The organism is Palleronia aestuarii (assembly GCF_003253995.1).
Classification (GTDB): Bacteria; Pseudomonadota; Alphaproteobacteria; order Rhodobacterales; family Rhodobacteraceae; genus Palleronia; species Palleronia aestuarii.
The window spans coordinates 1-54,715 of sequence record NZ_QKZL01000001.1 but is presented as its reverse complement, the minus strand read 5'-3'; the positions used below and the strand labels follow the sequence as shown (position 1 = coordinate 54,715).

53 protein-coding genes and 1 tRNA gene are annotated in these 54,715 nt (G+C 68.1%); 29 read left to right on the top strand and 25 right to left on the bottom strand.

What is annotated here, in order from left to right; all coding sequences use genetic code 11:
* The first annotated feature begins 76 nt into the window (after positions 1–76).
* The 6 genes from LX81_RS00265 to LX81_RS00240 all read left to right on the top strand — a co-directional run bounded on the left by LX81_RS00265 (position 77) and on the right by LX81_RS00240 (position 6,930).
* Positions 77–1,021 (top strand): sugar-binding transcriptional regulator, encoded by a 945-nt coding sequence (locus LX81_RS00265; RefSeq protein ID WP_111535287.1) that lies wholly within the window; start codon positions 77–79, stop codon positions 1,019–1,021.
* Between the two features lie 106 nt (positions 1,022–1,127).
* Positions 1,128–2,459, top strand: coding sequence for an ABC transporter substrate-binding protein (locus tag LX81_RS00260; RefSeq protein ID WP_111535286.1), 1,332 nt, complete (start codon positions 1,128–1,130; stop codon positions 2,457–2,459).
* 96 nt (positions 2,460–2,555) lie between these two features.
* Positions 2,556–3,428, top strand: coding sequence for a carbohydrate ABC transporter permease (locus tag LX81_RS00255; RefSeq protein ID WP_111535285.1), 873 nt, complete (start codon positions 2,556–2,558; stop codon positions 3,426–3,428).
* A 143-nt stretch (positions 3,429–3,571) separates the two neighbouring features.
* On the top strand, positions 3,572–4,402 hold the full coding sequence (locus LX81_RS00250) for a carbohydrate ABC transporter permease (protein WP_111535284.1): 831 nt from the start codon (positions 3,572–3,574) through the stop codon (positions 4,400–4,402).
* A gap of 11 nt (positions 4,403–4,413) precedes the next feature.
* Positions 4,414–5,418: an ABC transporter ATP-binding protein gene (locus LX81_RS00245; RefSeq protein WP_111535283.1), complete on the top strand. Its 1,005-nt coding sequence runs from the start codon at positions 4,414–4,416 to the stop codon at positions 5,416–5,418.
* A 36-nt stretch (positions 5,419–5,454) separates the two neighbouring features.
* Positions 5,455–6,930 (top strand): mannitol dehydrogenase family protein, encoded by a 1,476-nt coding sequence (locus tag LX81_RS00240; protein WP_111535282.1) that lies wholly within the window; start codon positions 5,455–5,457, stop codon positions 6,928–6,930.
* 16 nt (positions 6,931–6,946) lie between these two features.
* On the opposite strand, the gene LX81_RS00235 is transcribed toward LX81_RS00240, so the two are convergent.
* Both LX81_RS00235 and LX81_RS00230 read right to left on the bottom strand, forming a co-directional pair.
* Positions 6,947–7,909, bottom strand: a complete 963-nt coding sequence (locus LX81_RS00235; protein ID WP_111535281.1) for an acetyl-CoA carboxylase carboxyltransferase subunit alpha — start codon at positions 7,907–7,909, stop codon at positions 6,947–6,949.
* A 95-nt stretch (positions 7,910–8,004) separates the two neighbouring features.
* The gene (locus LX81_RS00230; RefSeq protein ID WP_111535280.1) at positions 8,005–8,961 is read right to left on the bottom strand and encodes an L-malyl-CoA/beta-methylmalyl-CoA lyase; all 957 of its coding nucleotides are present in this window, start codon (positions 8,959–8,961) and stop codon (positions 8,005–8,007) included.
* A gap of 210 nt (positions 8,962–9,171) precedes the next feature.
* On the opposite strand from LX81_RS00230, the gene LX81_RS00225 reads away from it, so the two are divergent.
* On the top strand, positions 9,172–10,029 hold the full coding sequence (locus tag LX81_RS00225) for a D-amino-acid transaminase (RefSeq protein ID WP_111535279.1): 858 nt from the start codon (positions 9,172–9,174) through the stop codon (positions 10,027–10,029).
* A 3-nt stretch (positions 10,030–10,032) separates the two neighbouring features.
* Here LX81_RS00225 and LX81_RS00220 read toward each other — a convergent pair whose 3' ends face one another.
* Complete coding sequence (locus tag LX81_RS00220) at positions 10,033–10,287, bottom strand: hypothetical protein (protein ID WP_111535278.1); 255 nt, start codon at positions 10,285–10,287, stop codon at positions 10,033–10,035.
* A 1-nt stretch (position 10,288) separates the two neighbouring features.
* Positions 10,289–10,585 carry a DUF1244 domain-containing protein gene (locus tag LX81_RS00215; RefSeq protein ID WP_111535277.1) on the bottom strand — a complete coding sequence of 99 codons (297 nt, stop codon included), beginning with the start codon at positions 10,583–10,585 and terminating at the stop codon, positions 10,289–10,291.
* Between the two features lie 132 nt (positions 10,586–10,717).
* Between LX81_RS00215 and pyk the strand changes: the two genes are divergently transcribed.
* The 3 genes from pyk (at position 10,718) to rplT (ending at position 12,873) form a co-directional block, all read left to right on the top strand.
* Positions 10,718–12,163, top strand: a complete 1,446-nt coding sequence (gene pyk, locus LX81_RS00210) for a pyruvate kinase (protein ID WP_111535276.1) — start codon at positions 10,718–10,720, stop codon at positions 12,161–12,163.
* A 121-nt stretch (positions 12,164–12,284) separates the two neighbouring features.
* On the top strand, positions 12,285–12,485 hold the full coding sequence (gene rpmI / locus LX81_RS00205; protein ID WP_111535275.1) for a 50S ribosomal protein L35: 201 nt from the start codon (positions 12,285–12,287) through the stop codon (positions 12,483–12,485).
* A gap of 16 nt (positions 12,486–12,501) precedes the next feature.
* A complete protein-coding gene (gene rplT / locus LX81_RS00200; protein ID WP_111535274.1) occupies positions 12,502–12,873 on the top strand; it encodes a 50S ribosomal protein L20 in 372 nt (123 codons plus the stop codon).
* A gap of 75 nt (positions 12,874–12,948) precedes the next feature.
* Here rplT and LX81_RS00195 read toward each other — a convergent pair whose 3' ends face one another.
* Positions 12,949–13,692, bottom strand: coding sequence for a dienelactone hydrolase family protein (locus LX81_RS00195; protein WP_111535273.1), 744 nt, complete (start codon positions 13,690–13,692; stop codon positions 12,949–12,951).
* Between the two features lie 32 nt (positions 13,693–13,724).
* Positions 13,725–14,069, bottom strand: coding sequence for a hypothetical protein (locus LX81_RS00190; RefSeq protein ID WP_146259369.1), 345 nt, complete (start codon positions 14,067–14,069; stop codon positions 13,725–13,727).
* A gap of 117 nt (positions 14,070–14,186) precedes the next feature.
* Between LX81_RS00190 and pheS the strand changes: the two genes are divergently transcribed.
* From pheS to pheT, 5 genes are all read left to right on the top strand, one after another.
* Entirely contained in the window at positions 14,187–15,263 is a 1,077-nt protein-coding gene (gene pheS, locus LX81_RS00185; protein ID WP_111535271.1) for a phenylalanine--tRNA ligase subunit alpha, read from the top strand.
* 2 nt (positions 15,264–15,265) lie between these two features.
* Positions 15,266–15,547, top strand: a complete 282-nt coding sequence (locus tag LX81_RS00180; RefSeq protein WP_111535270.1) for a YrhK family protein — start codon at positions 15,266–15,268, stop codon at positions 15,545–15,547.
* A gap of 44 nt (positions 15,548–15,591) precedes the next feature.
* Positions 15,592–15,870, top strand: coding sequence for a hypothetical protein (locus LX81_RS22030; protein WP_170133803.1), 279 nt, complete (start codon positions 15,592–15,594; stop codon positions 15,868–15,870).
* Between the two features lie 116 nt (positions 15,871–15,986).
* On the top strand, positions 15,987–16,883 hold the full coding sequence (locus tag LX81_RS00175) for a YfdX family protein (RefSeq protein WP_111535269.1): 897 nt from the start codon (positions 15,987–15,989) through the stop codon (positions 16,881–16,883).
* 127 nt (positions 16,884–17,010) lie between these two features.
* Entirely contained in the window at positions 17,011–19,407 is a 2,397-nt protein-coding gene (pheT, locus tag LX81_RS00170; RefSeq protein ID WP_111535268.1) for a phenylalanine--tRNA ligase subunit beta, read from the top strand.
* Positions 19,408–19,423: 16 nt separating this feature from the next.
* Here the strand turns inward: pheT and LX81_RS00165 are convergent, their stop codons facing one another.
* Positions 19,424–20,158 carry a lysophospholipid acyltransferase family protein gene (locus LX81_RS00165; RefSeq protein WP_234822432.1) on the bottom strand — a complete coding sequence of 245 codons (735 nt, stop codon included), beginning with the start codon at positions 20,156–20,158 and terminating at the stop codon, positions 19,424–19,426.
* Between the two features lie 216 nt (positions 20,159–20,374).
* Between LX81_RS00165 and LX81_RS00160 the strand changes: the two genes are divergently transcribed.
* Positions 20,375–20,986, top strand: a complete 612-nt coding sequence (locus tag LX81_RS00160) for a zinc-ribbon domain-containing protein (protein WP_111535267.1) — start codon at positions 20,375–20,377, stop codon at positions 20,984–20,986.
* 81 nt (positions 20,987–21,067) lie between these two features.
* On the opposite strand, the gene LX81_RS00155 is transcribed toward LX81_RS00160, so the two are convergent.
* Positions 21,068–22,108: a molybdopterin guanine dinucleotide synthesis gene (locus LX81_RS00155; RefSeq protein WP_111535266.1), complete on the bottom strand. Its 1,041-nt coding sequence runs from the start codon at positions 22,106–22,108 to the stop codon at positions 21,068–21,070.
* The gene (gene mobA / locus LX81_RS00150; protein ID WP_111535265.1) at positions 22,105–22,701 is read right to left on the bottom strand and encodes a molybdenum cofactor guanylyltransferase MobA; all 597 of its coding nucleotides are present in this window, start codon (positions 22,699–22,701) and stop codon (positions 22,105–22,107) included. The genes LX81_RS00155 and mobA overlap by 4 nt, the downstream gene beginning before the upstream one ends.
* A 133-nt stretch (positions 22,702–22,834) precedes the next feature.
* On the opposite strand from mobA, the gene LX81_RS00145 reads away from it, so the two are divergent.
* A complete protein-coding gene (locus LX81_RS00145) occupies positions 22,835–23,542 on the top strand; it encodes an AzlC family ABC transporter permease (RefSeq protein WP_111535264.1) in 708 nt (235 codons plus the stop codon).
* Positions 23,539–23,868 (top strand): AzlD domain-containing protein, encoded by a 330-nt coding sequence (locus LX81_RS00140; RefSeq protein WP_111535263.1) that lies wholly within the window; start codon positions 23,539–23,541, stop codon positions 23,866–23,868. Before LX81_RS00145 ends, LX81_RS00140 begins: the two co-directional genes overlap by 4 nt.
* On the opposite strand, the gene LX81_RS00135 is transcribed toward LX81_RS00140, so the two are convergent.
* From LX81_RS00135 to LX81_RS00115, 5 genes are all read right to left on the bottom strand, one after another.
* Entirely contained in the window at positions 23,865–24,479 is a 615-nt protein-coding gene (locus LX81_RS00135; RefSeq protein WP_111535262.1) for a ligand-gated ion channel, read from the bottom strand. The two genes, LX81_RS00140 and LX81_RS00135, sit on opposite strands and share 4 nt — an antisense overlap.
* Positions 24,480–24,483: 4 nt before the next feature.
* On the bottom strand, positions 24,484–24,618 hold the full coding sequence (locus tag LX81_RS00130) for an aa3-type cytochrome c oxidase subunit IV (protein WP_111535261.1): 135 nt from the start codon (positions 24,616–24,618) through the stop codon (positions 24,484–24,486).
* Between the two features lie 82 nt (positions 24,619–24,700).
* A complete protein-coding gene (locus LX81_RS00125; protein ID WP_111535260.1) occupies positions 24,701–25,195 on the bottom strand; it encodes a DUF6173 family protein in 495 nt (164 codons plus the stop codon).
* A gap of 36 nt (positions 25,196–25,231) precedes the next feature.
* A complete protein-coding gene (locus LX81_RS00120; protein WP_111535259.1) occupies positions 25,232–26,293 on the bottom strand; it encodes an MBL fold metallo-hydrolase in 1,062 nt (353 codons plus the stop codon).
* 42 nt (positions 26,294–26,335) lie between these two features.
* Entirely contained in the window at positions 26,336–28,042 is a 1,707-nt protein-coding gene (locus LX81_RS00115; RefSeq protein ID WP_111535258.1) for an acyl-CoA dehydrogenase, read from the bottom strand.
* Between the two features lie 123 nt (positions 28,043–28,165).
* Between LX81_RS00115 and LX81_RS00110 the strand changes: the two genes are divergently transcribed.
* A complete protein-coding gene (locus LX81_RS00110) occupies positions 28,166–29,113 on the top strand; it encodes an L-threonylcarbamoyladenylate synthase (RefSeq protein WP_111535623.1) in 948 nt (315 codons plus the stop codon).
* Positions 29,114–29,119: 6 nt separating this feature from the next.
* Here LX81_RS00110 and LX81_RS00105 read toward each other — a convergent pair whose 3' ends face one another.
* Entirely contained in the window at positions 29,120–29,686 is a 567-nt protein-coding gene (locus LX81_RS00105) for a YqgE/AlgH family protein (protein ID WP_111535257.1), read from the bottom strand.
* A 104-nt stretch (positions 29,687–29,790) separates the two neighbouring features.
* Here LX81_RS00105 and LX81_RS00100 point away from each other — a divergent pair, with 104 nt between their 5' ends.
* A complete protein-coding gene (locus LX81_RS00100) occupies positions 29,791–30,579 on the top strand; it encodes a protein-disulfide reductase DsbD domain-containing protein (protein WP_111535256.1) in 789 nt (262 codons plus the stop codon).
* A 6-nt stretch (positions 30,580–30,585) separates the two neighbouring features.
* On the opposite strand, the gene LX81_RS00095 is transcribed toward LX81_RS00100, so the two are convergent.
* The 5 genes from LX81_RS00095 to LX81_RS00075 all read right to left on the bottom strand — a co-directional run bounded on the left by LX81_RS00095 (position 30,586) and on the right by LX81_RS00075 (position 37,742).
* On the bottom strand, positions 30,586–33,954 hold the full coding sequence (locus LX81_RS00095) for an efflux RND transporter permease subunit (protein ID WP_111535255.1): 3,369 nt from the start codon (positions 33,952–33,954) through the stop codon (positions 30,586–30,588).
* Positions 33,951–35,417, bottom strand: a complete 1,467-nt coding sequence (locus tag LX81_RS00090; RefSeq protein WP_111535254.1) for an efflux RND transporter periplasmic adaptor subunit — start codon at positions 35,415–35,417, stop codon at positions 33,951–33,953. Before LX81_RS00090 ends, LX81_RS00095 begins: the two co-directional genes overlap by 4 nt.
* Before the next feature lie 93 nt (positions 35,418–35,510).
* Positions 35,511–36,050 (bottom strand): molybdenum cofactor biosynthesis protein B, encoded by a 540-nt coding sequence (gene moaB, locus LX81_RS00085; protein ID WP_111535253.1) that lies wholly within the window; start codon positions 36,048–36,050, stop codon positions 35,511–35,513.
* Positions 36,047–36,907 (bottom strand): glutathione-dependent disulfide-bond oxidoreductase, encoded by an 861-nt coding sequence (gene yghU, locus LX81_RS00080; RefSeq protein ID WP_111535252.1) that lies wholly within the window; start codon positions 36,905–36,907, stop codon positions 36,047–36,049. Before yghU ends, moaB begins: the two co-directional genes overlap by 4 nt.
* 64 nt (positions 36,908–36,971) lie before the next feature.
* On the bottom strand, positions 36,972–37,742 hold the full coding sequence (locus tag LX81_RS00075) for a uracil-DNA glycosylase (RefSeq protein WP_111535251.1): 771 nt from the start codon (positions 37,740–37,742) through the stop codon (positions 36,972–36,974).
* 94 nt (positions 37,743–37,836) lie between these two features.
* Between LX81_RS00075 and LX81_RS00070 the strand changes: the two genes are divergently transcribed.
* Entirely contained in the window at positions 37,837–38,781 is a 945-nt protein-coding gene (locus LX81_RS00070) for an aspartate carbamoyltransferase catalytic subunit (RefSeq protein ID WP_111535250.1), read from the top strand.
* Positions 38,782–38,785: 4 nt separating this feature from the next.
* Here the strand turns inward: LX81_RS00070 and LX81_RS00065 are convergent, their stop codons facing one another.
* Positions 38,786–40,381, bottom strand: coding sequence for an SLC13 family permease (locus LX81_RS00065; RefSeq protein WP_111535249.1), 1,596 nt, complete (start codon positions 40,379–40,381; stop codon positions 38,786–38,788).
* 133 nt (positions 40,382–40,514) lie between these two features.
* Here LX81_RS00065 and LX81_RS00060 point away from each other — a divergent pair, with 133 nt between their 5' ends.
* The 3 genes from LX81_RS00060 (at position 40,515) to LX81_RS00050 (ending at position 44,473) form a co-directional block, all read left to right on the top strand.
* Complete coding sequence (locus LX81_RS00060) at positions 40,515–41,048, top strand: hypothetical protein (RefSeq protein WP_111535248.1); 534 nt, start codon at positions 40,515–40,517, stop codon at positions 41,046–41,048.
* Between the two features lie 38 nt (positions 41,049–41,086).
* Entirely contained in the window at positions 41,087–42,385 is a 1,299-nt protein-coding gene (gene pyrC / locus LX81_RS00055) for a dihydroorotase (RefSeq protein WP_111535247.1), read from the top strand.
* A 111-nt stretch (positions 42,386–42,496) separates the two neighbouring features.
* Positions 42,497–44,473 (top strand): response regulator, encoded by a 1,977-nt coding sequence (locus LX81_RS00050; protein ID WP_170133801.1) that lies wholly within the window; start codon positions 42,497–42,499, stop codon positions 44,471–44,473.
* A 166-nt stretch (positions 44,474–44,639) separates the two neighbouring features.
* Here LX81_RS00050 and LX81_RS00045 read toward each other — a convergent pair whose 3' ends face one another.
* On the bottom strand, positions 44,640–45,386 hold the full coding sequence (locus LX81_RS00045) for a M48 family metallopeptidase (RefSeq protein ID WP_111535245.1): 747 nt from the start codon (positions 45,384–45,386) through the stop codon (positions 44,640–44,642).
* A 90-nt stretch (positions 45,387–45,476) separates the two neighbouring features.
* On the opposite strand from LX81_RS00045, the gene LX81_RS00040 reads away from it, so the two are divergent.
* Both LX81_RS00040 and LX81_RS22455 read left to right on the top strand, forming a co-directional pair.
* Complete coding sequence (locus tag LX81_RS00040; RefSeq protein WP_111535244.1) at positions 45,477–46,262, top strand: DUF1194 domain-containing protein; 786 nt, start codon at positions 45,477–45,479, stop codon at positions 46,260–46,262.
* Positions 46,263–46,313: 51 nt separating this feature from the next.
* A complete protein-coding gene (locus LX81_RS22455) occupies positions 46,314–47,063 on the top strand; it encodes a hypothetical protein (protein WP_211322674.1) in 750 nt (249 codons plus the stop codon).
* Positions 47,064–47,123: 60 nt separating this feature from the next.
* Here the strand turns inward: LX81_RS22455 and clpB are convergent, their stop codons facing one another.
* Together clpB and LX81_RS00025 are read right to left on the bottom strand one after the other, a co-directional pair.
* Positions 47,124–49,739: an ATP-dependent chaperone ClpB gene (gene clpB, locus LX81_RS00030; RefSeq protein WP_111535243.1), complete on the bottom strand. Its 2,616-nt coding sequence runs from the start codon at positions 49,737–49,739 to the stop codon at positions 47,124–47,126.
* Between the two features lie 158 nt (positions 49,740–49,897).
* Positions 49,898–50,650 (bottom strand): hypothetical protein, encoded by a 753-nt coding sequence (locus LX81_RS00025; protein WP_111535242.1) that lies wholly within the window; start codon positions 50,648–50,650, stop codon positions 49,898–49,900.
* Between the two features lie 115 nt (positions 50,651–50,765).
* Between LX81_RS00025 and pyrF the strand changes: the two genes are divergently transcribed.
* On the top strand, positions 50,766–51,455 hold the full coding sequence (gene pyrF / locus LX81_RS00020; protein WP_111535241.1) for an orotidine-5'-phosphate decarboxylase: 690 nt from the start codon (positions 50,766–50,768) through the stop codon (positions 51,453–51,455).
* Between the two features lie 56 nt (positions 51,456–51,511).
* A tRNA-Arg gene (locus tag LX81_RS00015) sits at positions 51,512–51,588 on the top strand.
* A gap of 498 nt (positions 51,589–52,086) precedes the next feature.
* Here the strand turns inward: LX81_RS00015 and LX81_RS00010 are convergent.
* A complete protein-coding gene (locus LX81_RS00010; RefSeq protein WP_272939467.1) occupies positions 52,087–53,862 on the bottom strand; it encodes a TniQ family protein in 1,776 nt (591 codons plus the stop codon).
* A 599-nt stretch (positions 53,863–54,461) separates the two neighbouring features.
* On the opposite strand from LX81_RS00010, the gene LX81_RS00005 reads away from it, so the two are divergent.
* A partial coding sequence (locus tag LX81_RS00005; protein ID WP_211322673.1) for a transposase occupies positions 54,462–54,715 on the top strand: 254 nt, incomplete at its 3' end.

Below are 54,715 nucleotides of genomic sequence, written 5' to 3'. Positions count from 1 at the left end.
ACAGACAGACCGATTTCCAGAATGCTCTTGCGATCGACGGGCAACCGTCCTGCTTGCCCGGGGGGAGACGAGGCACGTGAATACCAGCAGCAGGCTCGACGATGCGGCCCGTGCCGGCTGGCTCTATTACGTGGCCGGCAACACACAGGACGAGATCGCCCGCAAGCTCGGCGTGTCGCGGCAGAGCGCACAGCGGCTCGTTTCCCTCGCGGTGAGCGAGAAGCTCGTGAAGGTCCACCTCGATCATCCGATCGCGAACTGCATGGAACTCATGGCGCGACTGCAGGATCGTTTCGGCCTTGTCGTCTGCGAAGTCGTGCCGAGCGATCCCGGCTCGCCGCTGCTGCTCAACGGGATCGCGATCGCCGGGGCGATGGAGATGCAGCGTCACCTGAAATCGCGCAATCCAAAGGTTCTGGCACTTGGGACGGGACGCACGCTGCGTGCCGCGGTCGAGCAGATCCCGGTCATGGATTGTCCGCATCATAAGATCGTCTCTCTTCTCGGCAACATGATGCAGGATGGCTCGGCCACGCCCTACAACGTCGTCATCCGCCTTGCCGAACGCGTGGGCGCGCGGCATTTTCCGATGCCCCTGCCAGTCTATGCCTCCAGCGCCGAGGAGCTCGCCTCTCTCAATGCGCAGACGCCGGTGCGCCATATTCTTCAGCTCTGCCACGAGAGCAACGTGCGCATGGTCGGCTTGGGCAGCATGGACATGACGGCACCACTCCACGTCGACGGTTTCATCGACCGCCCCGAAATGGAACGGTTGCAGGCATGTGGCGCGGTGGGCGAGATCACGAGCCGTGTCTTCGACCGCGAGGGCCGCATTCTCGACAGCGCGCGCAACGCCCTGTCGACGAGCGCCCCGCTCGAACATACCGCGGACAGGCCGGTCATCGGCCTCGCGGCGGGTCCGGGCAAGGTCGCGGCAATCGCAGGCGCCCTCCGGGGAGCGCTGATCAACGGTCTCATCACCGACGAGGCGACGGCCCGTTCCGTCCTTAACGCAATCTGATGGCAACTTCGACCGGCAGAACTTGGCTCTTGAAAAAGACGCATTCTTTCGCGAATATATGCCCACGCGAAATACAAATGCCCACCGTGGCATTGGGAGGACATCAATGAAGACGCTTACTCGCGCCCTTCTGGGCGCGTCGGCCCTTTGCACCGTATCCCTTGCGGCGCAGGCGCAGTCGGACGACCCCGTCACGCTCACCATCGCCACCGTGAACAACGGCGACATGGTCCGCATGCAGGGATTGACCGGTGCCTTTACCGAAGCGCATCCGAACATCACGCTGCAATGGGTGACCCTCGAGGAGAACGAACTCCGCCGCCGCGTGACGACGGATATCGCCACCGGCAGCGGTCAGTTCGACGTTCTGACGATCGGGAACTACGAAGTGCCGATCTGGGGCAAGCAGGATTGGCTGGCGCCGCTCGACGAGCTTCCGGAAGGCTATGACACCGACGATCTGCTGCCGTCGATCCGGCAGGCGCTGACCGTCGACGACACGCTCTACGCCCTGCCCTTCTACGGCGAATCGGCGATGGTCATGTACCGCACCGATCTGGTCGAGGAAGCGGGCGTGACGATCCCCGACCAGCCGACATGGTCCGACATCATGACCGCCGCCGAGGCGATGACGAACGAGGCGGAGCAGACCTACGGGATCTGCCTGCGCGGCAAGCCCGGCTGGGGCGAGAACATGGCCTTCCTGACGGCCATGGCCAATTCCTACGGCGCACGCTGGTTCGACATGGACTGGCGCCCGCAATTCGACAGCCCCGAATGGCAGTCGGCGACGAACGACTACCTCACGATGCTGAACGAATACGGGCCTCCGGGCGCGGCCGCGAACGGCTTCAATGAAAATCTCTCGCTGTTCCAGCAGGGCCGCTGCGGCATCTGGATCGACGCCACCGTCGCCGCGAGCTTCGTCACCGATCCCGACGAATCGACCGTCGCTGAGAATGTCGGCTTCGCGCAATTCCCCAACAAGGAAGGCGTCGACAACCACGGCAACTGGCTCTGGTCCTGGAACCTCGCGATCCCGGCCTCGTCGGATTCCGTCGACGCGGCGAAGGAGTTCGTCGCTTGGGCCACGTCCAAGGAATATACCGAGATCGTGGCAGAGGAGCAGGGCTGGCGCGCGGCGCCTCCGGGTACGCGCACCTCGCTCTACGAGAACCAGGAATACATCGACGCCGCACCCTTCGCGGAGATGACCCTGACCTCGATGGAGGCGGCCGACACGCAGAACTCCTCCGTCCAGGAAGTGCCCTATACCGGCGGCCAGTTCGTCGCGATCCCCGAATTCCAGGGTATCGGGACGGCGGTCGGACAGGCGATCTCCGCAGCGCTCGCCGGCCAGTCGACCGCCGAGCAGGCCCTCTCGCAGGCCCAGAGCATCACCGAGCGGGAGATGCAGCGCGCCGGCTACATGGACTGATCCGGTTGGGGCGGCCCGTCGCGGCCGCCCCTACTCACGACGGCGGAGATCCGGACCAGACTTCGGCGTCGAACACCACCTCGGGGGGAGGCAAGCATGGCCACGCAACATTCCCGTGCCGCGGCACGATTCATGATCGCGCCTTCGGTGATCGTCCTGCTCCTCTGGATGGCCGTGCCGCTCGCGCTGACGCTCTACTTCTCGTTCCTGCGCTACAACCTCCTCATGCCGGGCGAGAACCCCTTCGTGGGCTGGGAGAACTACAGCTACTTCCTGACCGACCCCGCGTTCCAGACGGCGATCGTGAACACACTGATCCTAGTTCTCGGCGTGCTCTTCATCACGGTCCTTGGGGGGATCGGTCTCGCCGTCCTGCTCGATCAGCCGATGTGGGGCACGGGGATCGTGCGGATCATGGTGATCTCGCCCTTCTTCGTCATGCCCACCGTCTCGGCACTTGTCTGGAAGAACATGTTCATGAACCCCGTGAACGGTCTCTTCGCCTTCCTCGCGGGCACCTTCGGGATGGCGCCCTTCGACTTTCTGACGCAGGCTCCGCTCGCCTCCATCGTGGGCATCGTGTCGTGGCAATGGCTGCCCTTCGCCACGCTCATCCTGCTCACCGCCATGCAATCGCTCGACAGTGAACAGCTCGAGGCCGCGGAGATGGACGGCGCGAGCGCGTGGAGCCGGTTCTGGTACATCAAGCTGCCGCACCTCGCGCGCGCGATCACCGTGGTCGTCCTGATCCAGACGATCTTCCTCCTGTCGATCTTCGCGGAGATCCTGGTGACGACGAATGGCGGTCCCGGCACCGCATCGACGAACCTCACCTACCTCGTCTACGCCGAAAGCCTCCTGCGCTTCGATGTAGGTACCGGCAGCGCGGGCGGCGTGGTGGCGATCATCCTCGCCAATATCGTGGCGATCTTCCTCATGCGGATGATCGGGAAGAATCTCGATGCCTGATCGCGTGCAACGTGCCCCGGACCTGATCCGGGGCCCCTCCGGGCACGGACCGACGGTCCTTGCCCCCGCGAGGTCCCGGGTCGAGCCCGGGACGACCGGGCGCCTGCCGCGGCGTCCCGCAAAAGCCCTTCGGAGGACATGACATGGCCCGTGCCGTTCCCAACAGCCGCAAGGCGATCAACACCGCCGTCGCCTGGACGATCGCGATCCTCATCTTCTTCCCGATCCTCTGGACCGTTCTGACGAGCTTCAAGACCGAGGCTACGGCGATCGCCGATCCGCCCGTCTTCCTGGCCTTCGACTGGACGCTTGAGAACTACACCGCGGTGCAGGAGCGCTCGGACTATTTCCGGCACTTCTGGAACTCCGTGGTGATCTCGCTCGGCTCCACGATCATCGGGCTTATCATCGCGATCCCCGCCGCCTGGGCGATGGCCTTCGTGCCGGGGCGCCAGACCAAGAACGTGCTGATGTGGATGCTGTCGACGAAGATGCTGCCGCCCGTGGGCGTACTCGTCCCGCTCTATCTCATCTTCCGCGACTGGGGGCTGCTCGACACCCGGCTGGGCCTCGTCATCGTGTTGACGCTCATCAACCTGCCGATCATCGTCTGGATGCTCTACACCTATTTCCGCGAAATCCCCGTCGACATCCTAGAAGCGGCGCGGATGGACGGGGCCGGGCTCGCCTCCGAGGTGATCTACGTGCTGACGCCGATGGCGGTGCCGGGTATCGCCTCGACGCTTCTTCTCAACATCATCCTCGCCTGGAACGAGGCATTCTGGACGCTGAACCTGACGGCCGCCAACGCGGCGCCGCTCACCGCCTTCATCGCCAGCTATTCGAGTCCGGAGGGCCTCTTCTACGCCAAGCTCTCCGCCGCATCGACCATGGCGATCGCGCCGATCCTCATCATGGGCTGGTTCTCGCAAAAGCAGCTCGTCCGCGGCCTGACCTTCGGCGCGGTGAAGTAAGGAGACCTCCAATGGGCAATATCACGCTTGAGAAAGTGCAGAAGAAGTTCGGCGAAACGGAGGTCATCCCGCCACTAGACCTCGCCATCGAGGACGGCGAATTCGTCGTCTTCGTCGGGCCCTCGGGCTGCGGCAAGTCCACCCTGCTGCGCCTCATCGCCGGGCTCGAGGACGTGTCGTCGGGCGAGATCCGCATCGACGGCAAGCCCGCCACCGACCTGCCGCCCGCCAAGCGCGGGCTCGCCATGGTGTTCCAGTCCTACGCGCTCTACCCGCACATGAGCGTGCGCAAGAACATCGCGTTCCCGCTGAAGATGGCCGGTCTGAATGCCGAGGAGCAGAACAAGCGCGTGGAGCGTGCGGCCGCGGTGCTGAACCTCACCGACTATCTCGACCGCCGTCCCGGCCAGCTTTCCGGCGGACAGCGCCAGCGCGTCGCGATCGGCCGGTCGATCGTGCGCGAACCTGCCGCGTTCCTCTTCGACGAACCGCTGTCGAACCTCGACGCGGCGCTGCGCGTCGGCATGCGGCTTGAGATTACGGAGCTGCACGAGCGGCTCAAGACCACGATGATCTACGTCACCCACGACCAGGTCGAGGCGATGACGATGGCCGACAAGATCGTGGTCCTGCGTGCGGGTCACGTCGAGCAGGTCGGCTCCCCTCTCGAGCTCTACCGCAACCCGCGCAATCTCTTCGTCGCGGGCTTCATCGGCTCGCCGAAGATGAACCTAATGACGGGAGAGCACGCTGCGCGTCATGACTGCACCACGATCGGCGTCCGGCCCGAACACATGCGCATCGTCGAAGAGGGCGGCACCTTCACCGGCAGGATCATCGTGTCCGAGCATCTGGGCTCGGACACCTTCTTCCACGTCGAGATCCCCGGAATGGACGAGCCCATGACGGTGCGTGCGGATGGCGAGATCGGGCTGCGCCACGGCGATACAATCCATCTCGAGCCGGAAGCGCGCCAGATCCACCGCTTTGACGAGAAGGGCCTTCGCCTAGCCTGAGACCTCGCCGCAACTACCCCTGCAACGGATGACCTGATGACCGAACGCCTTTCGCTTGCCGTTCTCGACAGCCTGCCCGACGATGTCGAGGTGCCCCGCTACGCCCGTGCCGATCTCGCTCAGGGGATCGTCCATGTGGGGCTCGGCAACTTCCACCGCGCTCACATGGCGCTCTACCTGCACGATCTGCTGCAGGAGGGGCGCGACCATGACTGGGCCATCGTGGGTGCCGGCGTGAGACCCGCGGACACGACGATCCGCTCCGATCTCGAGGCGCAGGACTGGCTCACCACGATCGTCGAACTCGATCCGGAGACGGATCGGGCCGTCGTCACCGGCGCGATGATAGACTTCGTTCCGGTGGCCGACGGAAACGGCCCCCTGATCACCCGGATGAGCGATGCCGAAATCCGCATCGTCTCGCTCACCGTGACCGAAGGCGGCTACTACATCGACGCGGCGACGGGAGAGTTCGACCCCGACCATCCCGACATGGTGCACGATGCGGAGCACCCGGATGCGCCGCGGAGCGTCTTCGGCGCGATGATCGCGGCGCTCCGGGCGCGTCGTGAGGCCGGCACCCCGCCCTACACGATCATGTCCTGCGACAACCTGCCGGAGAACGGCCACGTCGCCCGCGCCACCGTGCTTGGACTGGCGAAGAAGATCGACCCCGACCTCGCCGAGTGGATCGGGACGGAAGTGGCCTTTCCTTGCGCGATGGTCGACCGGATCACGCCAGCGACATCCGACCGGGAGCGTCAGATGGTGCGGGATCGGTACGGCTATGCCGACGAGCGGCCGGTGACCTGCGAAAGCTTCCGCCAATGGGTGCTGGAGGATCGCTTCCCGCAGGGCCGCCCGGCCTTCGAGACCGTCGGTGTCACGATGACCGACGACGTCGCGCCGTTCGAGACGATGAAGATCCGCATCCTGAACGGCGGGCACGCGGCGATGGCCTATCCGTCGGCGCTTCTCGATATCCATTTCGTCCACGACGCGGCGGCCCATCCGCTCATCCGCGCTTTCCTCGACAAGATCGAGCACGAGGAGATCATTCCGATCGTGCCGCCCGTCCCCGACACCGATCTCGCGGAATATTACGCGCAGGTCATCGAACGTCTCGAGAATCCGGGCGTGGGCGATACCGTCGCGCGCCTCTGCCTCGACGGGTCCAACCGGCAGCCGAAGTTCATCCTGCCTTCCACCCGTGATCGGCTCGCTCGCGACGAGGGGATCGAGGGGCTTTCCCTCGTCTCCGCGCTCTGGTGCCGCTACCTCCAGGGCAAGAGCGACAGCGGAGCAGAGATCACGATCGACGATCCGATGGCCGAGACACTGCACGACCACGCGGTTCGGGCAAAGGACGATCCGATGGCCTTCCTAGAGATGCGAACGATCTTCGGAAGCCTCGCACGGGAGGAGCGCTTTACGAAGCCTTTCGCCCGGCATCTCCGAGCGCTCGAGAAAGAGGGAACGGAGCGGGTCCTGCGCCGGTACGTCGAAGGCTGAGAGCGCTCTCCGACGCTCAGGCGGCGAGACCCCGATCGCCCATCCGGACGAATTTCTGCCGCCGATCCGTAATCAGCGCCTTCGCGTCCAGCGCGGAGAGTTCGGACAAAAGCGCGATCACCTCCGACGCCACGGCATCGATCGCGACGTCGGGATCGCGCTGCGCGCCGCCATGCGGCTCCTTGATGACGCGGTCGATGACACCGAGCTTCTTCAGGTCCTGTGCCGTCAGACGCAGCGCTTCGGCCGCCTCCCGCATCTTCTCCGCGTCCTTCCAGAGGATCGACGCGCAGCCCTCGGGAGAGATCACCGAGTAGATCGAATGCTCGAGCATCACGACCCGGTTCGCCGTGGCGAAGGCGACGGCCCCGCCCGACCCGCCCTCGCCGATGACGACGGAGACGATAGGGACGCCGAGGCTCAGGCATTTCTGCGTCGAGCGCGCGATGGCCTCCGACTGGCCGCGCTCCTCCGCGCCCTTGCCGGGATAGGCGCCGGGCGTGTCGATGAGGGTCACGAGCGGCATCGAGAAGCGATGCGCCATATCCATGAGCCGGATCGCCTTGCGGTAGCCCTCGGGCCGCGCCATGCCGAAGTTCCGCTCGATCCGGGAACCGGTGTCGTTGCCCTTCTCGTGCCCGATCACGACCACGGGCCGGCCGTCGAGCCGCGCGATCCCGCCCATCACGGCATGATCGTCCGAGAAGGCGCGATCACCGGCGAGCGGCGTGAATTCCGTGAACATCCGCTCGATATAGTCGCGGCAATGCGGCCGGTCGGGATGCCGCGCGACCTGGCATTTCTGCCATGGCGAAAGACCCTTGTAGAGATCGTCGAGCAGGGTCTGCGCCTTCTGGTCGAGCGCGCGCGCCTGATCCTCGACATCCGCCCCGTCCTCGCGGCGCGCCATCGCGCGCAATTCCTCCGCCTTGCCTTCGATCTCGGCGAGCTGCTTTTCGAAGTCGAGGTAATGTGCCATGCGCGCGCGGTCCTCCCCTCAAGCGATCACGCGCACCTCATAGGGCCCCGGCAACGGGCGATGCAAGCGCCTCCCCCGCGCCGGGGCGGTCGCACTCACCCGGCGATCATCTCCGCCTGTCGCACGACAACTTCCGCCTGTCGGATCGAGGCGAGATCGACGAGCCGGCCCTTGTAGACGGCCGCGCCCTGCCCGGTCCGCTTCGCCTCCTCCATCGCCTCGAGGATCTCGCGGGCCTCCGCGACCGCCGCGTCCGATGGCGTGAAGACCTCGTTGGCGAGCGCCACCTGCTTCGGGTGGATCGCCCATTTTCCGACCATCCCGAGCGTTGCGGAGCGGCGGGCCTGCGCGCGGAACCCCTCCTCGTCCGAGAAATCCCCGAACGGCCCGTCGACCGGCAGCACCCCGTGCGTCCTGCAGGCCGCGACGATTGCCGTCTGCGCCCAGTGCCAAGGATCGGACCAGTAGCGCTGCCCCTCTCGCAGCATGTAGTAATTCTCCTGCGTGCCGCCGATCCCCGTCGTCTGCATCCCCATGGAGGCCGCGAAATCCGCGGCGCCGAGGCTCATCGCCTGCATCCTCGGGGAGGCGGCCGCGATCTCCTCGACATGGGCGAGGCCCGCCGCCGTCTCGATGATCACTTCGAGCCCGATCCGCTTGGAACGGCCCTTCGCCGCCTCGATGCCGCTGACGAGCGCATCGACGGCATAGATATCCCCCGCGCAGCCCGCCTTCGGGATCATGATCTGGTCGATCCGCTCCGATCCTTCCTCGAGCAGGTCGACCACGTCACGGTACCAGTAGGGCGTGTCGAGGCCGTTGATCCGCACCGACAGATGCTTGGTGTTCCAGTCAACCTCGTGCGTCGCCGCGATCACGTTCCGGCGCGCCTCAGCCTTGTCGTCGGGGCTGACGCTGTCCTCTAGGTCGAGATTGATGACGTCCGCCGCGCTCGCCGCCATCTTCTCGAAAAGCGCCGGGCGGGAGCCGGGTCCGAAGAGTTGACACCGATTGGGACGGGCGGGTGGTTGCGGCTGGACCCTGAAGGACATGCACTTCCTCGAAATAAAGTTGCTTCTGCGTCGCGCCATTGGGTAGAATATTGCGATGCCACCCGCAAGACCCGGGCGCCATTTCCGGGCTCAAGCCGCAGGACAATGCCGGGCGACCTCGCGCCCCTAGCCATCGCCGGACCGAGGCGGCTTGACCGCGCCCTGTCCGCAGCGCAGACCGGCGGGGCAGAAAAGGAGAAGGCACGCCCCATGTCCCGTACCGTCTACGTCAATGGCGAATATCTCCCCGAGGAGCGCGCCACCGTATCGATCTTCGACCGGGGTTTCCTCTTCGCGGATGCTGTCTACGAGGTGACGAGCGTCCTTGGCGGCAAGCTCATCGATTTCGATGGTCACGCGGCGCGGCTCGACCGCTCGCTCGGGGAACTCGGCATGTCTATGCCGATGGAGGCCGAAGCCTTGCGCGACGTCCATCACAGGCTCGTGGCCGAGAACGGGATCGAGGACGGCTTGATCTATCTTCAGGTCACCCGCGGCGCGGCCGACCGCGACTTCGCCTTTCCCGAAGCGGGTACCGCACAGACCGTCGTGCTCTTCACGCAATCGAAGCCGGGCCTCGCGGACAGCCCCGCGGCGAAGATGGGTCTGAAGGTGATCTCGATCCCCGATGCGCGCTGGGGACGGCGCGACATCAAGACGGTCCAGCTCCTCTATCCGTCGATGGGCAAGATGATGGCGAAGGCCGCGGGTGCGGACGACGCCTGGATGGTCGAGGACGGGCACGTGACGGAGGGGACGTCGAACAACGCCTACATCGTCACTGGCCGCAAGATCGTCACCCGCCAACTCGGCCAGGAGATCCTGCACGGTATCACCCGCGCCGCCGTCCTGAGGATGGCGCGGGAGGCACAGATGGAGGTCGAGGAGCGTTCCTTCACGATCGAAGAGGCGCAGGCGGCTGACGAAGCCTTCATCACCTCCGCGTCGAGCTTCGTCACGCCCGTGGTCGAGATCGACGGAGCGAAGGTCGGCGACGGCACGCCCGGCAAGATCGCTGCACGCCTGCGCGAAATCTATCTCGAGGAAAGCAAGCGCACGGCGAGCTGAGGATCAGTCGCGGTAATCGGGATTGCGCAGGATCGCTTCCGCGCGGCGCCGCACATTGACGTATCCCCGCTCCGAAACGAGTAGGATATGAAGCGCGGAGGCCTGCGCTGTCGTCAGCTCCTCGGGATCGACCCGGATGCCGAAATTCGAGAGGCGCTGTGCCACGCTCGTGGTGAGTTGCGCACTGGGCGCCGCCGCGACGGGCGCCGTGCCGAGCGCCAGGGCGAGAAGCGCCGCGCTCACGATCCGTGATGCCATCTCAGTTCTCCCCATGGCTCGATGCGAAGGCCGCCTGCTGCGACGGCGAGGCCTCTCGCTGGTGGCGGTCGCGCCATTCGTCGTAGGGCATGCCGTAGAATTCCTCGCGTGCCGCGTCCTTGTCCATCGCAATACCGCGCTCTTCCGCGGCCTCCTGGTACCAGCGGCTGAGGCAGTTGCGGCAGAACCCCGCGAGGTTCATCAGATCGATGTTCTGCACGTCCGTGCGCTGCTGCAGATGGTCGCGCAGCCGCCGGAACGCGGCAGCCTCGAGTTCGGTGCGTGTCGCGTCGTCCATGCCGGGCCTCCTTTGCATGACCTTCAGCTGGGTTCGGGCGACCTGAGCGTCAAGGTGCGTCGCGCGGTTGTCAGCCTCCCGGCGTTCCTCCATAACCGACGCTGAGTCCGACGCTAACAGAAGGCAGCGCGCATGAGACGTCTCCGCAAGATCAAGATCGTCGCGACCCTCGGCCCGGCATCGAGCGATTACGAGACGATCCGCGCGCTCTTCGAGGCGGGCGCGGATGTGTTCCGGCTCAACATGTCGCACGGGTCCCACGACGACATCGGCGTCCGGCACGGCATCATCCGGCAGATCGAGAAGGATCTCGGACGGCCGATCGCGATCCTCGCCGACCTGCAGGGACCGAAGCTGCGCGTCGGCGTCTTCGCGAACGGCGAGGAGGAACTCGCGGAGGGCTCCACGTTCCGCCTCGACCTCGACGATGCGGAAGGCGACGCGACCCGCGTACAGCTTCCCCACAAGGAAATCTTCGAGGCGCTTGAGCCGGGATCGAGCCTCCTCGTCAACGACGGCAAGATCCGCCTGCGCGTCCGCGAATGCGGCCCCGATTTCGCCGAATGCGAAGTGATCGTGGGCGGCACGATCTCTAATCGGAAGGGCGTCAACGTGCCCGATGTGGTGCTGCCCCTCGCCGCGCTCTCGGAGAAGGATCGCAAGGATCTGGAATTCGTCTGCCAGCTCGGCGTGGACTGGCTGGCGCTGAGCTTCGTGCAGCGGCCCGCCGACGTCGAGGAGGCACGCGAACTCGCCCGTGGCCGCGCCGCGATCCTGTCGAAGATCGAGAAGCCCTCCGGCGTCGCGCATTTCGACGCGATCCTCGAAGCCTCGGACGGGATCATGGTGGCGCGTGGCGATCTCGGCGTGGAGCTGCCGGTCCAGAACGTGCCGCCGATCCAGAAGCGGCTGGTGCGCAAGTGCCGGGCCGCCGCTAAGCCCGTGATTGTCGCGACGCAGATGCTCGAATCGATGATCGAATCGCCCATGCCCACGCGCGCGGAGGTCTCCGACGTGGCGGCCGCGATCTACGAAGGGGCCGACGCGGTCATGCTGAGTGCGGAATCGGCTGCCGGCGCCTATCCGGTCGAAGCCGTCATGACGATGAACAACGTCGCCATCGAGGTGGAATCCGATCCCACCTATCGGGACGTCATCAATGCGAGCCGCGGCGGCATCAAGGAGACGGTCGCCGATGCCATCGTCTCCGCCGCCCGCGAGATCGCCGAGACGACGAACATCAAGGCCATCTGCTGCTTCTCCCAGACCGGCACCACGGCGGTCCTCGTCGGACGGGAACGGCCGATGGTACCGATCATCGCGCTTACCCCGATGCGTGGCACGGCACGGCGCCTCTGCCTCAGCTGGGGCATGCATTGCGTGACGACGGGCGAGGTCAGCCGCTTCAAGGAGGCGGTGATCAATGCCGCTCGCGCAGCCCGCACCGAGGGTTTCGCCACGGCGGAGGATCAGATCGTGGTGACGGCCGGCGTGCCGTTCGGTCAATCCGGCACCACCAACATCCTGCGGGTCGCGCCCTGCGAGGAGCGGCTGATCTTCGCCACGGATCCGGGCTGACCCGCCCGTTTTACGGGTTGCGCGGGGCGCGCTTGCCCCCTATACGGCCCCTTCCGACGGACGCACCGGCCAATGTGGCATGCCGAGTCGCGTCCGATACCGCCCGACAGAGGAGACGGAAATGCCCAAGATGAAGACGAAGTCGAGCGCCAAGAAGCGTTTCAAGGTGACGGCCACCGGCAAGGTCGTCGGCGGCCAGGCCGGCAAACGGCACGGCATGATCAAGCGGTCGAACGATTTCATCCGCGACGCGCGCGGCACGCAGGTCCTGAGCAAGCCCGACCAGAAGCTTGTGAAGCTCTACATGCCCTACGATCGCTGAAAAGGAGTCCTGACCCATGGCACGCGTCAAAGGTGGGACCACGACCCACGCCCGTCACAAGAAAGTCATCAAGGCCGCGAAAGGGTATTACAGCCGTCGCAAGAACGTCTTCAAGACCGCCACGCAGGCCGTCGACAAGGCGAACCAGTACGCGACCCGCGACCGCAAGAACCGCAAGCGTAATTTCCGCGCGCTCTGGATCCAGCGTATCAACGCCGCCGTCCGGAGCCACGACGAGACCCTGACCTATTCGCGCTTCATCAACGGCCTGGCGCTCGCCGGGATCGAGGTGGACCGCAAGGTGCTGGCCGATCTCGCCGTGCACGAGCCGGAGGCCTTCGCCTCGATCGTCGATCAGGCGAAATCGGCATTGCCGCAGGCCGCCTGAACCAGGCCGACCTGCCGAAATGCGAAGGCCGCGCCCAAGGGACGCGGCCTTTTTCGTGTCGACCGTTCGCTCGCGTCAGAGACGCTCCTCCAGGAAATCCCCGAACGCGTCCCAGCTCTCCTCGTCCGCGCGCTCCTGATAGCGCTCGCCCGGCTCGGTGAAACCGTGTGGCGCACCGGCATAGACCTCCGCGGTATAGGTGGCCCCTGACTCCTCGAGCTCCGTCATCAGTGCGCCAAGATCCTCGAGCGTGACGCTCGTATCCCCGCCCCCGTGCATGATGAGAATAGGCGCGACGCTTGCGTCGTAGCCCTGCCCCTCCGGCGTGCCGAGCGAGCCGTGGAAGGTGGCGAAACCGTCCGCCTCCCCGGCGAAGTCCGACCGTGCCATCTCGAGCGCCACACCGCCGCCGAAGCAGTACCCCATGACCACGAGCCCCTCCGCGTCCGACTGGCCGCGCGCCTGCTCGAGCCCCGCCTCGATCAGCGACCGCATCTTCTCTCGGTCCTGCGTGAGTTCCGAGGTCGCGGCGCGGTTCTGCTCGACCGTGCCGGCCTCCGTATCGGCTCCGTACATGTCGATCACGAACGCATCGTAGCCCTCCTCGGCCAGCATGTCGGCGCGCCCGCGTTCATACTCGTCGATGCCGTTCCAGTCATGGACGATGAGAACGAGCCCCTCGGCCCCGTCATCGTCGTCCTGGGCGGACGCGAAGTAGCCGGTATGCTCGACACCATCCACGTCGTAGCTCACGTCGTCGGCAATCGCCGCGGTCGCCATCGGGGCCGCGAGAAGTGTCGTCGTCAGAAATGCACGCATCGTATCTCCCTTTCGTTTCGCTCTTGCTCGGATCACGGGCCGAAGCCGAGCGGATCGCCCTCGAGGATCGTGCCCGTTCCGACCCCGCTGCCGTCCTGCATCCATTCGAGGCTCTGCCCGTCGATTTCCGCCTGGTAGCAGCCGAATTCCGTGTCGGGATAGCAGACGCCCTCCTCCGTGATCTCGTAGGGCCCGCTGCCCGACGCGTCGTGATAGGTCCCGTCCTCGGCAAAGTAGCTCGAATAGGTCCCGCCGCCCATGTCGCCCTGGAAGGTGTTTCCGACAAGCGCCGCGCTCAATTCGTCCGACGTGGCCGCGACCGCGGCACCCCCGGAAAAGGCGAGCGCCGCGGCGAGGGCGATGGATCGTGATCTCATGGCAAACTCCCTGTTCATTCCCATTGCCAACGCAGCCCCTCCCCCGGGGGTCCCCGGTTGCCCTCCGGCCCCGCGCGCGCTAGTGCCACAGCCGAGTTCCGGCCCCCGGGGGATGTGATGGAAGACCTACGCTCGAAGTACCTTACGCGCATCGGTGAGGCCGCAGACGAGGCCGCGCTCGAAGAGGTGCGGCTCAGCGCGATCGGCAAGAAGGGCGAGGTCGCCCTCGCGATGCGCGAGCTCGGTCGCATGAGCCCCGAGGAGCGTCAGGTCGAGGGACCGCGGCTCAACGAGCTGAAATCGGAGATCACCTCCGCCCTTGCCGCGCGAAAGGCCGCGCTTCACGACGCGGCTCTGGATGCGCGGCTGGCGGGCGAATGGCTCGACGTGACGCTGCCGGGACGGCGGAGCGGGCGTGGCCCGGCTGACGGATCGGTCCATCCGGTGAGCCAGGTCTGGGAGGAGGTCACGGCGATCTTCGCCGATATGGGTTTCGCCGTCGCCGAAGGCCCGCAAGTCGAGAGCGACTGGTACAATTTCGACGCGCTCAACATCCCCGACCACCACCCTGCCCGGGGTGAGATGGACACGTTCTACATGGCCCGCGCCGAAGGCGACGACCGCCCGCCCCATGTGCTGCGCACCCATACGAGCCCCGTGCAGATCCGCTCCATGCAGGAGATGGGCGCGCCGCTCAGGATCATCTGTCCGGGCCGTGTCTACCGCGCCGATTACGACCAGACCCATACGCCGATGTTCCACCAGGTCGAGGGGCTCGCGATCGACCGCGACATTTCCATGGCGAACCTCAAATGGGTGCTCGAGGAATTCTTCACCGCCTATTTCGGGAGGTCGGTGAAGACCCGCTTCCGCGCGTCGCATTTCCCCTTCACCGAGCCGTCGGCGGAGGTCGATATCCAGTGCAGCTTCGAGGGCGGCACCGTGAAGGTCGGCGAGGGTGACGGTTGGCTCGAAGTGCTCGGCTCCGGCATGGTCCATCCGCACGTCCTGCGCTCGGGCGGCGTCGATCCCGACGAGTGGCAGGGCTTCGCCTTCGGGATGGGCATCGACCGGATCGCGATGCTGAAATACGGCATCCCCGATCTCAGGGCCTTCTTCGATTCGGACCTGCGCTGGCTCCGGCATTACGGATTTGGCGGGTTGCAGGTGCCGACGCTTCGGGGAGGGGTCTGATTATGCCCTGGGGTCTGTTCCGCCACGAGAATCGCCAGAAGTCCGAACGCTCGAAGCGATTCTATGCCCGCGTCGAGCTGGCCTATACGTTCATCGATTTCTCCGCCGCGATCCTGTTTCTCGCGGGCTCCGTGATGTTCTTCTGGTCGAGCCTAGAGACGCCGGCGATCTGGTGCTTCGTGATCGGCTCGGTCGCCTTCGCCGTCAAGCCGACGCTTCGGCTCTTCCGCGAGCTGAAGCTGGAAGCGATGAACGACGAAGAGGCGCTCTCCGCGCGGGAGTAGCATCCGGGGCTCGCCTGCTGCGCTCCCTGCCCCATATCCAGCCCATGAAATGGGTGAAACTCGCAGCAATCCTGCTCCTCGCGTCGCTCGTCGTCGCCGGACATGTCGGATTGTGGCTTTCCGACGAGTGGTCGCGGGAGGCCAAGGTGCGGCTCACCGTGCTCAACGCCATCGGCTGGTCCGTCGTCATTCTGCCCGCTCTGGGGGTCGCCCGTTGGGCGTCGGCCCATCGCGGGAGCGAGGAGGGAGATGCGGAGAGACGACCGCGTGCGCAAAGGCAACAAGATCCAAAAAAATTTCGACGAGACGATTTTTTATCTTGATCGACGATTATGCCGTACACACCTGAACCATTGCCCGCCGACGCCGATAGCGACCCACAGCGGATCGCGACGCCGACGGACCCCGCCTCAGCGGGTCTTTGAGAAAGGGCAAAATCATGAAACGTCATAAAACAGCCGCTGCGATCCTTGCCGCGCTTTTCGCCACCACATCCCTGACCACTGGCATCGCCATGGCAGAGCAAGCCAAGGCACCGCAGACCGAGCAATCGCAGGCTTCGCAATCGCAGACCGGGCAATCCAGCCAGTCGCAGCAAGGCTCCGACAGCCAGAGCAGTGACCAGCTTTTGAAGGTCTCCCAGAAGGCCTCCTACGCGATGCAGGAAGTTCAGATGGCCCGGCTCGCGCTGCGCAACGACAGCACCGATCAGGCCAAGAGCCTCCTTCAGGATGCGAAGGCGAAGTTCGGAGACGCTTCCTCCGATGCGATCACGGCCGACATGCTGAAGAAGGACGCCTCGGGCGGCGGCAAGGTTCAGGGCGTCGACAAGCTCACGGACTCCTCGTACTTCGCGGTGGGCAGCGACACGATGATCTCGGAATCGCTGAGCGCGCAGCCGCAGAACGGCACTGACCAGACCCAGCAGACCGCTGACGCCTCTTCCCAGGCGAAGCAGGGCCAGACCGGCGGCGATCAGAAGACCGCGGACGCCTCTTCGCAAACGAAGAACGGTCAGACCGGCAGCGACCAGAAGACCGCCGACGCCTCGCAGACGAACGGGTCGGGCGATCAGGGCCGGTCGATCTTCCGTGTCAACGAGATCGACATGGTAGAAGTCGCCGCGCTCGTGCCGCACGATTCCACGGTGAAGGCCATCGACCAGGCCCTGACGGAAATCGACAACGGCAACACGCAGAAGGCCGAGCAACAGCTCGCCTCCGTCTCCGACAACATGGTCTTCGCGACACTGACCGGACGGGCGACGCCGAACACGTCCGACTCCGCCCAGAACCATCAGGGCGACACGCAGACGCAGATGCCGTCCAAGTCGTAATCTCTGCCAACCGGCACAACGAAGGGGCGGCCCATCCGGGCCGCCCCGTTCCGTTTCCCGCCGCGGGTTCCCTTTTGCGGGGCCATCGGCTAAGGCCCGGCACGATTGCTCAAGAGGCGTTCCTGCGATGAAGTTCACCCTGTCCTGGCTCCGCGACCATCTCGATACCGAGGCCTCCGCTGAGGAAATCGCGGAGGCGTTGACGGATCTGGGCCTCGAGGTGGAGGAGGTCACCGATCCCACGGCGACGCTCCGCGATTTCCGCCTGGGCTATGTCGAGGCTGCCGAGAAGCATCCCGACGCCGACCGGCTGCGCGTCTGCCGCGTGGCGACGGCCGACGGCGTGAAGCAGATCATCTGCGGCGCGCCCAACGCGCGGGCGGGGATCACCGTCGTCGTGGCCTCTCCCGGCACCTACGTTCCCGGCATCGACACGACGATCCAGGTGGGCCGCATCCGCGGCGTCGAGAGCCACGGCATGATGGCCTCCGAACGGGAGATGGAGCTCAGCGACGAACATGACGGCATCATCGAGCTGCCATCGGGCGAGGTAGGCGAGAGTTTCGCCGACTGGCTCTCCCGGAACGCGCCCGAGAAGGTCGATCCCGTCATCGAGATCGCGATCACGCCCAACCGGCCCGACGCACTCGGCGTGCGCGGCATCGCCCGCGATCTCGCCGCTCGTGGCCTCGGTACGCTGAAACCCGCAAAGACGGCTGAGATCGCTGGGGCCTTCCCCTGCCCCATCGGCGTCTCCATCGACGCGGACGCGCGGGAGCACGCGCCGCACTTCACCGGGCGGCTCATTCGCGGGGTGACGAACGGCCCTTCCCCCGCCTGGCTGCAGGCGCGGTTGAAGGCGATCGGGCTTCGACCCATCTCCGCCCTCGTCGACATCACCAACTTCTTCACCTTCGACCTGAACCGGCCGCTCCACGTCTTCGATGCGGGCAAGGTCACGGGCGACCTGCGCGTCCACATGACGAAGGGCGGCGAGACGATCGAGGCGCTCGACGAGCGGACCTACACGTTCGGCCCGGGCATGCTCGCCATCTCCGACGACCACGCGATCGAAAGCCTCGCGGGCCTCATGGGCGGCGCGCCGACGGGCGTCAGCGAGGAGACGACGGACGTGTTCCTCGAATCCGCCTACTGGAACCACGTGACGATCGCGCGTTCGGGCCGGGCGCTGAAGCTCAATTCCGACGCCCGCTACCGGTTCGAGCGCGGCATCGACCCGGCGTTCACCCGGCCCGGTCTCGATCTCGCCACTCAGATGATCCTCGATCTCTGCGGCGGCGAGGCCTCGGAGGTCGTGGAGGCCGGCGCCGCGCCGGACACGGCCCGCGCCTACCGTCTCGACACGATGCGCGTCGTGAGCCTCGTCGGCATGGAGATCGCCGCGGACATCCAGCGGGAGACGCTCGAAGCACTCGGGTTCACCCTCGACGGTGACATGGCCAGGGTTCCCTCCTGGCGGCCCGACGTGCAGGGAGAGGCCGATCTCGTGGAAGAGGTCGCCCGCATGGCCTCCCTCACCAAGCTCGCTACACGGCCGATGCCCCGGCCACAGCCGGGCGTGCCCGCCCCGATCCTGACGGAGGGGCAGCGGCGCGAACAGGCGGCGCGGCGGATGGCGGCCGCACTCGGCTACAACGAGGTCGTGAGCTACAGCTTCATCGACGCGGCCGCCGCCACGCTCTTCGGCGGCGGAGGCGAGGCCACGCGGCTCGAGAACCCGATCTCGTCGGAGATGAGCCATCTGCGCCCCGACCTCCTGCCGGGCCTGCTCCGGGCCGCCGCGCGCAACCAGAAGCGCGGGCAGACCGACATCGCGCTTTTCGAGATCGGCGCGGTCTTCTCGGGCGGCGAGCCCGGTGAACAGCGCCCGGCGCTGACTGCGCTCCTCACGGGGCGGAGCGGGCCGAAGGACGTCCACGGGTCGTCGCGGCCGGTCGATGTCTACGACGTCCGGGCGGATGTCGACAGCCTTCTCGGCGCTTTGGGCGCGCCGGCGAAAACGCAGATCCTGCGGGACGGCGATCCGTGGTGGCATCCCGGACGGCACGGGCGCATCGGCCTCGGTCCGAAGAAGATCCTAGCCACGTTCGGGGAGGTCCATCCGCGGATCCTCGATGCAATGGAGGTGAAGGGCCCGGCGATGGCGCTGACGATCTGGCCCGAAGAGATCCCCATGCCGCGCAACCGCTCCGCCGCGCGGCCGCCGCTCGAACTCTCCGACCTTCAGGCGGTGGAGCGCGATTTCGCCTTCGTCGTCGACGAAAAGGTCGAGGCGCAGAGCCTCGTCGCCGCCGCGCAGGGTGCCGACAAGGCCCTGATCGAGGATGTCCGCGTCTTCGACGAGTTCATCGGCGGCTCGCTTGGGGAGGGGCGCAAGTCGCTGGCCATCACCGTACGGATCCAGCCCCGCGGCGAGACGCTGAAGGAGGCGGAGATCGAGGCTCTCTCGAAGGCGGTGATCGCCAAGGTCACCCAGGCCACCGGCGGCACGCTGCGCGGTTGAGCGCCGGTAGGCGTGATCAGGGCTGCGGCGGCCGGGCGAACCCCGCCTCCGCCATCAGCGCGTCCGACCGCGTTTCGATCAGGCGGGTCAGCTCCGCAAGGAAGGCCCGGCGGTCGAGGCCCGGCGCGATCGGCGGGAGGAACTCCACCACCGCCTTGCCCGGTCGTCGCAACAGTCCGTGCCGCGGCCAGAAGATGCCTACGTTCGTCGCCGCCGGGATGCAGGTCTGGCCCAACTGCTCGTAGAGGACATGGCTGCCTGTCTTGTAGGCGGCCTCGACCCCCGGTGCGACACGGGTGCCTTGCGGATAGATGACGAGTTGCCCCGCCTGTGCCCGGCCCCGCGCGACGTCGTGCAGCATCTTGGCGATCGCCTTGCCACGCTTGCCCCGATCGACGGGAACGCAGCCGATCCGATAGGCGTATTGCCCGAAGATCGGTGCATAGAGCAGCTCGCGCTTCATGATGAACTTGGCGGCGGGCACCGCGTCGAAGATGACGATGATGTCGAAGAAGCTCTGATGCTTCGCCGCGATCAGCACCTCGCCGGTCGGCACCTCGCCGCGGACCTCCGAATGCAGGCCGACCATCCAGCCGGCGGACCAGACGACCCATCGGCAATAGAGTTTGCAGGCCATGCGCGCGCCGCGAGCGCTGAAGAGCGCCCAGGGTAGGAACACGATCGCGAGGACGGCCATCGCGGCGTACATCTGCACGACGAAGACGATCGACCGGGCATATTGCAGGGCCATAGAGGGTCCTCCTTCGGCGCGGATAGCTGCGCCATAGCGGATCGGGGCCGACCCCGCCAGCATCGCCCGCATTCCGATGCGACTTGCACGCTTCGGCCTGCACATATGGTGGCGGCAGGCCGTATCTGGCGGTAGGTTGCGGTGAGGGATGCGGCCTCGGCGCGGAATCCGTGACCGGGCGGGATCGGGGCCTGACGGTGAGAGGGGTTGGAGCGGATGCGGCTGACTTGTCCAGAATGCGGCGCGATGTACGAACTCGACGCGTCGCTTATCCCGCAGCACGGCCGGGAAGTGCAGTGTTCCGCCTGCGAGGCGCGGTGGCATGCCCATCCCGACAGGTCGGCGGCGACGATGGATACCGACCCGGACGAGGACGGCGAGGAGGAGGCCGCGCCCCCTGCGCCTGCACCGCGGCGGCGGGACAGCGACGTCCGGGCCCGTGAAATCCTGCGCGAGGAGGCCGCACGGGAAAGCGCGGCTCGCCGCGCGGCCGGCATTCCGCCCCCGCCGCCCAATTCCTGGCCGCTCGACATGTCGGACAGCGACAACGGAACGCCGACACGTCCGGACGCCTCCCCCGTGCAGGAGGCCCCCGCGGCTGGCCGGGGCTTCGGGCTCGGCTTCGGCCTCATGGTCTCGCTCGCGCTGCTCCTGGCGGTGGCCTATATCCTCGCGGCCCCGATCACCCAGGCCGTACCCGCGATCGCGGAACCGGTAGACGGATACGTGGAGGCCGTCGACGGGCTGCGCCGGGCCGTCAACGGCTGGGTCGCGAGCGGGTCGGAAGCCCTGCGAAACCTTCTCGGGGGGGCAAACGGAACCGCCTGAGCGATTCGGCTTCGTGATCATCACGATGATCAGAGACGCCGGACGCGAGAACGTGCCGTCTGCCCCGCCTCCCTCACATGCTCAACGGTATCGCGGGGCGGGTGATCTGGTCGGCACCTGAACAGACGGATGACGGAGCTCCTCCGCAACGGCCTCGAGCGTACGCGCCGCTCCGATCCCGAGGATCCAGCCCTCCTCCTCGCGGGCCGAGGCCGGAGGGGCCCCCAGCATCTCCATAAGCCGTCCCGTCCGTTCGGCATGGGCGAAGAACTCCACCATGACCTCGACCTGCGCGGCATCCTTGATCGGCGCACCCCGGACCTGCGGCAACGCCGCGTCCGCCTTCATCCGCCGCGCGACGGGCGCGCGCAGCAGCGTCGGCCACATCTCGACGATCACGACCTCCGCTTCCGCCCCTTCGAAGGGCCAGACCGAGATCGCGGGGCCGAAGCGCCGCTTCAACCGGCCAAGGCAGGCCATGCCGGTCATCGCCTGCGAGCCGACCGCGCCGGTGCCGCCCATCTGCCAGCAGGCAAAGCTGCCGCGCGCCAGGGTTTCGACCGCGCGCCGCTCGGGCACGTCGGGAAACGGCGCGGGCTTCTTGCGCGGCAGACCCGGGATATCGTTCCGGAGGCCGTTGAACCAGAAGGGCCCCTCGCCGGGAAAGAGCGCGTTGAGCCGTGCCGCGATGTGGAACCGTGTCTCGCCGGTTCCGAGCCTGTCGAAGGCATGCGCGAACCAGTCCCAGAGCGCGGCCGTGCCTGGCGTGCCCGTGATCCTTTGTGCGATGCCCGCGGGCAGGCCGAAGGGAAAGTCGAAGCCGAGGAACAGCCGCCGGCCTGCCGCGCGTTCCCCCGCGATCAAGGTCTCGAGCCATGCCTCGGCCGCCACGAGGGACCGGAGATAGACCGGCGGTCCATCCCGTCCCGCACCGCGTGCCGCGGCCCAGATCGCATCGGGCTTCGGCGCAGGTCCCCGCTCCGGCGCTCCCGACCAATCGACGGCGACAAAGGTGTCGAAGGGGAGCCGTTTCGTGGTGCCACTGCGGCTGGACCCCTTCGCGGGGCTCCGGATCGTGCTGGATGGCGTCGGGGCTCCGCCAGCGGTGTCCGGGCCGTTCATCGCGCCATCGCGCGGGCACGCGCCAGGTCGTCGGGCGTGTTGACGTTGAAGAACGGATCGACTCCGGTTGTCGGGAAGAACGCCGTGGCCGCACCGTGCCGGTCGGCCCAGTCCGTGACGCGGCGCATACCGCTTGCCAGCGCGTCGCGCAGGTCATCGCGGAGCGCGACGGGCCAGAATCCGAAGACCGGATGCCGACCCGAAGGCGTCGCGGCGAGCGCCACGGGCCGATCCTCCGTCTCGGCGGCGAGGAGCAGGCGCGGGACGAGATCGCAGGGAAGGAACGGTGTATCGGCCGCCACCGTCACGAGGTGCGACGCGCCCCCGTCCATGGCCCAGCCGAGCCCGGCGAGAATGCCGGCGAGCGGCCCGAGCGACCCTTCCTCGCCATCGGCGACGACCGGCAGGCCGAGATGGGCGAAGCGGGCGGGATCGCCATTCGCATTGATCGCGAGGTCCGCCACCTGGGGAGAGAACCGCGCGATCACCTCGTCGAGGAGCGTGCCCCGTCCAAGGGGCAGGAGCCCCTTGTCGCCGCCTCCCATCCGGGTGGCCCGCCCACCGGCGAGGATGATCCCGACGGGCGCCCTCATCGCGGCGAAAAACGGCTTGGGTGCGACGTCATACGGGCCACTCCCATCGGAACGGACACGGTACCCTTTTGCATTTGAACTTCCGTGCGGGCTCGGGCATGGCGGGGCGTCAAGGACAGCCTAAGGCCTCCCCATGGAAGGCTCCACCACCAAATCGGCGTTTCTCAGGGGCGTGATGCTCGCCCTGCCCTTCACGATCGTCGTGGCCCCCTTCGCCATGCTCTTCGGCATCGTCGCGACGGAAGCGGGGCTCGATCTTGCCGAGACGATGGGCTTCGCCATCCTCGTGATCGCGGGCGCGGCACAGTTTACCGCGTTGCAGCTTCTCGTCGACCAGGCGGAGACCTGGGCGGTGCTTGCCGCCGCACTCGCCGTCAATCTGCGGATGGCGATGTATTCCGCCTCCCTCGTGCCGTGGATCGGACGCGCGCCGTTCTGGCAGCGGGCTCTGGTGGCCTACGTCAACATCGACCAGACCTATGCCGCCTCGATCACCGCCTACGAGCGCGATCCGGCCATGACGGTGACCCAGAGGATCGCCCTCTTTCTCGGCACCGCGGCGCCGGTCGCGCCGCTCTGGTATCTCTTCACGGTGCTGGGCGCGCTCCTCGGGACGGGCATTCCGGATGCCTGGGCGCTCGATTTCGCTCTGCCCATCACCTTCATCGCCATGGTAGGCCCGATGCTGAAGTCGGTCGCCCATGTTGCCGCCGCGGCCACCTCCGTCGCGCTGTCGCTTCTCCTCGCGGGCCTGCCCTCGGGGCTGGGCCTCCTCGCGGCCGCGTTCTCCGCCATGCTGGTGGGCGCACTGGTCGAGATGGCAATGGAGCGGCGGCGATGATTTCGGACGACGCACCGATCTGGACGATCATCGTACTACTCGGGATCGGCACCTACGCGATCCGGTTCTCCTTCCTCGCGCTTCTGGGCGACCGGACCCTACCTCCCTGGCTCCTGCGGCTCCTGCGCTATACGCCCGTCGCGGTCCTGCCCGGCATCGTCGCGCCGCTCGTGCTCTCGCCGCCCGCCACCGACGGCGTCTTCGACCCTGCCCGCTTCGCCGCGGCGGTAGCCGCGCTCGCGATCGGGATCGTCACGCGCAGCTTTCTCACCGCCATCGCGGGGGGCGCTGCGACGCTCTATCTCGCGCTCTGGCTTCTCAACTAAGCCGGCGGCAGGGGCACGCCCTCGCGCCCGAAGATCACGTTGTGCCGCGTATCGACGTTCTCGGTCGTGATTACCCGCTCGGTCACGCCGGGCAGGCGGCCGAACTGGCGGCGCAGCCCCTCGGGGAACCAAGTGCGGCCGATATCGACCCCCGCTTCGGCCAGGATCGCGCTCGTCGAGCGGGCGCAGGTCGACCGGCTCGCCGATCCATGCTCTGCGGCGAGCGCCATGATCGCGTCGGCCTGCGCACGCGTCACGGGCAGCGTCTGCTCCACCATGTAATGCGTCGGCCGCACGTGATAATCGACGTAGACGCGCCGGATGTTCTCGTCGATCCCGTAGAGCAGGTCCCCGCGCTCGGGCACGTCCGGATGGACGAAGCTGCCCGCCGGATCCCAGAGCACGCGCTGCGATCCGTTGATCAGCAACGCGGTATGTGCCCCGCTGTCGAAACGTTCGCTCAGGACGGTGTAGAGCCTGATCTCGGGCGGCCCGCCATCGGTGAATGTGCTCCGCTGCACCTCCTCGAGCGAGGAGGGGCCGGACCGGTCGAGCCCCGCGCATCCCGCGAGAACGAGAAGCGCCGCCAGGGCGGTGAAAAGCCGTGTCACGGGATCAGCCGTTGATGAGGGCCAGCAGGATCAGGAGCACGATGATCGCGATGACGGTGCGCACGGTCCAGGTGACGAAGGCGTCGAACGTCCGCTTCTGCGCCTCGATATCCATCGATCCGTGTTCGTGCTTGGCCATGCCGCTCTCCGATCTGCGTCTTCGCGCGCCTGATAGACGATTCCGGCCGCGCTGTCACCGCAGAAACGTCCGGGAAGGAGCCTCAGGCACCGGGGATCGGCGGTCCCTCCCCGGCGGTCGTTCCCTCCTCGAGATCGGCCGCGAGGCGGAAGCCGATCCGCTCGGGCTCGGCCTCCTGTCGCGCCTTCGGCATCGCCCGCAGGAGCACCGAAAGGCGGCTCACGTGCTGGATGAGTTGGGTCCGCGCACCGGTTGGGTCGCGGCCATAGAAGGTGACGATGTCGGGATCGAAATAGCCCATCCCCTCGATCCGCATCACTCCCGTCGCATCGCCCGCCAGGGCCATCGCGACCTCGTGGTCGTTGTCGAGCCCCTTCTCAAAGTTGCGGATGTAGAGGATCATGCGCTGATAGGCCCATTCGGCCGGGCTCTTGGCCTTCTGGGGCTTTCCCGTCATCGCGGCCGGCATCGGCTCGGTCTCCGCGCAGGACGCGTGAGGATCGGTATGGACGGCATGTGCCCGGGGCAGCGCCGCGTCCTCCATAGCCTCGGCGGAGGTCCGGATCGGGTCTGTCATCGCGCAAGCCCTTCTCGCATCGCATTCATCCGGGAGCTAGCCCGCGGATCGCGCATCGCCAGCGCCACCCCGCGCCTGCCACAACCACGCCCCGTCGGGACCCTCACGCCGGACGACCCGGCCCACGTGCCAGAGATGCAGGCAATGCGCCATCGCCTCGACGAGGGCGAGCCCGTACTCGCTCGACCCGATCCGCCGCTTGAAGAGCGGCGCGAAGCACTGCGCCGCCGTGCGGGGCTCGGACAGATGCGCCTCGAGCCGCGCGAGCGCGCCGTGATGATTCTCCGCAAGCTGCCGCATTCGCGCGGGCAGGCCCCGGAAGGGCAGCTTGTGGCCCGGCAGGACGAGTTGCTCGGGCCGGGCATGGGGGGCGAGACGCGTACAGGCGGCGAGCCAGTCGGCGACGGGATCGGCCTCCGGTTCGGTCGGATAGACGCCGAGATTGGGAGAGATCGACGGCAGAAGCTGGTCGCCCCCGAGCACCAGATCGTCCGTCTCCGACCAGAGCGTCGCATGTTCCGGCGCATGGCCCGCGCCCATCCGGATCCGCCAGATCCGACCGCCGATCGAAAGGCTGTCCCCCTCGACGAGCCGGGTGAAACCCAGCGGAAGTGGCGCGGTGACATCGGCGAAGTTGAAGGGGCGCTCGTCGAGACGGGCCGCGAGGATCCCCGCCTCCATCCCGCCGCCCTTCCAGAATGCCACGGCCTCCGGGCTCGGCCGGTCCTGCACGTCGAGCTGCAGCATCCGCGCCATCAGCCACGCGGTGCGGCTCATGAAGAGCTCCGCGCCGTTCGCCCGGAACCAGCCCGCGAGGCCCACATGGTCGGGGTGGTGATGCGTGACGATGACCCGCGTGACGGCCCGGCCGCCGAGCGCCTTCTCCCAGAGGGCACGCGTCCGCTTCGTGTCGAACCCGGTATCGACGATCGCCACCCCGCCCGCATCCTCGAGCACCCAGCAATTCACGTGATCGAGCGCCATCGGCAGGGGCAGCCGCACCCATTCGACGCCCGGCGCCACGACGCGCGGCACGCCATGCTCGGGCGGCGTCTCGAACGGGTAGCGGATCGGGTCGTCCCCAGCCGGCTCAGTCATCGCGCCTCGACACGTCGAGCTTGTGGGGTGGTCGCCCGGCCCTCACGCCGCCGCCAGATCGTCGAGGCTCAGCGCATAGAGGCCATCCGCGCCCTGACGCGCATGGGCGAGAAGCCCTGCATGGGCGGGCAGGAGCCGTTCGACGTAGAATGCCGCGAGCGCACCCCGCGCGGCATCTCCCAGACGGGCGGAGCGGAGGTGATGGCCCGCGCCGAGCACCAGCGCGAAGCCCCTCAGATACGGCATGGCGCCCGCGAAGCGGTCCTGCGGATCGCTCCGCGCCACGAGCCATTCCGTCGTCTCCCTCAGGGTCTCCGCCGCGTCCCAGACCGCTTGCGACAGTTCGGGCAGCGTGCCCTGCGCGGCGCGGGCCTCCTCGACCACGTCGTCGATCAGCGCGAAGGCCGTTTCGCCGTCATCCTTGAGTTTGCGTGCGACCAGATCCATCGACTGGATCCCGTTCGTCCCCTCGTAGATCGCGGTCACGCGGACGTCGCGGGAATATTGCGCGGCGCCCGCCTCCTCGATGAACCCCATACCGCCATGGACCTGCACCCCCTCGCGGGCGACCTCGATCCCGGTTTCCGTGCCGAAGGCCTTGGCGATCGGGGTGAGGAAGGCGGCGCGGCCCTGCCAGGCGGGATCGCCGGTCGCGTTCCCCATGTCGATCGCCACCGCGCAGGAAAGCGCGATCGCGCGCGCGGCATAGGTCTCCGCACGCATCGTGGTGAGCATCCGCCGCACGTCGGCATGCTCCGCAATCGCACCGGAGCCGCCGGCCTTGCCTTGTCGGCGGTCGCGCGCATAGGCGAGCGCGTGCTGGTAGGCGCCCTCCGCGACGCCCACGCCCTGCACGCCCACGCCGAGGCGGGCATTGTTCATCATCGTGAACATCGCCGCCATCCCGCCATGCTCGGGCCCGATCATCCACCCGGTCGCGCCGTCGTATTCCATCACGGCCGTGGGCGAGCCGTGAAGCCCGGTCTTGTGTTCGAGGCTGACAACCCGGAGCCCGTTCGAGGGTCCGACGCCGCCATCCCCGTCGGGTAGGTATTTCGGCACCAGAAACAGGCTGATACCCCGCGTCCCGCTCTCCCCCTCGGGCAGCCGCGCCAGGACGAGGTGGCAGACATTCTCGCTGAAATCGTTGTCGGCCCAGGAGATGTAGATCTTCTGGCCGGTGACGGCGTAGGTGCCGTCGCCCTTCGGGACCGCCTTCGTGGCGAGCGCGCCGACATCCGATCCCGCCTGCGGTTCGGTCAGGTTCATCGTGCCGCACCATTCGCCGGAGACGAGCTTCGGCAGGTAGAGCGCCTTGACCTCATCGCTCGCATGCCGTTCCAGCGCCTCGATCTGGCCCTGGCTCATCAGCGGGTTCAGCTGCAGCGACAGGCAGGCCGCCGACATCATCTCGTTGACGGCCATCGTGAGGGTGAGCGGCAGACCCATCCCGCCATGCGCGGGATCGGCGGACATGCCGACCCATCCCCCCTCCGCGATCGCGCGGTAGCCGTCGGCGAAGCCCGGAGAGGTGCGCACGATCCCGTTCTCGATCCGCGCGGGATGGGTGTCGCCCGCACGCTGCAGCGGCGCCAGCACCTCCTCGCACATCCGCCCGGCCTCCGAGAGGATCGCCGTCACCATGTCGTCCGTCGCATCTGCGAAGCGCCCGGTCGCGGTCACCGATCGGAAATCCACCACGTGATCGAGGAGGAACTTGTAATCGTTCAGCGGCGCACGGTAGGGCATCGGCATCTCCTTGGCGCATGAGCGACGGCCCCGGGCGGCGGAACCGAGCGGCATGTCCCGAAGAATGCGTAGGATGCCCCGAGCGAGCAAGACCAACGCGACGTCATGGGAATGAATGGTGCAATGCAAGCGCAAAGACTGAGCCCTTCGGACGATGACCTGGCGCGGGCCGTCGCGATCCTGCGCGCGGGCGGCCTCCTCGCCTTCCCGACGGAGACGGTCTACGGGCTCGGCGCCGATGCGCGCTCGGACAAAGCCGTCGCGCGGATCTTCGCTGCGAAGGAACGACCGCGCTTCAACCCCTTGATCGTCCACGTCCCCGACATCGACGCGGCCCGCGCACTCGTCCGTCTCGAGGGCGACGCGCTCAGGCTCGCGGAGGCGTTCTGGCCCGGTCCGCTGACCCTCGTGGCGCCGCTGGCCCCGGATGCCGGGATCTCGCCCCTCGTCACTGCTGGCCACGCGACGCTCGCCTTGCGGGTTCCGGGCTCCGACCTGGCCCGTGCGTTCCTCGCCCGCGCGCGGGTCCCGGTCGCCGCGCCGTCGGCCAATCCGTCGGGCCGGGTGAGCCCGACCACCGCCGATCACGTGCTCGAGGGGCTCGGGGACCGGATTGACGCGGTGCTCGACGGCGGGCCCTCGGCGGTCGGGGTCGAGTCCACGATCGTCGCGACCGGTCCCGCCGGCGTGCGGCTTCTGCGTCCCGGAGGATTACCGGCGGAGGCGATCGAGGCGGCCCTCGGCCGTCACCTCGACCCGTCCCGAGGCGATGCCCACGCGCCGGAGGCCCCGGGGCAGCTCGCCTCCCACTACGCGCCCATGGGCACGGTCAGGCTGAATGCCTACGCGGCGAGAGAGGGCGAGACGTTCCTGGGCTTCGGTCCCGTCGCGGCCGAGATGAACCTCTCGCGCGCGGGCGACCTGACGGAAGCTGCGGCCAACCTCTTCGGCGCGCTTCGGGAGCTCGACCGCCGGGGCGCGCGCGCGATCGCCGTCTCGCCGATCCCGGAGACGGGACTCGGACGGGCGATCAACGACCGACTCCGCCGCGCCGCCGCGCCGCGGACCTGACGTCGCTCAGGCGCTTCCCGCCGTCCCCGAGAGCAGGATCGGATCGAAGCCGAGGCTCGCGATCGCGGCGATCCACTTGCCGGTGTCGTCCGCGTCGAAGACCAGATCGCTAATCGCGTCGGTGACGAGCCAACCGTTCTCGACGATCTCCTCCTCGAGCTGCCCCGGCCCCCAGCCGGCATAGCCTAGTGCGATGAGGCTGTGGACGGGTCCCTCGCCCGACGCGATGTGGCGCAGGATGTCGAGCGTCGCCGTCATCCCGAAGGTCTCGCCCACCTCCAGCGTCATCTCGTCGAGGCTGTAATCGCGCGAATGCAGGACGAAGCCGCGCGCGTTCTCCACGGGGCCGCCGAAATGGATCGGCCCGGACATGTCCTCTCCCGCCGGGATCGAGAGCTGTTCGAGCAGATCCCCAAGCGCGAGATCCGGCGCGGGCTTGTTGATGATGAGCCCCATCGCCCCGTCCTCGCCATGCGCGCAGAGCAGGATCACGCTCTTCTCGAATCGCGGATCGCCCATGCCGGGCATGGCCACGAGGAGTTTTCCGGTCAGGTCGGTGGTGTCGGTATCCATGTGGAGACAAGATGGCACATGATTTCGCACCTGCAAGGGCTGGCGCACGCAGCTCTCTCCCGAACGTGATTTCATCTGCCGCGCCGATCGTCCATGTAGGGGGAATGTCCAGCATTTCCCGCCTCCTCGGCCTCTGCCTCGTTCTCGCCGCGCCCGCCGCGGCGCAGCAGGAAATCGCCTCGCTCGACCTTCTGCCCGGCTGGCGGGAGGACGGGACGCATGTGGCGGGCCTGAAGATCGACCTAGAGCCGGGATGGAAGACGTACTGGCGCGCGCCAGGAGAGGCCGGATTGCCGCCCCGATTCGACTGGTCGCAATCCTCCAACGTCGCCTCCGTCGCGGTGCGCTGGCCGGTGCCGGAGATCTTCGGCATGGGCGGCCTGACCTCCGTGGGCTATTCGGAGACGGTCACCCTCCCGCTCGTCGTCACGCCGCGCGATCCCACGCGCCCGGCGGAACTCTCCCTCGATCTTGAGATGGGCGTCTGCGAGACGATCTGCGTCCCGGTCAGCCGGCATCTCTCGACGACGCTCGGCGCGGAGCCGGTCCGCGCCGACGCGCGCATCCGCGCCGCGCTCGCCGACCGGCCGCTCAGCGAGGAGGAGGCGCAGGTGCGGCACGTGACCTGCCAGCTTCTGCCCGGCAGCGGCGATCCGGTTCTCGAGGCACGGATCGACATGCCGCCGGTAGGGGGCGACGAATACACCGTGATCGAGCTCCCCGACCCGTCGCTCTGGGTTTCGCAGGCCCGGACCTCGCGGGAGGGCGACGCGCTCGTCGCCCGCGCGACGCTCGGCGCGCCGCGGGGCGTGCCGGTGGGCATCGACCGCGAGGCGCTGCGGATGACGGTGATCGGCGACACCGGCGCCGTCGACATCCACGGCTGCGACTGACCCGTCTCAGCGCGCCGCGCGGCGAAACAGGACCGGCGCGAGGATGGCGGCGAGTGTGGCCAGAAGTCCTGCCCCGAGCACGAAGACCGCGAAGGCGGGCAACACGCCCGGCCCGATCGCCGCGAGCGGTCCGGCCATGTGGCCGGTCAGGAGCGCCGCGCCCAGCGTGGGCACGAAGAGCGCCCCCACGAGAACGGCCGTCCCGCCCACGAGCCTGCGCGCCTGCGCAAGCCCCTGCCCGCCCCGCAGGACGCGGCGGAAGGCCCGTGTCTGGCGTCCGACATCGCGCTGCATGGCGAGAAGCGCGGGCACGACGAGGAGAACGAGAACCATCCCGAAGCCCAGGCCGTAGACGAGCGTGATGACCGTGGGCTTCAGGAACTGCGCCTGCGAGGAACTCTCGTAGAGGAGCGGCGCGAGCCCCAGCACGGTCGTGAGCGTGGTCAGCAGGACCGGGCGCAACCGGTCGCAGGCGCCGTCGATGATCGCGGGCACGAGGCCGCGGGTCTCGGCGTATTCGTCGATCGTCGTGACCAGCACGATCGAATCGTTGATGATGATTCCGGTCATCCCGATCAGGCCCACCACGGTGAACATGCTGAGCGGCACGTCCCAGACCCAATGCCCCCAGATCGCGCCGACGAGCCCGAAGGGAATGACGGCCATCACCACCATCGGCCGCGTCCAGCTCGCGAAGATCCAGGCGAGCACGAGGTAGATCCCGAGAATGCAGAGCCCGAATCCCAGCCCCGCATCGGCGAGGAACGCATCCTCCTCCTCGCTCAGCCCCGAAAGCCGCGTGGCTACGCCGTAATTCTGCTCCAGCCGGGGCAGGATCTCCGCCTCGAGCCGGTCCATGATCTCCGTGGCGCGCGCCGCATCCTCCTCGTCGAGATCGCCCGTCACGCTGACGAGGCGCACCCCGTCCTCCCGCGCGACGACGGAAAAGCCCTGCCGCTCCGTCACCACCACTATGTCGGCGAGCCGCGCCGTGCCGCCGCCCGGCGTCCGCAGCACCACTCGGTCGAGGAAGTCGGCCGTCATCTCCGCCTCGGGAAGCTCCACCCGGATCGTCGCCGTGCGGTTGCCGTCGGGAAAGCGCGCGGCCTCCACGCCCGAGAGCCGGTCGCGCAGGATCCGACCGAGCCCGTCGGTGGTGAACCCCAGCGCCTCGCCCCGCGGTGTCAGCTCGAGGATCAGCTCCTGCTTGTCGTAGGGGAGCGTGTCCTCGAGCGCGCTCACCTCCGCGAAGCCCGCGAGCTCGCCCTTCAACGCCTCCGCCGCGTCCTTCAGGACCGCGCTCGGCGCGCCCGAGATCTGCACGTCGAGCGCATCCCCGCCCGGCCCCGAACGGTAGCCGCGGAAGCTGATCTGCTCGAGAAGCGGATGCCGGACCACCTCGTCCTGCAGCCGGGCGACGAAATCGAAGCTCGAATAGGGGCGCAGGTCGGCCTCGATCAGTTCGATCGAGATCGCGCCCAGAAGATCGGCGTCGGTGTTCTCGGTGCCCGAAAGGCCACGGCCCGCATTGCCGCCGATCTCCGCGATCGCGTAATCGACCGGATCGCGCCCGTATTCGGCCTCGTAGCTCTCGCCGAGCCTCTCGAGCGTCTCCTGCAGGAACGTCAGCTGCTCGAGCGTGTCCTCGCGCACGGCACCCGGCGCCATCGCGAAATTGCCGGTCACGCTGCCCTGTTCCGGCGAATCGAAGAAGCGCCACTGCACATCCCCGTCGATGAAGAGGACCACCTGCGTCGCGAGGATCAGGACCGCCCCCGCGAGCACCGGATAGCGCGCCACGACCACGCCCTTCATCAACGGGCGGAAGCCGCGCTCCCGGATCCAGCCGAAGCCGCGGTTTACCTGCCGGGACGGCCAGTCGTACCAGTGCTCCCGCCCCGAATGGGCGAGCGCGTGCGCCATGTGGTTGGGCAGGATCAGGAAGCACTCCACGAGGCTCGCGAGCAGCACGACGATCACCGTGAACGGGATGTCGGAGATCAGCGTGCCGAACGTGCCCCCCACGATGACGAGGCTGAAAAAGGCGATCACCGTCGTCAGCGTGGCGGAGAAGACCGGCGGGAACATCCGCCGGGCCGCGGTCTCGGCCGCCTGCGCCGCCGGTTCACCCAGTTGCCGAGACCGGAAATCCGCGTGTTCGCCCACCACGATCGCGTCGTCGACCACGATGCCGAGCGTGATGATGAGCGCGAAGAGCGAGATCATGTTGAAGGTCAGCCCGGCCGCGTACATGAGCGCGATCGCGGCCGTCATCGCGACCGGAATGCCCGCGGCCACCCAGAACGCCGTGCGCGCGTTGAGAAAGAGAAAGAGCAGCAGGAGCACCAGGCCGAGCCCCATCGCCCCGTTCTCGAGCAGCAGGGCGAGCCGGCCGGAGATCGCCTCGGAGCGCGCGCGGATGAGGTCCATCTCGACCCCCGCGGGCAGGCTCGGCCTCATCTCGGCCACCACCTCCTCGACGCTCGTCTGGATCGCGATCGCGTCGCCGCGGTCGCTGCGATCGACACGCAGCGACACGGCCGGGTTGTCGCCGACGCGGTAAGCGCGCTCGCGGTCCACGCCCTCGACGACCACGCGGCCCACATCGCCGACGCGGAGCGCGCGTCCCCCCGCCTCCGCCCGCAGCACGATATCGGCGATCTGGCGGGCGGTGCGCCGCTCCACCCCGGTCCGCACCCGCGCGCTGCCCGAGATTTCGCCCGCGGGATTGGCGTCCGTCTCCGCGCCGATCGCCGCGGCGATCTCGGCCATCGTCACGTCGTATTGCAAAAGCGCCGTGGAGGGGACCTCGACGAGGGTCCGCTGGCCCGCGATTCCCCTGATCGTCGTGCGGGTGACGCCCGCCTGGAAGAGGCGGGTGACGAAGTCGTCGGCGATCCGGCCGAGCTGCGCCGCGCCCACGGGCCCGGTGATGACCACGTCCGTCACCCGGTCGCGCCAGCCGCCGCGGCCCACCTCCGGGTCCTCCGCATCCTCGGGCAGGTCGGTCACCGCGTCGATCGCGGCCTCCACGTCGCCCGCGGCCCGGCTCATGTCCCAGCCGGGCTCGAATTCGAGCTCGATCTCGGCCCGGCCCTCCACCGATTGCGCCTCCGTCCGCACGACCCCCTCGACGGCGAGAAGCACGGGCTCGAGCACGCCCACGATGCCGCCATCGACCGCTTCCGCGCCCGCGCCGTCCCAGACGACCTCCACGTCGATCTCGTCGGACACGATGTCGGGAAAGAACTGCGCGCGCATGTTGGGCATCGCGGCGAGGCCGAGCGCCACGAGCACGACGAGAAGCAGGTTCGCCGCCGTGCGGTGCCGCGCGAAATAGCTGATGGGGCCGGCGGCGCCGGGCAGGCGTCTCATCCGCCCAGCCGCCCCTCGATCCGGGCCACGACCTGCGCCGGAACCCGGTCCTCGCGCAGCTGCGCGAGCACCCTCTCTCGCGCGCTCTCGGCCATCTCCTCGTCGGCCTCGACGAAGGCCACGAGCCGTGCGCGCCGCGCGGCGTCGAGCTCGAGCATGTCCCCACCCGCCGCGGCACTCTCCTCGTCGGGCATGGCCTGACGGTGCGGGCGGACCCGGATCCCCTGCCCCAGGAGCGGGGAGCGCTCGGCCACCACTTCGCGTCCGGCAAGCCCTTCGGCCCGGACCAGAACCTCGTCGCCCTGTCGCCGCAGGAGTTCCACCTCCCCGAGCTGCAGCCTGTCCTCGGCACCGAGGACGAGGACCGTCCCGTCCGCCCCGACCGCATCCGCGGGCAGCCGCGCCACGTCGTCGAGCGGCGGCTCCTCCACCATCACGCGGGCGAAATCGCCGGGCCGGAAGCCCGCGGGCCGCTCGAGTCGGGCGAAGAGCTGACGTCCCGTCTCGGCCTCGCCGACGGCGGCGCTCTCGCGGGTGATCCGGGCCGGCGTCTCGATGGCGAAGCCGCCCACTTCGAGCATGACCGCGACGTCCCGCGCCGCGAGCCGCCCCTCGGCATCGAGGAGCCGCGCATATTCGGGGGTGGAGACGCGGAACGCGATCTCGAGCGCGTCGGGGTCGATGAGATCGGCCAGCCGTTCGTTCTGCCCGACGAGACCGCCGCGCACCGCCACGAGGTCCGACAGGACGCCGTCGAAGGCCGCGCGCACTTCCGTATCGGTCACGGCGCGCGCCGCCTCGTCGCGGGCGATGCGCTGGCGCGCGAGCGCCGTTTCGGCCGTGGCCACCCGCGCCCTCGCCTCCGCCAGCGCCTGCCTGCGCGACAGGACCGACTGTTCCGCCGCGACCTCGGCCAGCTCGGCGGTCTCCACCGCCGCCTCGCTACCGATCCCGCGGGTCGCGAGGTCGCGCTGCCGCTCGAGCGCCCGGTCACGCAAAGCGACCTGCGCCTCCGCATTCGCCAGATCGTCCTGGGCAAGACCCACCGCGTCGCGCGCCTCGCGAAGCTCCGCCTCGGCATCCGCCACGTCCGTGTCGGCGAGCGCGAGGGCGGTCTCCGCCTCCGCCGGGTCGATCCGGAGGATCAGGTCGCCCTCCGCGACGGCACCCCCCTCCTCCACGCCGGGCCCGAGCGCCTCGACCCGGCCCGAGACGCTTGCACGCACCTCGGAATTGCGACGGCTCCGAACCTCGCCGAAGCTCGTCAGGACCGGGGTGATGCGGGACGGCGCGATCTCGACCACGTTGGCCGCGAAGACCTGTTCGTTCGGCTCGCGGTCCGGCATCTCGGCATTGACGCGCCGCTCGATCGCACCGAAGAGCGAGGCCCCCGCGATGGCGAGGAGCGCGAAGGTGATCGAGAGGAGCACCAAACCGCCGAGCGCGCGTCCGAGAAACCGCATGTCATTCCATTCTCCGCAACCCGGGGGAGCATAGACGAAAACCCACCGCCACCAAACCACGCCCCTGTGAGCGAGGCGCGACGCATCGGCGCGTCACTTCCGCCGCAGGTGCTCGTCGAGACGCGGCATGATCTCCACGAAGTTGCAGGGCCGGTGGCGATAATCGAGCTGTGCCGCGAGGATCTCGTCCCACGCGTCCCGGCAGGCCCCCGGAGAGCCCGGCAGCGCGAAGAGATACGTGCCCTGCGCCACGCCGCCGCAGGCGCGGCTCTGCACCGCGGAGGTGCCGATCTTCGCCATGGAGACATGGGTGAAGACCGTGCCGAAGGCGTCGATCTCCTTGTCGTAGACGTCGCGATGCGCCTCCACCGTCACGTCGCGCCCGGTAAGGCCCGTGCCGCCGGTGGAGATCACCACGTCGACCTCGGTATCCGCGCACCATTCGCGCAGCCGCGCGGCGATCGCCGCGCGGTCGTCGGGCAGGATGGCGCGGCGAGCGAGCACGTGGCCCGCCGCCTCGATCCGGCCCGCGAGCGTGTCGCCTGAGCGGTCGTCAGCCTCCGTCCGCGAGTCGCTGACCGTCAGGACGGCGATGCGGACGGGCACGAAATCCCGTGCCGCGGCCTCGCTCATTCCGCGGCGTCCAGCTTGTCCTGCGTCCGCGTCTCGAAATCGGAGGCCGCGTGGCGCTCGCGCAGCTGCTCGTGCGGCTCGCCGGTCTTCTTGTTGACCATCCGCCCCCGCTGCACCGCCGGGCGCGCGTCGATGGCCTTGGCCCAGCGCTGCACGTTCTCGTATTCGGCGACCTGCAGGAACTCGCCCGCATCGTAGAGGCGGCCCAGCGCCAGCTGACCGTACCAGGGCCAGATCGCCATGTCCGCGATCGTGTACTCGTCGCCGATCATGTACTCCCGCTCCGCGAGGTTGCGGTCGAGCACGTCGAGCTGGCGCTTCGCCTCCATCGCGAACCGATCGATCGGGTATTCCATCTTCTCCGGCGCATAGGCGTAGAAATGCCCGAACCCGCCGCCGAGATAGGGCGCGGAGCCCATTTGCCACATGAGCCAGGAGAGCATCTCCGGCCGCTTGGTGCCGAGGAAGGCGTCGAACTTCTCCGCGAGGTGCAGAAGGATCGCGCCCGATTCGAAGATCCGCACCGGCACCTCCTCCGTGCGATCGATGAGCGCGGGGATCTTGGAGTTCGGGTTGATCTCCACGAAGCCGGAACCGAACTGGTCGCCCTCCCCGATATCGATGAGCCAGGCGTCGTATTCCGCGCCCGAATGGCCCGCCTCGAGAAGCTCCTCGAACATCACGTTCACCTTCACCCCGTTGGGCGTGGCGAGCGAGTAGAGCTGGAACGGATGCTCGCCCGCAGGCAGCACCTTGTCGTGCGTGGACCCCGCGATAGGTCGGTTGGTCGAGGCGAACTTGCCCCCGCTCTCCCGGTCCCAGGTCCAGACTTTCGGCGGCTCATAGGTATCGCTCATCGCTTTGATCCTTCCGTGCATTCTCGAGCGGCTATGTATGTGCCGCATCGACGCAGACCAGCCCTCAGCCCGCGAGCCGTGCCCGCAGCGACAGCAGATCGGACCACGCCTCCCGCTTCGCCGCCGGGTTCCTGAGCAGGTAGGCGGGATGCACCATCGGCAGCGCCGGCCGGCCCAGCGCCTCGCCCCATTGCCCGCGGAGACGCGTGATCCCCCGCCGCCCCAGGAGCGCCCCGCAGGAGATGTTGCCCATGAGCACGAGCAATTCGGGCGCGGCCAGTTCCACGTGCCGCTCCACGAACGGCATCAGCATCGCGACCTCCTCCGGCAGCGGATCGCGGTTCTGCGGCGGCCGCCAGGGCAGGACGTTGGTGATGTAGAGCCCGCCCTCATGCCGCGAGAGACCGATCGCGGCGAACATCCGGTCGAGAAGCTGCCCCGCGCGGCCGACGAAGGGGCGCCCCGCGCGATCCTCCTCGCGGCCGGGCGCCTCGCCCACGATCATCACCCGCGCGGCGGGATCTCCGTCGCTGAAGACGAGGTTGCGCGCCCCGCGCTTCAGATCGCAGCCCTCAAAGGCCGCCATCGCGGCGCGCAGGCCCTCGAGATCGACTGCCGCCCCCGCCGCCTGCCGTGCCACGCGGACCGGATCGGTCTCCTCCGCCACGGGCAGAGGCCCCGGATCGGCCGACGCCGTCCGGGGCGCGGCGGGCGCGGAGGCGGGGCCGAGCGCATAGCGGTCCACCGGCGTCTCCGCGATCGCCTCGTCCGCGCCGAGCTCGACCTGCCAGGCCAAGGCCGCGAGGAGGCTCTGGGGGGAAGGGTCCGATTCCATGCGCGCGACGCTACGCCCCCGGACGGCGTTGCGCCACCGCCTTGCCCGTCCCGGCGCCCCGCGCCTATAGAGGGCCGCGACAGGAGGCCCGCCCATGACGTTCCGCCAGACCCACCTCCTCGGCATCGAACCCCTGAGCCCGCCGGAGATCACCACGCTTCTCGACCTCGCCGACGAGTACGTCGCGATGAACCGGGGGCCTGAGAAACACGGCACGGCGCTCGCCGGGCTCACCCAGGTCAACATGTTCTTCGAGACCTCCACCCGGACGCAGTCGAGCTTCGAGATCGCGGGGCTGCGGCTCGGGGCGGACGTGATGAACATGCAGATGCAGGCCTCCTCGATCAAGAAGGGCGAAACGCTGATCGACACCGCGATGACGATCAACGCGATGCATCCCGACCTCCTCGTCGTGCGCCACCCGCATTCGGGCGCGGTGAATCTCCTCGCGGAGAAAGTCACCTGCGCGGTGCTGAACGCCGGGGACGGGCGCCACGAACACCCGACGCAGGCGCTCCTCGACGCGTTGACGATCCGGCGGGCGAAGGGGCGGCTCCACCGCCTGACCGTGGCCATCTGCGGCGACATCGCCCATTCGCGCGTCGCGCGCTCCAACATCTGGCTCCTGGGCAAGATGGAGAGCCGCATCCGCCTCGTCGGCCCGCCGACCCTCATCCCCGCGGGCGCGGCCGATTGGGGGGTGGAGGTGCATCACGACATGGCGGCGGGGCTCGCGGATGCCGACGTGGTGATGATGCTGCGCCTCCAGCGGGAGCGGATGGATGGCGGCTTCATCCCCAGCGAACGCGAGTACTACCACCGCTACGGGCTCGACCGCGAAAAGCTCGTCCACGCCAAGGACGACGCCATCGTCATGCATCCCGGACCGATGAACCGCGGGGTGGAAATCGACGGCACGCTCGCCGACGACATCAACCGCTCCGTCATCCGCGAGCAGGTGGAGATGGGCGTGGCCGTGCGGATGGCGGCGATGGATCTCCTGGCCCGCACCCGCCGGGAGCGGGCGCAGGCCGGCTAAGGCCCTAGAATTCCATGCCGAGCGCCACGCCGCCGATCAGGTAGCAGAACAGCGTGATCAGCACGACGCCCACGATGTTCAGCACGACCCCGCCCTTGGCCATCTGACCGATGCTGACCGCGCCGGTGCCGAAGACGATGGCGTTGGGCGGCGTGCCCACCGGCAGCATGAAGGCACAGGTCGCCGCGAAGGCCGCCGGGATGAGGAGCGACAGCGGATCGGAGCCGATGCCGACCGCCACGCCGCCGAGGACCGGGATGAAGGTCGCCGCCGTCGCGGTGTTGGACGTGATCTCCGTGAGGAAAAGCACGATCAGCACCACCGCCCCCACGAGGAGCAGGCTCGGCAGCGCGCCCAGACCCGTGACCTGTTCCCCGAACCAGCCGTCGAGCCCCGTGGCCGCCACGGCGGAGGCGAGGCTGAGGCCGCCGCCGAAGAGCAGGAGCACACCCCAGGGCAGGCCGTTCTCCGCGTCGGTCCAGTCGAGGACCATCCGCCGGTTCCCCTCGCCGGGGATGATGAACATGGCGATGCCCGCGGCGATGGCGATCGCGGTATCGTCGAAGATGTCCACGAAGGCCAGCGGCGGGAAGGAGGAGAGGAGCCCCGGCACGACCCAGAGGAAGGCGGCGGAGGCGAAGACGACCATCACCGCCTTCTCGCCCTGGCTGAGGGGGCCGAGTTCGGCGATCTGCTCGTCGATCATCGCCCGGCCGCCCGGCACCTCGTCGAGGTCGAAGCGGTAAAGCACCCGCGTCATCAGCACCCAGCCGATGGCGATGAAGGTCGTGGCGAGCGGCAGGCCGATCATCATCCATTGCAGGAAACCGATGTCGCGGCCGAGCTCGTCCGCGGCGTAGCCCGCGACGATGGCGTTCGGCGGCGAGCCCAGAAGGGTGCCAAGCCCTCCCATCGAGGCCGACCAAGCGATGGCGAGCACGAGGCAGACCCCGAAGGAGCGGATGTTGGGATCGGTGATCACGTCGGTGATCCTCTCCCCCGCATGAAGATCGTCGCCCACATCCGCGTCGGAATCGCCCTTCTTCGCCGAGCGTTCCGCGACGAGCGTCAGGACCGACAGCCCGATCGGCAGCATCATGAGCGTGGTCGCGGTGTTCGAGACCCACATCGACAGGAAACCGGTGGCGATCATCATGCCGAGCACGATGCGCCGCGGCTCGACCCCGACCTTGGCGAGCGTCAGGAGCGCGACGCGGCGGTGCAGGTTCCATTTCTCCATCGCGATGGCGATTAGGAAACCGCCGAGGAACAGGAACACGATGGAGCTCGCATAGGGCGCGGTCGCATCGCTCACGGTCTGTTCCGTCAGCGCGGGGATCAGCACGATGGGCAGGAGCGAGGTGGCCGAGAGCGGGATCGCCTCCGTCATCCACCAGATCGCCATCAGCGTGCCGATCGCCGCCACCCAGCGCGCGTCGCCGGAGAGGTTCTCCGACCCACCGAGCAGCCAGTACACGAGCGCCGCCGCCGCGAGGCCCAGCGCCCGCGTGATCCACAAAAACCGCGCCGATTGTGTGCCCGGCTCGCCCGAGGTCGCGTATTCCTCGTACTCACCCTGCTGATCCGGTAAGCCCGCCATGTCGTTCACCTTCCCCCAAAGATTTCGCGACGATGCGCAGTCCCGCGACGGGACGCAAGATACCAATTGCACGGTCCGGAACGATCCGGCACGCAGCGGCTTGACCTATCCCGCGCCCCGACGGAGACCGCCCATGGCCCTGCCCCGCCCCCACGACCACCTCCACGTCCTGCGTATCGACCTGTCGCCGGCCGATGCCCGCGAAATGCTCGCCGAACGCGATCCGGTGCGGGCCTCGCTCACCGGCCCCGAGGTCGATCTCGACCGGGTGGAACTCGTCGATCCCGCCGATCTCGCGGGGATCGGCCTCTCGGGCTATCTGATCGAGGGCCAGGGTGCCGATCCCGAGGCGGTGCGGGCCGAGGCCGCGACGCTCGACGCGGTCCGCGATCCCGTCCTGATCCTGCTGCCCCACGCGTTCGCCGAGCCGGTGGAGACGCTCTACCCGAAGGCGCCGCTGAGCAATCTCGGCCGCTTCCCGCTCGTCGCGCCGAACACGTCGGAGGGACCGCTGCGCCCGCCGAGCGCCGACGCGCCCGCCGCCGACACCCCGCCGCCGCGCGCCGAGGATCCCGCGTCGAGCCGCCGCGCGGGCGGTTACGTGGCCATGGTCGCGCTCGCCGTCGCGCTCTTCGTGGCCTTCGTGGTCTGGCTCGTCGCCGCCTGATCTTGCGCGGCGCGCCGCCTCGGCCTAGACCCGCTGGCGTGACCGAGACGCCCGCCCCCTCCTTCCTCCTCGAGAACGCCCGGCTGATCGATCCCGAGCGGCAGGACGAGCGGCGCGGCGCGCTCCTCATCTCGGGCGGACGCATCGCCGCCTGCCTGACCGAGCCCGCCGAGATCGCCGGCACGGAGGTCGCGGAGCGCATCGATTGCGGCGGGCGCTGCCTCGCGCCCGGCATCGTCGATCTCGGCGTCAAGGTCTCCGAGCCGGGCGAGCGGCACAAGGAGAGCTTCCGCTCGGCGGGCCGCGCGGCCGCGCGCGGGGGCGTCACCACGATGGTGACCCGCCCCGACACCGAGCCCGCGATCGACACGCCCGAGGTGCTCGAATACGTCTCCCGCCGCGCCCAAGCCGACAGCGTGGTCCGCGTGGCCCACATGGCCGCCCTCACCAAGGGCCGCGAAGGCCGCGAGATGACGGAGATCGGGTTTCTCCGCGACGCGGGCGCGGTGGCCTTCACCGATTGCGACCGCGTGGTGGCGGATGCCCGCGTCTTCTCCCGCGCGCTCACCTACGCCGCCGCGATGGGCTGCCTCGTGATCGCCCATCCCCAGGAGCCGGGCCTGAGCCGCGGCGCCTGCGCCACTTCCGGCAAGTTCGCGTCGCTGAAGGGCCTGCCCGCCGTCTCGCCGATGGCCGAGCGGATGGCGCTCGACCGCGACATGGCCATCGTCGAGATGACGGGAGCGCGCTACCATGCCGACCAGATCACCTCCGCCCGCTCCCTTCCCGCGCTCGAACGCGCCAAGGGCAACGGGCTCGACGTGACGGCGGGCGTGGGCATCCACCACCTCACGCTCAATGAGTTCGACCTCGGCGATTACCGCACCTTCTTCAAGCTCAAGCCGCCCCTGCGGTCGGAGGACGACCGGCTGGCGATGGCGGAGGCGGTGGCCTCGGGCCTCGTCGACGTGATCTCGTCCATGCACACGCCGCAGGACGAGGAATCGAAGCGGCTCCCGTTCGAGGAGGCGGCCTCCGGCGCCGTCGGGCTCGAGACGCTGCTGCCCGCCGCCATGCGCCTCGTCCATGCGGGCCACCTGTCGCTGAACGCGCTCTGGCGCGCGCTCTCGCTCAATCCCGCCCGGAGGCTCGGGCTCGAGGCGGGGCGGCTCGCGCCGGGGGCGCCCGCCGACCTCGTGCTCTTCGATCCCGACGCGCCCTTCGTGCTCGACCGTTTCGCCCTCGCATCGAAATCGAAGAACACCCCCTTCGACACCGCGCGCATGGAGGGCCGGGTCCTCGGCACCTGGGTGGGCGGCGTCCGCGTCCACGGATGAACGGCCGCACGTCCCGGAGAAGTTTCCACATTTTGTTAAGCCCCTCTCGATAGACTGCCCCGGCGGCCAAGGAGGTACTCGACGGAAATGCGCAGGCAGGGACGATCACCTGTGAAAAGCCGGTTCGACCCGTGCGCCTTCGTCCTGGCCCGATGCAAGGACCAGACCTGTCAATACACCGTCTGCGGCGTTCTCTTCGGGGCGCTCTTCCCGCTCGGGGCGCTCACCGTCGACATGCTGGTCTTCCGGCCGGACCTGAGCTCAGCCGGAGAGGCCTTCGCCACCAATCCGATCCACCTGATCGTCGCGCTCGCACCGCTCGTCCTCGGCATCGTCTTCCGGATCATCGGCGTCGCGCACAAGACCCTCGGCGATCGCATGGAAGCACTCGAAGCCGCGCAATTCCGCCTCGCCGCGGCCAAACAGCATCTCGCATTGCGCAACGACGAGTTGAAAGAGGCCGCGGAGGTCGCCCAAACCGCGGTGCGCGTGAAATCCGAGTTCCTCGCGAAGATCGGTCACGAGCTCAGGACGCCCATGAACGGCGTGCTGGGCCTCGCGGTCCTGCTCTCGCGCACGGATCTCACCTCGCAGCAGCGCGGCATGCTCGACACGATCCTCACCTCCGGCCAATCGCTCGTCACGACGATCAACGACATCCTCGATCTCACGGAGATCGGGAGCGGTCGGCTCACCCTCGACCCGGCGCCGTTCCACCTCGACGATCTGGTGGCCGTCCCGATGCGGCTTCATGCCCCCGCCGCGGGCATGAAGGGCGTGAAACTGCTCATCCGCATCGACCCGGACCTGCCGGAGATGGCCGTGGCCGACCTTCCCCGCCTGCGGCAGGTCGTCACCAACCTCGTGGCCAACGCGGTGAAGTTCACCGAACGTGGCGAGATCGTTGTGGACCTTTCCCCGGAGACGACCGGGACGGGTCGGCCGGCCCTGCGGATCGAAGTCCGCGATACGGGCTGCGGAATACCCGAGGACAGTCTCGAGGCCGTGTTCGAGCAATTCACGCAAGTCGACAATTCGAGCACGCGCGCCTACGAGGGCGCCGGCCTCGGCCTGACCATCAGCAAGGCGCTCGTCGATCTCATGGACGGGACGATCGGCGTCACCTCGACGCTGGGCGCGGGCTCGACCTTCCGCGTCGTCGTCCCCGTCTCCTCGCCCGGGGGTGTGACGCGACGCACGCGCGTGGTCTGGCCGGAGGGCGGTCGGATCCTCGTGGCCGACCCCCATTCCGCGCTCCGCGACGTCCTCTGCGAACGTCTCTCCGCCTGGGGCCTGCGCCCCGTCCCCGCCGCGACGATCGCCGAAGCGCTGGAACGTCTCGATGCGGTTCGCGCCGAAGACGGGGGGTTCGATCTCATCCTCGCCGATCCCGATCTGCCCGGACGGGGAGGCAGAGACGGGCTGCTCGGCCACGCCGCGCTCGCGGATACGCCCCTGATCTTCCTGACGACGCCGGGCCATCCGTCGCCCCGGATCACGTCCGGCACCCGCGAGCCCGACGACATCCTGACAAAGCCGCTGGGCCTCGCGGAACTGGCCGCGGTCCTGTGCAACTTCCTGGGCACCACCCGCAACAACGAGGCCCCCGACATGGATGAAACCGCCGCTTTCACGTCAACGCCGCCGACCGCGACGGTCGTGGCGGAGAGTCCGTCCGCCGCGGAAACGGGCGGCCAGACGCGGGTCCTTCTCGTCGACGACAATCGCACGAACCTGCATCTGGTGCAGATGATCGTTCGCACCTGCGGCGTGCCCTACCTCACGGCGTCGAACGGCGCCGAAGCGGTGGAGAGCTTCCATGCGGAGCGTCCGCATCTTGTCTTCATGGATGTCAGCATGCCGGTCATGGACGGGCTCGAGGCGACCCGGCGCATCCGCGCGGCGGAGCGGGAGAACGGCTGGACGCCCTGCCGGATCGTCGGAGTGACCGCCCATGCGATGGAAAGCGACCGCATCGCCTGCCTCGAAAGCGGCATGGACGAACACATGGCCAAGCCCGTCGACGTCGTCCGCATGCGCGAGGTGATCGCCGAGCTGAAAGAGCTGCCGCTGAACGCGGTCGCGTGACGATCGCACGCCCGCTTCACGTTTCGGAAACGGCCTGTGTACGCGTTGTGCACGATGTATGGACGAAAGCTGCACGACTGATGCACGGCCGCCCGACGCGCGCTGCACGGGCGGTGTACGCGAGCTGTACGGTGGATGTACGTCCGGTGTACGCGCGGTGTACGTCTCAGAGGGTGGCGAGGATGTCCTCGAGCTCCCGGATGCGGCTTTCGGGCGTCGGATGGGTCGCGAGGAATTCCGGCGTCCGCCGCGACTGCGCCCGCTGCATGTTCTGCCAGAGCGGCACCGCTTCGCGGGCGTCGAACCCGGCCTGGTCCATCGCCACGAGCCCGAGCCGATCGGCCTCGAGCTCCTGATCGCGCCCATAAGGCAGGATCAGTCCGACCTCCACGCCCACCCCCAGCGCCGCCGCGATCTCCGCCGCGTACTGGACGTCTCCGACGTTGAGAATCCACGATAAAATCTGCAATCCCGCAGTCTTCGCAAGCTGCGCGCTCATCCGCTTCTGCGCATGTTCGGCGCCCAGATGCCCGATCTCGTGACCCACGATCGCGGCAAGCTGGTCGGGGTTCGCCGTCACCTCGAACATCCCCTCGTAGACGCCGATCTTGCGCCCCGGCAAAGCGAAGGCGTTGATCTGGGGATCGGCGAAGACGAGGATCTCCCAATCCTCCGGCGCCTCCCCCGCCGACGCGAGAAGCGTCCGCGACACCGCGTCGAGCGCCTGCTGGTAATCCCCGTTCCGGCTCACCGCGCTCTTTCCCCGTATCTGCTCCCAGGCCTCGAGCCCCATCCGCTCCACCTCCGCATCGGAGACGAGGTCGGGGGGGCCGTCGCATCCCGCGACGAGCGCCGGCGCGCCGAGGGCACCCAGCCGGAGGAAGCTGCGTCGGTCGAGACACGTGCGGCACATGGGCGAAATCCTCCGATGCGGGGCGATGGAACTCCGCCCTTTCCTCGCACCGCCAGCGACTTAGGTCCATGCCAAAGGAGGGCTCCGTCCATGCGCCCCATCAGCTTCGTCCTCGCGTGCCTCGCCCTGCCTGCCGCCGCCGAGGACACGTCGCTCGAACTGGTCCTGCTCGCCGACGCCTCGGGGTCGATCGACGCGGCCGAGATAGCATTCCAGCGTCAGGGCTATGCCGACGCGATCACCGATCCCGAAGTCCTCTCCTCCATCGCCTCGAGCCCCTACGGCTCCATCGCCGTCACCTATGTCGAATGGGCCGCGAACCAGGCGGTTGTCAGCGACTGGACGATGATCGCGTCCGAGGCGGATGCGGATGCCTTCGCGGCATCGCTTCTCGAGCCGCCGCGGCAAGCCTACGGTCGCAACGCGATCGGCGCCGCGCTCCTCGAGGGGCTGCGGCTGATCGAGGAGAACGACATCGAGGGGTTCCGCCGCGTCATTGACTTCTCGGGCGACAGCATAGGCAATTACAGCGGTCCCGCGATCGAGGATGCGCGCGATCAGGTCGTCGCCGCAGGCGTCACCATCAATGCCCTGCCGATCCTGCGCCCGGACGATCCCGGACGGGCGCAAGGCGGGCTCGAGGCCGCCTACGAGGCGCGCATCATCGGCGGCCCCGGCGCCTTCGTCGTGACCGCCGATCGCAGCGACAGCTTCGCCGAGTCGGTCCGGCGCAAGCTCATCCTCGAAATCGCAGGTCCGGACGCGCAGGCGCCGATTACCTCGGCGGAACGAATTCTCCGTCAGACGCCGTACCGGGGGAAACGATTGTTAACAAATTCTGCCCCCGAGGAAACTTCGTTACCCCTTCTCCCGTGACTGCATGACCAACGCCTTGAACAGGCCTGGACCAAGCAATGGGAGTAAATGATGCCATCGTACAAGTTCGCCCTCACGGGCCTCGCCTGCCTGCTCTGCGGCACGGCAGCCTCCGCGGCACATCTTGACTATTACAAGGCGGATCTCTTCGCGCTCAACAACAGCGGCGTGAGCGGCAGCGTCTATCTCACCTTCGACGGTGCGACGTCGGACGATCCCGCCAAGTCTATCCTCGTCCAGGTAAGGGCGAACGGCCTCGAACCCGGTGCGCATCCCGCTCATATCCACGGGTTCACCGCCCCCAACAAACCGTCGATCGCCCCGACGGCGGACGTGTTCGATCCGAACGATGCATCGCAGGAAGGCAACGACGGCGACGGGTTCACCGAATTGACCGAAGGCGTTCCGTTCTACGGCCCGATCCTGCTGACCTTCGAGGGCCTCTCGGCGAATGCGAACGGCAAGGTCGTCTATGACCGGGAATTCGACATCGCAGATGGCGGGCCTCTCGACGACGACGTCTACAAGCTCTTCAACCGCGAGACTGTGCTGCACGGCCTAACGACCGAGTTCGCGCCCGTCGCGGTACCTTCCCTCGGATTGCCGAATGGCGATATCGACGGCTTCACCGCGGCCGATCCGAACTACAACGCCGTCCTTCCGATCGCGACGGCGAAGTTCGAGACGACGACGGCGGACATGATGCCCGCACCGGTCCCGCTTCCGGCAAGCGCGCTCCTGCTCCTCGCCGGGCTGGGCGGTCTGGGAGGCTTCTCGGCTCTGCGTCGCCGGTCTGCCTGACGGACGATCCCCGAAACGCAAGAAGGCCCCGCAATACGCGGGGCCTTCCTTTTTGTCGGATCAATGCACCACGGCATGTTCCGGCGGATGGCGATTGCTCGACGCGACCCGGTCGCCGACGATGAGCCCCTCCGAGCCCGCGCTCACCGGTATCGTGTCGCCGTCGGCGACGTCGCCCGCGAGGATCATCTCGGCAAGCTGGTCCTGCAACGCCCGCTGGATCACGCGCTTGAGCGGCCGCGCCCCGAAGACCGGATCGTAGCCCTCGTCCGCGAGCCATTTCCGCGCGCCCTCATCGAGATCGAGCACGATCTTGCGACCCGCGAGGCGCGCCTCGAGCCGCCGAAGCTGGATCTCGACGATCCCGTCCATATCCTCCCGGCTGAGACGATCGAAGATCACCGTCTCGTCGAGCCGGTTCAGGAATTCCGGCCGGAAATGGGCCCGGACCGCATCCATCACGTCGCGCCGCGCCCGTGCGGCGTCGCCACCCTCGGGAAGCTGGCTCAGCGCCTGCGAGCCGAGGTTCGACGTGAGCACGATCAGCGTCTGCTTGAAGTCCACGTGCCGACCCTGCCCATCGGTGAGCACGCCGTCATCGAGCACTTGCAAGAGCACGTTGAACACGTCCGGATGCGCCTTCTCGACCTCGTCGAAGAGGATCACCTGGTACGGCCGCCGGCGCACGGCTTCGGTCAGCACGCCGCCCTCGTCGTAGCCGACATAGCCCGGCGGAGCACCGATCAGCCGCGCGACAGCGTGCTTCTCCATGAACTCCGACATGTCGATCCGGACCATGGCCTGATCATCGTCGAAGAGGTACTCTGCCACGGCCTTCGTCAGCTCCGTCTTGCCGACGCCGGTGGGTCCGAGGAACAGGAACGAGCCGAGCGGCCGGTTCTCGTCGTTGAGTCCCGCCCGTGCACGGCGTACCGCATTCGCGACGGCGGTGACCGCGGTCCGCTGGCCGATCACGCGGCGGCCGAGCTCCGCCTCCATCTTGAGGAGCTTCTCGCGCTCACCTTCGAGCATCTTCGACGTGGGGATACCGGTCCAGCGCTCGACCACCTGCGCGATCTGCTCCGGTCGTACAGCCTCCTCGACCATGACGTCGCCGTCCCGGTCCTCCGCCTCGCCGAGTTCCTTCTCGAGCCCGGGAATGATGCCGTAGGAAAGCTCCCCCGCCCGCGCGAGATTGCCCTCGCGCTTGGCGATGTCGAGCTCTGCCCGGGCACGGTCGAGCCGTTCCTTCAGGATGCGGGAGGCGTCGAGCTTGTCGCGTTCGGACTGCCATTGCGCGGTCATCGCATCGGCCTGCTCCTGCAGGTCGCCGAGCTCCTGCTCGAGCCGCTCGAGACGGTCCTTCGAAGGCTGGTCGTCCTCCTTCCGGAGCGCTTCGGCCTCGATCTGCTTCTGCAAGATGTCGCGGTCAAGCGCGTCGAGCTCCTCGGGCTTGCTGTCCACTTCCATGCGCAGCCGCGACGCCGCCTCGTCCATCAGGTCGATGGCCTTGTCGGGCAAGAACCGATCCGTGATGTAGCGGTGCGAGAGCGTCGCCGCCGCCACGAGCGCGGAGTCGGATATCCGCACGCCGTGGTGCAGCTCGTACTTCTCCTTGATGCCGCGCAGGATGGAGATCGTGTCGGTGACCGTCGGCTCCTCCACGAGCAAGGGCTGGAACCGCCGCGCGAGCGCCGCGTCCTTCTCCACATGCTTGCGGTACTCGTCGAGCGTGGTCGCACCGACGCAATGAAGCTCGCCCCGGGCGAGCGCCGGCTTCAGGAGGTTCGAGGCGTCCATCGCGCCGTCAGCCTTGCCCGCGCCCACGAGCGTGTGCATCTCGTCGATGAAGAGCACGATCTCTCCGGCGGCGGCCGTGACTTCCGACAGCACGCCCTTCAGCCGCTCCTCGAACTCGCCGCGGTATTTCGCTCCCGCGATGAGCGCGCCCATGTCGAGCGCCAGAAGTCGCTTGTCGCGCAGGCTTTCGGGCACGTCGCCGTTGACGATCCGAAGCGCGAGACCCTCCGCGATCGCGGTCTTGCCGACACCCGGCTCGCCGATCAGGACGGGGTTGTTCTTGGTCCGCCGGCTCAGCACCTGCATGGTGCGACGGATCTCGTCGTCGCGCCCGATGATGGGGTCGATCTTGCCTTCGCGCGCACGCTCCGTGAGGTCGAGACTGAACTTCTTCAGCGCCTCGTACTGGTCCTCGGCGCTCGCGCTGTCGGCGGTGCGGCCCTTGCGGATATCGTTGATCGCGGCGTTGAGCGATTGCGCGTTTACGCCACCCTGGTCGAGCGCGTCCTTGGCCTTCGATTTCACCATGGCGAGTGCGCAGAGGATCCGCTCGACGGGAACGAAGCTGTCGCCCGCCTTCTTGGCCAATGCTTCCGCTTCCGCCAGAACCTTGCCGGTGGTCGCGTCGAGGTAGGTCTGGCTGCCGTCGCCGGACACCTTGGGCAGCTTCGCAAGCGCCAGGGCCAAGTGTTCCGCGACACGGCGGGCATTGCCGCCGGCGCGGTCGATAAGGTTCGATGCCAGTCCCTGATCGTCGTCGAGCAGCGCCTTGAGGAGGTGCTCCGGGGTCAACCGCTGGTGACTTTCGCGCAGAGCGATCGTCTGGGCCGCCTGTATGAAACCGCGCGACCTTTCGGTGAACTTCTCCATGTTCATGTCATCAATCTCCATTTCCAAGCACCCTGTGCGGGACGCCCGCTCGCGGCACGTCCCAATGGGCCTTCGTCATGGGAAATGGGGATCGCCTACAGCGCGATCAAGCGCGTGACGCCCCGGGCGCGCGCGATTTGCGGCCCGGGACGTCGGGGAGAGGCTCAGTTCGCGGGGTCGTCGCCGGTACGCTCTTCCGGGCCGGACGGCGTGGGCACGAAGGCCGTACCGCCCTCGTCATCGTCCCGCACCACTTCCTGGCCGGAATCGGGATTGAGTTCGGTCTGGGCGTCACGCCCCGAGGGGAACCCCTCGGTCTGGGCATCCTCGACGTCGTCACCGCCCGTCTCTGCGGACGAATCGCGGGTATCCTGATCGGCGGGAGCTTCGGCATCCGCGCCGCCGGTCCCGGCATCCTCGACCACCGTCTGGCTATTCCCCTCTTCCGGCTGATCCCCGCTCGTGCCGTCCATGGCTTCGGGCTCGGACGCGGTATCACCTGAGGACGATTCCGTTTCGGAGCCGGACGAATCCTCTGGCACGTCGGTCACGACGGGCTCGTCCGCGGTTCCAGCCGTCTGCTCGTCGGCGTCCGTTTCCCCTTCCACCCCGGCATCCTGGCCGCCTTCCGTGTCAAGTTCCGCGGCAGGAATGGAATCCTCGGACGGAGCCGCGGGATCGACATCGTCGAGCTGGTCGGAGATACCTTCCACGTTTTCGTCCGCCTCGCCTTCGGGCGTCGTGCCCTCTCCGGCCTGCTGCTCGTCGACCGGCGCGTCCTCCGCGATGATCGTCGCCTCGTCCGGCGGCTCGTCCCCGCTCAGAGCGAAGGTGAAGACCAGCGCCCCGACCACGACAACCGCAACGACTGCCAATGGCAGCAGGAAATTGCCTCCGCCTTTCGAGGAATCAGCCATTTGTCTCTCCCAATCCAGTTCTTCGCGTCCAACGGGAACGGGCCCCGGCGGTTCCGGTCCCTTGCCCGGCACGCAAAAAAGCCGCAGAGGGGGGCAAACGAAAGGGGGCAGGCGAATGGACGACAGGTTGATCGTGGCGCTCGACGTACCCGATGCGGTTTCGGGCCTCGCCGTCGCGGAGGGGCTCGGCGATGCGGTGGGCTTCTACAAGATCGGTCTCGGAATGCTGACCGGAGGTGGCCTCGCGCTCGCCCAGGAACTGAAGGCGGAACATGGCAAGCGGATATTCCTCGATCTGAAGCTCTTCGACATCGGCGCCACGATCGAGGCCGCGGTGCGGGGGCTCGTGCGCTTCGACATCGACTTCCTGACGGTCCACGGGGATCCGAACGTGGTCCGCGCGGCGATGGAGGGCGCGTCGGGCACGAAGACAAAGATCCTTGCCGTCACGATCCTGACCTCCCTCGACCGGGCCGATCTCGATGCCGCCCTGATGCGGGAGGGGTCGATGGAAGAGGTCGTTCTGGCCCGCGCTCGTGCGGCGCTCGACGCCGGCGCGTCGGGCGTGATCGCCTCCGCGCAGGAGGCCGCGGCGATCCGCGCGCTGCCGGAATCGAAGGGCCGCCTGATCGTGACCCCCGGCATCCGCCCATCGGGCAGCGGCGCCGCGGACCAGAAACGCATCGCGACCCCGAAGGACGCGATCGCCGCGGGCGCAGACCACATCGTCGTCGGACGCCCGATCCTGTCGGCCGCGGACCCGGCGAGGGCCGCGCAGGCCATCCTCGCCGAGATCGACGGCTGAGCCGGACCGGTTCCGGACTGGACGGCTCGAGGCCGACGGGCTAGACCGACTGCTGGGATCCCGTGGCTCAACTGGATAGAGCAGCCCCCTCCTAAGGGGCAGGTTGCAGGTTCAAATCCTGCCGGGATCGCCATTTCTAAACCAATGTCAGTGTCAGAATCAGCAGAAGTCTGCGCAAAACGCACCGGAAGTCTGCGCAAGATCCGTCGCGGGAAGCTTACGGGCGGATGTACGCCCGAATAAGATATTCCAATTCAATGCCTTGGGCAGGAGCCGCACCGAACGAGGCACAAATCCTGGTGCGGATGCCGCGACTTCGCGTTGGCAGATCATTCCGTCTCGCCACTTCGACGGCCGGTGCGTCCCGGCCCCATCGATGACCACCGGCGCAGAATGTCACCCCCCTCGGAAGTGTTCCGCGGTCGACAGTCCGCGCATCACAGACAGTCCTACCTGTCGGTCAGCGTAGCCCCGATGCATTTCACCGCCGCGTCCTGAGATGAACGGTGCCCCCTACATCGGCAGTGAAGGCTCGGTCCATGACCGAAATTTCGCAGCGGCCGCGGGAGCCGGCCCCTGCCACAGCCTTCCATCCCGGCCCCATCGACGCGCTCGCTTCGGCCGTAGCGCTCTACGCGAACACGCCCTCGGTTTCGACAAGGAGGTAGACGGGCCCGTAGGTGCCGGCGGTCGATCCCGGCCCCGGCCGGAAGCGCCGCACGCCCTTCTCGCGCAGGCGGCTCAGGATCTGCTGCGCGGACAGGCCGTGCTTTCGCGACAGCAGCGTGACGGTCGTGAACCGTGCCTGGAACGCAGCACCGTCGGCGTCAGTCATGTAGCGTCCCTCGCGCCGGGTGCGGGGGTTGAACATCGTGGTGGCCGGGACGTGCCCGTCGGCGATCAAGGCGGCGAGACCGCCCTCGCGGTGCAGGCCGACGACGGTCGCATACTCGGAGACCGTCGGGACGTCCGGTGCGGCTGGGCCAAGGTCGTTCAGCTCGTCCGCGCGTACGCGCAGGGCCGCGTAAGTCCGCTCTCCCGGCGCAGCACCCACCCGGAGCGTTCCGGCGATCATGGCCCGGATCACGACCTCGATGCCCAGGCGCAGGCGTCGGGCGCCATCGTTCGGATGGACCCACCCGGGGGCCGCATCGTCGACCTCTTGGGCCTGGGCGAAGAGCGCCGCCATCATCCGGTCCGCGTCCCGGGGATCCCAGTTGTGCTTCGAGACCTCCAGCGGCAGCACGGGGGCGAGCAGGCCACCCCGGACGAGCGCTTCGAAGCGCGCTTTCGACGGAAGACCCATGCGCAACCGCAACTCCCGCTCACCAATCATGCGGGAGGCCTGCGCGAGGATCGGGGCGGCCCGGTCGGCCTCGATCACCAGCCGCGCGTCGGGGCGCGGATCGTCCGCCCCGGCAAGCCCATGACGCACGAGCAACACGCGCATCACGGCTTCCGAGACCCCGCCCGCCTTCGCGGCGCTCGACACGGAGTGCAGCCGCCGCCGTGGCGTGGCCACCCCGAGGATCGCGTCGCCTGCCGCCACGGGCCACGCGTCGAGGATGACCTCTCGCATGAGGTCGCGTAGCCCATCGCACCGCGGATCGTCCCCTCCAACTTCCTCCAGCCAGACGTACAGACTTCCGTACGCCTTGCGCCATGCATCGTTGGGGCCGGAGGCGGCGGAGGCGAGGTCGTGCAGAGCCTTCTGGAAGGCCGACGGGCCCTCGCTCAGGACCGCGTGGCCCAGGGCGCGCGGGGGCGTCGCCTCTCCCTGGGAGCCTGTCTCGCCCCAGGTGGCAAGCGCCTCCCCCAATCGCCGGCAGGCCTTCGCTGCGACGTCGACCGGCAGGGATCCGAGCCAAGTGTCGTCCCGACCGAATTCCAGGCGCGCGTCGAGCCATATGTCATAGGTGGTCACCGGCTCCGGGGAAGTGTCGAGACCACCCGCGCGCAGGTCCGCCACGATCTCGCCAAGCCGGGCCACATAGTCGAAGCGCTCGGATGTCCTGCCCCGGGTCCAGAGCGCGACGAGCGGATGACCATGGCGGACGCAGAGATGGACGTCCCGCAGCAGCCAGTGGCCGCGCATCGCCATGGCATCGGCGGGGTGAGCGACGGCCTGCTCCATGTCCTCGGACAGGCACCGGGGACACCCCCGCACCGTCGGGTTGGCGACCGACCGGGAGACGACCGTCTCCCCGCGAAATCGCATCCGTACGCCCTCTGCCGGAACGGGCGTCCAGGACAACAGGTCCGACCACCGGTCCTCCGGCAGGCCCAGGATGTCGTGGAGCTGGGCGACCGCCTCCCCGGCATGGTCGAGAAGCGCGTTCTGCCCGATGCCCAGCTCCGCCGTCATGTCCCACACCGTCAGACCCCGCAGAGCAGCCGCCCGGGACAGCAGCTACAGCATCGTCTCCCGGGGCACGGGGCAGATGCCGAGAGCGGAGACGGGCAAGGGCCGGAAGGGCTGGGGCATAGGCGGCAGGACACTTCGTCAGGATCGGATGTCGACATATCCCATCCGATGCGTCGATGGAGAGCCAGAAGCTTTGGACTGCATCTACATGGGCTCATCTTGCCCGAAGGCCCAGAACGGACCTGTGGCCTCGTTCAAGATCGGATTGCTCCTGAGAAAGTCGTGTCTGCCTCTCGGGTGCCGCCAGGTCCCATCCGCCAGATGTCGGCACCTGAGCTTACCCAGCCATCCGGTCGCCCTGGAGCGACCGAGAATTGCCAAGAGCCGTCGTACACCTCTTTACTGAATGCTGCAGCGTAGCCCGCCGATCTGGTCGTTCACCACATTCGCGAGACGGTAACGGCTTTGAACTCACGCTACGCGTGACGAAGCAGGCTTTCGCTGCGCTTAAGAAAGTTCGGCCGGTGCTATTGCAGCGGAAGTCATCTTGGGCGGGGAGCTGTCGTTCGCTGCGGTGAGGCCTTGTTGCAGAAAGCCTGCGTGGGATTCACATCGTGAGTCCAGCGACATAGCTGTCCGGCATGTCCAAGCCTGCGCCCACCCGTTGCCGCACCCTGAACGGGTCGAGTTACAACGCGTCGCTGCGTGAGCGCGGGTCTCTGACGGTCTGGTTCGACCCGGGCATGGCTTGGCACGCGGCGCCTTCGGGCAAGCAGGGGCGGCAGCAAACCTTCTCGGACGCGGCGATCCAAGCGTGCCTGACCATCAAGGTGCTGTTCGGCCTGCCGCTTCGCCAGACAACGGGCTTCGTGGCGAGCCTGTTGAAGCTCATGGG

What these genes read in the sequence shown, in the direction of transcription:
- LX81_RS00260 (WP_111535286.1), top strand. Translation starts at nt 1,128, where the DNA reads ATGAAGACGCTTACTCGCGCCCTTCTGGGCGCGTCGGCCCTTTGCACC.
- LX81_RS00255 (WP_111535285.1), top strand. Translation starts at nt 2,556, where the DNA reads ATGGCCACGCAACATTCCCGTGCCGCGGCACGATTCATGATCGCGCCT.
- LX81_RS00250 (WP_111535284.1), top strand. Translation starts at nt 3,572, where the DNA reads ATGGCCCGTGCCGTTCCCAACAGCCGCAAGGCGATCAACACCGCCGTC.
- LX81_RS00245 (WP_111535283.1), top strand. Translation starts at nt 4,414, where the DNA reads ATGGGCAATATCACGCTTGAGAAAGTGCAGAAGAAGTTCGGCGAAACG.
- LX81_RS00240 (WP_111535282.1), top strand. Translation starts at nt 5,455, where the DNA reads ATGACCGAACGCCTTTCGCTTGCCGTTCTCGACAGCCTGCCCGACGAT.
- LX81_RS00235 (WP_111535281.1), bottom strand. Translation starts at nt 7,909, where the DNA reads ATGGCACATTACCTCGACTTCGAAAAGCAGCTCGCCGAGATCGAAGGC.
- LX81_RS00230 (WP_111535280.1), bottom strand. Translation starts at nt 8,961, where the DNA reads ATGTCCTTCAGGGTCCAGCCGCAACCACCCGCCCGTCCCAATCGGTGT.
- LX81_RS00225 (WP_111535279.1), top strand. Translation starts at nt 9,172, where the DNA reads ATGTCCCGTACCGTCTACGTCAATGGCGAATATCTCCCCGAGGAGCGC.
- LX81_RS00220 (WP_111535278.1), bottom strand. Translation starts at nt 10,287, where the DNA reads ATGGCATCACGGATCGTGAGCGCGGCGCTTCTCGCCCTGGCGCTCGGC.
- LX81_RS00215 (WP_111535277.1), bottom strand. Translation starts at nt 10,585, where the DNA reads ATGGACGACGCGACACGCACCGAACTCGAGGCTGCCGCGTTCCGGCGG.
- pyk (WP_111535276.1), top strand. Translation starts at nt 10,718, where the DNA reads ATGAGACGTCTCCGCAAGATCAAGATCGTCGCGACCCTCGGCCCGGCA.
- rpmI (WP_111535275.1), top strand. Translation starts at nt 12,285, where the DNA reads ATGCCCAAGATGAAGACGAAGTCGAGCGCCAAGAAGCGTTTCAAGGTG.
- rplT (WP_111535274.1), top strand. Translation starts at nt 12,502, where the DNA reads ATGGCACGCGTCAAAGGTGGGACCACGACCCACGCCCGTCACAAGAAA.
- LX81_RS00195 (WP_111535273.1), bottom strand. Translation starts at nt 13,692, where the DNA reads ATGCGTGCATTTCTGACGACGACACTTCTCGCGGCCCCGATGGCGACC.
- LX81_RS00190 (WP_146259369.1), bottom strand. Translation starts at nt 14,069, where the DNA reads ATGAGATCACGATCCATCGCCCTCGCCGCGGCGCTCGCCTTTTCCGGG.
- pheS (WP_111535271.1), top strand. Translation starts at nt 14,187, where the DNA reads ATGGAAGACCTACGCTCGAAGTACCTTACGCGCATCGGTGAGGCCGCA.
- LX81_RS00180 (WP_111535270.1), top strand. Translation starts at nt 15,266, where the DNA reads ATGCCCTGGGGTCTGTTCCGCCACGAGAATCGCCAGAAGTCCGAACGC.
- LX81_RS22030 (WP_170133803.1), top strand. Translation starts at nt 15,592, where the DNA reads ATGAAATGGGTGAAACTCGCAGCAATCCTGCTCCTCGCGTCGCTCGTC.
- LX81_RS00175 (WP_111535269.1), top strand. Translation starts at nt 15,987, where the DNA reads ATGAAACGTCATAAAACAGCCGCTGCGATCCTTGCCGCGCTTTTCGCC.
- pheT (WP_111535268.1), top strand. Translation starts at nt 17,011, where the DNA reads ATGAAGTTCACCCTGTCCTGGCTCCGCGACCATCTCGATACCGAGGCC.
- LX81_RS00165 (WP_234822432.1), bottom strand. Translation starts at nt 20,158, where the DNA reads ATGGCCCTGCAATATGCCCGGTCGATCGTCTTCGTCGTGCAGATGTAC.
- LX81_RS00160 (WP_111535267.1), top strand. Translation starts at nt 20,375, where the DNA reads ATGCGGCTGACTTGTCCAGAATGCGGCGCGATGTACGAACTCGACGCG.
- LX81_RS00155 (WP_111535266.1), bottom strand. Translation starts at nt 22,108, where the DNA reads ATGAACGGCCCGGACACCGCTGGCGGAGCCCCGACGCCATCCAGCACG.
- mobA (WP_111535265.1), bottom strand. Translation starts at nt 22,701, where the DNA reads ATGAGGGCGCCCGTCGGGATCATCCTCGCCGGTGGGCGGGCCACCCGG.
- LX81_RS00145 (WP_111535264.1), top strand. Translation starts at nt 22,835, where the DNA reads ATGGAAGGCTCCACCACCAAATCGGCGTTTCTCAGGGGCGTGATGCTC.
- LX81_RS00140 (WP_111535263.1), top strand. Translation starts at nt 23,539, where the DNA reads ATGATTTCGGACGACGCACCGATCTGGACGATCATCGTACTACTCGGG.
- LX81_RS00130 (WP_111535261.1), bottom strand. Translation starts at nt 24,618, where the DNA reads ATGGCCAAGCACGAACACGGATCGATGGATATCGAGGCGCAGAAGCGG.
- LX81_RS00125 (WP_111535260.1), bottom strand. Translation starts at nt 25,195, where the DNA reads ATGACAGACCCGATCCGGACCTCCGCCGAGGCTATGGAGGACGCGGCG.
- LX81_RS00120 (WP_111535259.1), bottom strand. Translation starts at nt 26,293, where the DNA reads ATGACTGAGCCGGCTGGGGACGACCCGATCCGCTACCCGTTCGAGACG.
- LX81_RS00115 (WP_111535258.1), bottom strand. Translation starts at nt 28,042, where the DNA reads ATGCCCTACCGTGCGCCGCTGAACGATTACAAGTTCCTCCTCGATCAC.
- LX81_RS00110 (WP_111535623.1), top strand. Translation starts at nt 28,166, where the DNA reads ATGCAAGCGCAAAGACTGAGCCCTTCGGACGATGACCTGGCGCGGGCC.
- LX81_RS00105 (WP_111535257.1), bottom strand. Translation starts at nt 29,686, where the DNA reads ATGGATACCGACACCACCGACCTGACCGGAAAACTCCTCGTGGCCATG.
- LX81_RS00100 (WP_111535256.1), top strand. Translation starts at nt 29,791, where the DNA reads ATGTCCAGCATTTCCCGCCTCCTCGGCCTCTGCCTCGTTCTCGCCGCG.
- LX81_RS00095 (WP_111535255.1), bottom strand. Translation starts at nt 33,954, where the DNA reads ATGAGACGCCTGCCCGGCGCCGCCGGCCCCATCAGCTATTTCGCGCGG.
- LX81_RS00090 (WP_111535254.1), bottom strand. Translation starts at nt 35,417, where the DNA reads ATGCGGTTTCTCGGACGCGCGCTCGGCGGTTTGGTGCTCCTCTCGATC.
- moaB (WP_111535253.1), bottom strand. Translation starts at nt 36,050, where the DNA reads ATGAGCGAGGCCGCGGCACGGGATTTCGTGCCCGTCCGCATCGCCGTC.
- yghU (WP_111535252.1), bottom strand. Translation starts at nt 36,907, where the DNA reads ATGAGCGATACCTATGAGCCGCCGAAAGTCTGGACCTGGGACCGGGAG.
- LX81_RS00075 (WP_111535251.1), bottom strand. Translation starts at nt 37,742, where the DNA reads ATGGAATCGGACCCTTCCCCCCAGAGCCTCCTCGCGGCCTTGGCCTGG.
- LX81_RS00070 (WP_111535250.1), top strand. Translation starts at nt 37,837, where the DNA reads ATGACGTTCCGCCAGACCCACCTCCTCGGCATCGAACCCCTGAGCCCG.
- LX81_RS00065 (WP_111535249.1), bottom strand. Translation starts at nt 40,381, where the DNA reads ATGGCGGGCTTACCGGATCAGCAGGGTGAGTACGAGGAATACGCGACC.
- LX81_RS00060 (WP_111535248.1), top strand. Translation starts at nt 40,515, where the DNA reads ATGGCCCTGCCCCGCCCCCACGACCACCTCCACGTCCTGCGTATCGAC.
- LX81_RS00045 (WP_111535245.1), bottom strand. Translation starts at nt 45,386, where the DNA reads ATGTGCCGCACGTGTCTCGACCGACGCAGCTTCCTCCGGCTGGGTGCC.
- LX81_RS00040 (WP_111535244.1), top strand. Translation starts at nt 45,477, where the DNA reads ATGCGCCCCATCAGCTTCGTCCTCGCGTGCCTCGCCCTGCCTGCCGCC.
- LX81_RS22455 (WP_211322674.1), top strand. Translation starts at nt 46,314, where the DNA reads ATGCCATCGTACAAGTTCGCCCTCACGGGCCTCGCCTGCCTGCTCTGC.
- clpB (WP_111535243.1), bottom strand. Translation starts at nt 49,739, where the DNA reads ATGAACATGGAGAAGTTCACCGAAAGGTCGCGCGGTTTCATACAGGCG.
- LX81_RS00025 (WP_111535242.1), bottom strand. Translation starts at nt 50,650, where the DNA reads ATGGCTGATTCCTCGAAAGGCGGAGGCAATTTCCTGCTGCCATTGGCA.
- pyrF (WP_111535241.1), top strand. Translation starts at nt 50,766, where the DNA reads ATGGACGACAGGTTGATCGTGGCGCTCGACGTACCCGATGCGGTTTCG.